This window comes from Pontibacter cellulosilyticus, from assembly GCF_014306105.1.
Lineage (GTDB): Bacteria > Bacteroidota > Bacteroidia > Cytophagales > Hymenobacteraceae > Pontibacter > Pontibacter cellulosilyticus.
The window spans coordinates 1-57671 of record NZ_JACRVF010000004.1; the positions used below are offsets into that span (position 1 = coordinate 1).

Here is a 57671-nt window from a genome sequence, read left to right on the forward strand (position 1 = left end):
GCTATTACACCATCAATGTGTCTGTCAGATCCCGGCCTCTTGCTGCCCTCCCCGAAAGGAAGGGCGAATCAATTTCCTTACTTAATTATGCTATCTGTCTCTTGCAATCTCTCAAAGAACTTGCCAAGGAACTACTTTCCTTGCCTGAGCGCCGCACCCGGCGCTTGTTGTTTCTCAACCCCTTTTGAGCCGTTCACTCGTTTGCGGGGTGCAAAGCTCGGAAATCTTTTCCGGTTTGCCAAAACTTTTTTCAATCTTTTTTTTCTCTCTTTCGCCTCCGAGCTGCTCTCTTCGGCGGGCTGCAAAGGTAAGAACTTTTTCTCTATCCGCAGCAATCTTTTCTCAATCTTTTTTCCGGCCTTTTCTCCGAGGAACGCCTCTTCGTTTTTCGCCGCCGGCCCTCTTTCAGAACCGGGATGCAAAGGTAAGAAGAGTTTCGGAAACCGCAAACTTTATTTCAAGTTTTTTTTCGGCCGCTTCTCAGAGGAAAACCGCCTTCCAAAGCAGCCAGGCCGCCTTTTCAAGCACTTACCCTTCAGTCTCACGAACCCGTCCCTGCCGAACCGGGATGCAAAGGTAACAAAGGTTTCCCGACTTGCAAGCACCGGCTAAACTAATATCTTTACTATTTCAGCAACCTGTTGATTTTGAGGCTAATTATTTTTGATTTTATTTTTCAGGCTGCTCTTACTTCCGCGGCTGATAACTAACAGCTGTTATACTTGCCGAAGTTCCCGCTATGCCTGCTTTGTTTTAGCTACTATATACTATAGTATACTCTGCCTCTCTTCCTTTTCTACAGCGCCGTCTATTACCCCGTTTGCATAATCCTGAAGATAGCTATATCTCTCTGTCAGTTTTCCTCCTTTAGCAATTGTAGCTCTCTCTAACACTCCATCCTTATCACCATTAAAGTAGTGCGGAAACACATGGTCTATTAAATGCCGGCCAAACTCTCTGGATGCATTTCTGGGAAGTTCGCAAGGCAGGTTATCTACGGCCATTATAGTTATGTTGTCTTTTCGGCTGTAGGGTGCCTCCAGTTCACCTGTCTCCGGATTATAATCATATGCCGGATCAGGAATAGTTGTGGCACGTTTGGTAGTAGGTATAGAACCATCCACGTCGCAGGTAATATCTGCTATGGTATCAATCTTGAAATCTGGCTGGCGAGTATCTTCTTCAGTAAAGAGTTTCGGAGCGCGCGGGTCCCAGTAGGCACAGGCCATTAGCAAATCGGTTACTTTGGTAAATTTTCGGAAAGTGCTTTGATACAGTTCTGGGTGTGCATAGAAGTCCGGCGAGTCCCAAACTTCCACGTCTGGTCTGGCATTGTAATCTCCGGATCGAAGTTGTGCATACACAGGCTCTGTGAACTGCTTATATAAGAAGTCGAACACACTTACCTTCCGGATACCCATGTTATCTAATACTTCCATGGCTCCGCCTGCTACACGTCCTCCGCCTGTAACGGCTATTTTAATAGGTGGCAGCTTCACTTTAAAGTACTCCTCTTCCATATCCTCCATCTCGTGGCACAGGTAAGCCGGCCTCAGATCGAAGAGTCTATGCTTTTTACCATAGGTCAGCAGCGCATTATAAGCTCCAACAATACCGGCATAATAACCAAAGGCTACCAACCGCTGGCCTTCCGGAGTAGTTAGCGTTTCATAATCTATCAGCGTGATATTTTTATCAAGTATAGCACGCAGGAGTTTGGCGTTGTGCGGCTGCTTCTTAATAGTATGGGAGAAGAAGAAGTATGTTTTGTTTGGAATGAGCTGCTCGATCGGCACTTCTTTTACCCCCATCAGCACTTCGCAGTCGCTTAGGTCTTCCTGCATCGGAATGTGCAGCTCTTCATACTCTGCATCTGTAAAGCACCGGATATCGCTTGGCTGCACTACAATGTCCAGGTCAGGGAACTCCTGCAAGGCCTCCACACACTTTTTAGGCGTTAGTGGCACACGTTTATCTACAGGTATTTTACCTTCTTTTATAACACCGACTTTAAGCTTGCTCATGGATGGTATACTCTTGAATTGTTAAGCTGATTTTTTTGTTAGGCTGAAGTAAACAAAAGAGCTATCGAAGGCATTATATTTATAGTTAGCGAACCACCTGCGCCTACACCTATTATATATAGGTATAGATGATTAAGACCTAACTATTTAGCCTTGATGCTTCAATATAAGAAACATTTACTATTACTTTGCAGAAAATAAGACGCTGGCGCCGATTTGCTGGCCCGTTAAATTGCTAAACCCATTATTCCCAGTCTATAGATCATTGTTATGATATTTAAAACCAAACCTGCAGACGTGTTTAAGGAGCGCCACAATGGCCCTGACAAAGAGCAGATGCAGGACATGCTTAAGACCATCGGGGTAGACTCGCTGGACCAACTGATTGATGAGACCGTACCGGCCGCCATCCGTTTAAAGAGACCTTTAGATCTGCCAGCAGCTCTGACAGAGACTGAGTTCCTAAACCAGTTCTCGCAGATCGCGAAGCAGAACAAAGTATACAAGTCGTACATCGGCTTGGGTTATAATGACACAATTATGCCTCCGGTTATACTTCGTAACATTATGGAGAACCCGGGTTGGTATACTGCCTATACTCCTTACCAGGCTGAAATTGCGCAGGGTCGCTTAGAGGCGCTGATCAATTACCAGACAATGGTAATGGACCTGACAGGTATGGAGATCGCCAACGCATCGTTGCTGGACGAAGGTACTGCTGCTGCTGAGGCAATGGGAATGTTCTATGCAAACCGCAAAGGCGCACGCAAGAACGCAAACCGCTTCTTTGTATCTGACCTGGTGTTGCCACAGACGATAGATATTCTTGCTTCGCGCGCTACGCCAATCGGAATTGAGTTAGTAATCGGCGATCACCGTGAGGTTGATTTCTCTGACGAGACCTTATTTGGTGCTCTGGTGCAGTACCCTGCTGCCGACGGTGCCATTTTTGATTATACTGACTTTATCGCGAAGGCGCATGAGCAGGAGATGTTTGTAGCTGTTGCTGCCGATATCCTTTCGCTTACTTTATTAACACCTCCGGGTGAGATGGGTGCTGATGCTGTAGTTGGTACTACACAGCGTTTTGGTGTGCCGATGGGCTTTGGTGGTCCACATGCTGGTTACTTTGCTACAAAGGATTCCTTTAAGCGTGTGATCCCGGGCCGTATTATTGGTATTTCTGTAGATGCAGCTGGCAACAAGGCTTACCGTATGGCTCTGCAGACACGTGAGCAGCACATCCGCCGCGAAAAAGCTACTTCTAACATCTGTACTGCACAGGTACTGTTGGCAGTTATCGCAGGTATGTACGCAGTTTACCATGGCCCACGTCGCCTGAAGTATATCGGCCTTAACACGCATGCCTTAGCGCAGCAGCTAGAAAATGGCCTAAAAGCATTAGGATTTGAGCAGCAGAACGAGCAGTACTTTGATACGCTGAAGATCGCTGTTGAAAGTGCCGACATGCAGCAGGCTATACGTACCGAAGCTGAGGCAGCGGGTATCAACTTCCGTTACTTCGGTGAGAATAATATCGGTATCTCACTTCACCAGAACACGAACCTGGCAGATGTAAAAGCTATACTTGCTGTATTTGCGAAAGTGGCTGGTAAATCTGCGGATGTATTAAGTATAGATGCCTTACCAGAAGATACTGAAATCACCTGGTCAGATAAACTGATTCGTACAAGTGAGTACCTGACGCACGAAGTGTTTAACAAGCACCACTCTGAGCACGAGATCCTGCGTTACATGAAGCACCTGGAGAACAAAGACATTTCTCTTGTTCACTCGATGATCTCCCTGGGCTCATGTACCATGAAGCTGAACGCTACTGCCGAGATGATCCCGGTTACATGGCCAGAGATAGGGCAGTTACACCCATTCGCTCCTGCTGACCAGACAAAAGGTTACGCCCAGATCTTTAAGGACCTAGAAGCTTGGTTGTGTGAGATTACTCGTTTCGATGCGGTGTCGTTGCAGCCTAACTCTGGTGCACAGGGCGAGTATGCTGGCCTGATGGTTATCCGGGCGTATCATGAGTCACGCGGCGATCATCACCGTAACATTTCCCTGATTCCATCTTCGGCACACGGTACTAACCCAGCTTCTGCGGTAATGGCCGGCATGAAAGTGGTGATCGTGAAGTGCGACGAGAAAGGCAACATTGATGTAGTTGACTTGCGCGCTAAGGCTGAGCAGTATAAGAATGAGCTGTCTTGCTTAATGGTGACCTACCCATCTACACATGGTGTTTATGAGGAGAGCATCATCGAGATCTGCCAGATCATACATGACAACGGTGGCCGTGTTTACATGGACGGTGCCAACATGAACGCTCAGGTAGGTCTTACTTCTCCGGCACACATTGGTGCTGACGTTTGCCACCTGAACCTGCACAAGACTTTCTGTATCCCTCACGGTGGTGGTGGTCCTGGCATGGGCCCAATCGGTGTGGTAAAAGACCTGGCCCCGTTCCTGCCTGGTCACGCTGTAGTTGACCTGGGTCGTAAAGATGCTATCAATGCAATATCTGCTGCGCCTTGGGGTTCTGCATCTATCCTGCCTATTTCTTATGCTTATATAGCTATGATGGGTGGCGAAGGCTTAACAGAAGCTACGAAGGTTGCTATCCTTAATGCGAACTACATGAAAGCGCGCCTAGAGAAGCACTACCCTGTACTTTATGTAGGTGCTAATGGCCGTTGTGCGCACGAGATGATCCTTGATTGCCGTGAGTTCAAAAAGTATGGCGTAGAGGTAGAAGATATTGCGAAGCGTCTGATGGACTACGGTTTCCATGCGCCTACGGTATCGTTCCCGGTAGCGGGTACGCTAATGGTAGAGCCAACTGAGTCTGAAGCACAGGAAGAGCTGGATAGATTCTGCGATGTGATGATCTCGATCCGTGAGGAAATACGTGAGATCGAAGCTGGCAAAGCTGACCAGAAGAACAACGTGCTGAAGAATGCGCCGCATACGCTGAAAGTAGTAATGGTAGAGAACTGGGAGAGACCTTACTCTCGTGAGAAAGCTGTGTTCCCAATGCCATTCCTGCGCGACAATAAAATGTGGCCAACTGTTAGCCGCATCGACAGCGCGTATGGCGACCGTAACCTGGTTTGCTCTTGTGCTCCAATTGAAGCTTACAATGAGAATGGAAACGAGATGGTAGCTATCGGCTAATCCACTCCTGACTTATACTTTAAAAGCCTGATCCTCGCGGTCAGGCTTTTTTATTTACACACCAGCAAAATGTCCATCCACTAAACTAAAAGAGGGTGTGCCCAATAAAGACATGCCTCTTAAAGAAAGCTCTACAGCCGCCCCGTATAAATTAATACATGTTAATACAAACCTTAAAACCTTTAAAACTATGAAGAAAGCTACAACACAAGCACAGCTGCTCTTGTTGGGGCTGTGCTTTCTAATTTTAGGCTGTGCACCTACCGTTGATGTAAACACAGACTACGCACAGGATGCCAACTTTAGCCAATACCAAACCTTTAGCTTTTACCAGGAGCAACCAACTGAAGCAAGAGCAACTTCTGGCAACTATGACACTATGCTTGACCAGCGACTAAAATCAGCCATTCGTCAATCTTTAGGAGCACAGGGGTTAAATTATGATGCCAGCAACCCGGATCTTAAAGTTGCATATGACGTGGCCGTTGATACTGAGACGGAAGTAAATACGAACTATGCATACCCCCGTGGCTTTGGCTATGGCTATAGCTACTGGTATGGCTATCGTTATAACTATGGCTTTAACCGATTTCCAGCTACCTATAAAACTATCAACCAGTACAAACAAGGCACAGTGGTAGTCGACTTAGTTGACACTGATACCAATGAACTGGTTTGGAGAGGTGTAGGAGAGGCACCTGTAGATATGGCAGGCAGCATTACCCAAGAGAGCATCAATACAATTGTCAGTGATATTCTTAAAAAATACCCTCCTTCAGGTAAATAATCACACTTTTCTTATTTAGCCGCACCAGGTATCCTTCATTATATTATAAATGGAGGATACCTTTTTTATTTTATAGACTTGCTTCGCCTCACCTAGACTGTTCAAAGAACCAAGGACAATCCCCCAATCTAGATGAAAGTAAACTGTAATCACTATACCTACAACTCTATAATGTAGTATTACCCACAATCATCACCACAAATCTTGATTTATAGTCAGTTGAAAGATTAAATTTTCAATTAAAGTAAAATTTTTATGAAAAAATTTAATTTCAAAAAGTTATACTATAACACCAACAAAAGTAGCTTTAACTCGTAACACAGCAAACACTAACCACAAAAGTACAATTCGCATAACACATCATAGCATTTTACGAAGTATGCTTTAAACAAAATATATAAAGCATGCTATGTAATTATGATTTGCTTTTATACCTTTGTGCCGTCAAAACAAAAACCTGAACAATAACAATATTAGGTATGAAGAAATTGCTAACTGCGACACTTACTTTAGTAGTTATACTAGTAATCAGCGCGCAGGCGTCTGCACAGGTTGCAACATTTAATAGCTTATCACTTCATTTTTCTAATACTATACTAACCACTGCCCAATACCAGCAGGTACTGGAAGGCACAAAACCTAATAAACAGATCGTTGAAGATACTCCTGGTAAACAAGCTTTGGTTGCCTTACCTGCTACAGGCTATGCGTTTGGAGACAATACACTAAGCGAGCCTGCAGAAATACTGGCTACTCCTGTGTCAGAGGCAGAACCAATGGCTATAGCACTTGACAACTGGATAAACAAAGAGCTTGCCTTGCAACAGCCAAAGCGCCGCGGCAAAAACTAGCTTTCAGCCTTTCTAAGCTATACTAAACAAACCCCGTTTCCCGTTGTTTAGCCGTAAACTCTCTTGCAGCGTATAGCTACCCAAGAGAGCACCTACAGCTAAAACTATGACGTTACTTTTACACACTCCTCTAATTAAGGTTAAAGCAACGATTTTACTTCTGACCATACTTCTCTTCGCAGGTTGCGCACCTATTATATCAGTACAAACCACTTTTGATCCTTCTGTAAATTTTAAAGTATACCAAACGTTCATGTGGCATCCGGCTGAAGTGCCGGCGCCAAAGCAAGGCAGCAGCGGCCCACTTTACAGCACGTTACTCGATCAGCGCGTTAAAGAAGCCATTGCCAGCGAACTGGTTAAGAATGGAATAACCCCAGACGCAGACAACCCCGGATTGATAGTTGCCTACGACATTGCCATAGAGCCTACCCAGGAAATGGTCAGTATTAATTTAGAGAACACCAACTTTGGCTATGGTTACAGCTATTGGTATGGCTACAGGTACAGATACGACGGAGACGGCCTGCAGAACTTTAAGAACATCGGAACTTACAAACCAGGCTCACTTGTGGTAGACCTGATAGACCGCAACACAAACCGCGTAGTATGGCGAGGTGCCTTAGATGCAGGCATAGACCCGGTAACGATAGACATTGATAAAATAAGCAGGTCTGTTGCCAGGGTTATGTCGCAGTTCCCTCCTGTGCCTAGCACTGTGCGGTAAAGTATAAAGGCACCTACAATTTATAACTTAGGTTAAGACCAACATAGTAATTTCGATCAGGGGCTGGTTGGTAAAAGCGGCCACCAAATGCATTTAAATCATTGCCCAAGCTATACTTCTTATCGGTAAGGTTATCTACGCCTCCAAAAACCTCTAGCCCAAACTTACTCCCCAAGCTGCGTTTTATGCCGGCCCGTGCGCCAAGTATAAAATAGCTATCCGCATAAACAGTGTTCTCATCGTTCAGCGGCAACTCATCTACGTAATTTGATGTCAAGTTAACATATAAGCCAATTTTAGTAGTTACGTCCAAACCTGCGGCAGCTACATGTGGCGCTACACCTGTAAGTTGGTTTCCGGAGAGATCTTCCTCATCTTTCTGGTAGTCTTTAAACCGGAAGTGGCTGTAAGTATAGCTGCTCCATAGTTTAACAGAGCTTAACTGCTGCTCAGGCTGCTCCAGCAAAGTATAGGCAGCGTTTAGTTCAAGCCCTTTCTGACTGGTGGAGCCCACATTACGGAATACCGCTACACTCGACACATCCTGCCGGCTCACAATCGTCTCCTTCAGTCTGAAGTAAAAGCCTACCACATCGAAACTTAACTTACCGGCGAAACCACGAATGCCAGCTTCGTAGTTTGTGCCCTTCTCTGCTTCCAGTTCTTCGTTCAGGGTGCCATCTGAGGTCAGGATCTCTTCTTCGGTGGGAGGAGAGAAGCCGGAGCTTATACTTGCATGTGCCGATATCTTATCATTTAGCCGCTTAAGCAATGCCACTCTTGGCGAAAGCACTGCCTCGAAATCGCGGTTATACTTATAGTTGCCGCTGCTTACCTGCTGCAGTCTGGTTATTTCATACTTTGTATCATTCAGGCTAAGCGCAGCAGTGGCGATAATGGAGGCCGGCAACTCAAACTCGGCCTGCGCAAAGGCAAAACCTGTTTTAGCCACAACCTCGTCGTCTGTTCGGAGACTGCCGGGAGTGCCACTGTTATTATCGTAAGTACGGGCCACTTCAAAACCCCTCTGGAATTCGGCGCCTAAGGTAAAGGTTGATCTTATGCTTCCTAAATTAGCGGTATAGGCAAAGCTGCTGCGTGCGCCAATTTCCTGGTTTGTATTGCGTTCGTAATCGGTGTTAAACGGGTTATCCTTGAACTTGTGCAGGCCATACACTGCTGTAGTATTGCGGAGGTAATCATTGAATCTGTATTCCTGCTTCAGGCCCACATTTATACCTTCCAGATCAATCGAGGCATTTTGCTTTACACTGCCAAACTGCCCTCCGCGCACCTGTCTTGGGTTTTCTTGGTACTGCTCCAAGGTTAAGCCACCCGGTAGCTCATAGTATAAATCAGAATAGATTAGATTGGCGCTGATTGTGCGTTTTTCAGAGGGCGTGAATTCAGAGGAGATGAGCAGCACATCACGGTCCACGGCCGACTGCTCGCGGTAGCCATCGTAGAGCTGCTTGGTGTACTGCACCAGTATGCTGCTATTTTCTGTGCCTATACTTGCCGCGGCTGTATGTTTCCGGAACCCATAAGAGCCAACAATGGTGTTGAACTGCAGTGATCTTTCGCCGGGAGCGGCTCTGCGCGGTTCCAGCAGCACCGTACCCCCTGTACCTGCCCCGTAAATACTGGCAGTAGGGCCTTTCAATATCTCTATTCCTCCGATGTTAGCTGCATCCAACAGGTTTAAGGCCGTAGTACCGTTAGCCTCTGTAAACGGAATGCCATCAAAGTATACTTTCACGTTCCGAATGCCATAGGGCGAGCGTAGCGTACTGCCCCTGATGGATAGCCTATAGCTTGCAGGGGCTCTTTCTTCCATACGTACCCCAGGCACTGTATTCACAGCCCTTACTACAGAGCTTTCGTCAAACCTTTCTATACTTGCCCTGTCAATTATACTTATAGCACCGGCGGTTTCAAGCAGAGGTCGATTGCTTTCGTAGCCTGTAATGGTTACCTCCTGTAGCTTGGCGGCACCTGGCTCTAATAATATCCTTAGCTCCTGATCCGAAACTGGCAGTTTTATACGTTGCAGTTTGTAGCCGATCATACTAAAGATAAGCTGCTCCGCACTAAAAGAGGTTGCCAAGCTAAAAGAGCCGTCTGCTGAAGTATAAGTCTGGTCTCCTGCATCTGTTGCTATGGTTACGCCTTCTAAAGGTAAAGCGGTAGCCGCATCGAGTACAGTTCCACGTAAAACGTTTTGCCCAAAAAGCAGCTGAGGCAGGAGCAACAGAAAAGTATAGATTAGTAGTTTTAGTCTCATAGTAAGGGTAATCATGCAATGAAAACGGAGATGCAGCTCTAAAGTTTAACTGATGCCATGCCTCTATGCTAGCTTTGGCCTCCTCCGTAACAAAACCCATCTGCTGCTTGTATTATTTCATAGTACAACACGGCGCCTTGCCTAACTACAAATTTAGCTTATACTATGAAAACAACTACCTCGCTACTTGCCACAGCTTTGCTATTAGCACCAGTCCTAGCCTTCGCACAAGATACCAAAAAGCCTATCTCTGCCTCCATAGAAGGAAACATTTTTAAACCGGCCAAAGTACCTGCCACCGATGAACACGTGCGCCAGCTTAAAGTGCCCACAGGATTTACCATTACAAAGTTTGCCGAAAACCTCAATAAGCCCCGCATGCTGGCTGTGCACACCGATGGCACCGTGTATGTAACCGACCGCGACAAAGGCACCGTAACCATGCTCCGCGACACGAACAAAGACGGGAAGTCTGATCAGCAAAAGGTTGTGGCCACCAAAGAAGGAATGCATGGTATTGCGCTACGTAATAATAAAGCCTACCTCGTAACGGTAAACGAGGTATATACTGCCGACATCAACAAAGATGGCACATTAGGCCAGCTAAAAATGATTGCTGACAAACTCCCAGATGGCGGACAGCATGCAAACCGCACCATCGAGTTTGGACCGGATGGAATGCTATACTTATCGGTGGGCAGCACCTGCAATGCCTGCAAAGAAACAAGTAAAGAGAGTGCTACTGTTTTACAGATGAAGCCCGATGGATCAAGCAGACGCGTTTTTGCAAAAGGGCTTCGAAACACTATCGGGTTTGACTGGCATCCGCAAACAAAAGAACTCTACGGCTTTGATCACGGCATAGACTGGCTTGGAGACAACACGCAGGAAGAAGAGCTAAACAAGCTAGAGGACGGAGGTGACTATGGCTGGCCATATGTGTTTGAGAACGGCAAGCCAAACTTAGCCGACGAACCACCTATGGGCATGACCTGGGAAGAATATGCCAAGAAAACTAAGTTCCCGGTTCTAACCTATACTGCTCATAGCGCTCCCCTTGATATGATCTTTTACAAAGGCAATCAGTTTCCTAAGGATTATCAGGGAGATGCTATTGTAACCCTACACGGCTCCTGGAACCGCAAAGAGCCATCTGGCTACAAAGTGGTGCGCGTGCGGTTCGAGAATGGCAAACCAACCAAAGTAGAAGATTTGGTTACCGGCTTTCTGATGAATGAGGGCAAAGAGCAGTTTGGCAGAGTGGTGGGGCTTGCACATCACCAGGACGGTTCCATTCTTATTTCTGATGACGCTAATGGCATAGTATACCGTTTAGCATACACTGGCAAGAAATAGGTTCATAAAAGTATAAGTATAGCCGGCTGCCGCAACAACTGGCTATACTTATACTTGCTGTAAGGCCATAAAAAAAGCTCCGACAGAGACTGCGGAGCCTTTCCAAACTATGAAAGCTAATGAGAATCTTTATATCAATTAATTGATAATTTTGAATTCAGTTCGTCGGTTAAGCTGGTGATCTTCTTCAGAGCACTCTACGCCATCAGCGCAGCCATTAACCAACTTCGATTTGCCGTAGCCTTTAGCAGTTAACCTGCCTCTATCTATACCCTGCGACACAAGGTAATCTACAGCTGCTTTTGCTCTACGCTCTGATAGCACGTTGTTGTACTTAACACTCTCGCGGCTATCGGTATGCGAGCTCATTTCTATTTTTACTTTAGGGTTACTTTTCAGCACCGCTACCAGCTTGTCAAGTTCAGTGGCGGCGTCTGGTCTAATATCCCACTTATCTAAATCGTAGTAGATGTTTTCCAGTACAATAGCTCTGTTTACCTCGTTCTTATCGAACAGCATGGCTATTTGCACTGTGTCTCCGGCGGTGGCAGGCACTTCAGCCGATATCTTCTGCGTCAGGTAACCGTCTTTGGTGCCAAGCAGCGTGTAGGCATCGCCTCTGCGGCCATCCATAAAGTACTGCCCCCTCTCATTTGTGATAACCACCGAGCTATCATTTAGGTTCTTTTGGGCTACAAGAATTTTTGTACCTGGCAGTGGCACTTCAATATTGCGCTTTTCTTCGTTCTGCTTGCGCTCCAGCGTAATCAACTGAATTACAACAGGGCGCTGCAGCATCTTAAAGGAATAAATGTCTTCTGTGCCGTTTTCAGAGTCGCGGTTAGAAGAGAAAAGACCTTCTTCTCCGGCTTTGGTAAACATGATGCCATAGTCATTTTTGGCTGAGTTGATAGGCGCACCCACGTTTCTTACTTTAGTCCAGGCGGCATGTGCTCCTTCTGCCTCAAACATATCCAGTCCGCCAAAACCCATGTGCCCGTCTGATGCAAAGTATAATTTACCGTCTGCATCTACATAAGGGAAGCTTTCGCGGGCAGCAGTGTTTATAGTTGGACCTGCATTTACAGGTTTGCCCCAGCTGCCATCGGCCTGTTTTGTACTATAAAAGATATCCGTATCTCCCAGGGTGCCTTCCATGTCAGAGGCAAAGTATAAAGTTTTGCCATCCGGAGAGATTGCCGGGTGCCCCACAGAGTACTCCTCCACCTTATTATAGGCGAAAGGCTTGATGTTGGCCCATACATTACCCTGTTTCTCAGCAGTGAATATTTCCAGTCGGTTTACAAACTCTTTTACGACAGGTTCTTTGATCCAGCTTGTAGGATCTGAGTTGCCTGGCTTACGCTTAGGTACCATGTGTGTTCTGGTAAAGTACAGCATTTTGCCGTTTTCTGCTGCAGAGGCAGTGGCATTGTGGTACTCTGAGTTTATTACCTCTTCCAGAGCTTTAGGAGCTCCCCAGCTACCTGCTTCGTCCTGCTGAGCAGTAAACAACTGCAGGTAAGGACGGCCTGTCCAGCCATACACATCTGCTTTTCGACTATCTGCAAGGCCTCTATCGGAAGTAAAGATAATTTGGTTGCCATACTGCATTGGGCTAAAATCGGAAAACCCGCCCATGTTTATACTTTCTACTGGTGATACCACGGCAGCAGCCGGTTTACTGGCCCACACCATGGCTCTTTCGCAGGCAGCAATTAGCTCGTTTGCTTTTTCGTTTTTCTCGGGCATTGCCTTGGCCCACAGGCCATAGTTGGCTTTTGCCTCTTCATACTTGCCGTTGCTGTGTAGCGCTTCTGCGTAGTGGTACAGGCTCATTGGGTCGTGGCCTTCTTTCTGTACCACCCTGGCATACCACTCTTCGGCCTTCTGGTTCTGGCGCGTCAGACGATAGGCATCTGCTATACGCTGCATGGTGCTCAGGTCCGGGTCTTTTTTCTGTACAGCCACCTGGTAATTCTCCAGGGCCAGCGCAAACTCGTAGTTCTCGTACTGCTTGTTTGCCTTTTTCAGCTCTGTTTGCGCCTGGGCTGCAGTGCCCAGACCCATCATGGCCGCTATTACAAAGTATAAGGGTGTAGATTTATAGTTCATCGTATATAGGGCTTATGATTAAAAATACTGCGGCGTGATAATGCGGGTGTCTTTCTTTTTAAAGAAGTAGTAGCCAACAGAGATCTCGTGCGTGTTAACGCCTTTCATATCGTTAAGCATTTTATCGTAGGCATAGCCCAGACGCAGCGACCGGTGAATCTGCAGTTCAGCTATCAGCGCAACGGCAGTGCGCTTGTTGGTATACTTTAGGTCTGATTTGTTGTTGAAGATGTTCATGCTGGTACGGTAAGAACTGCCCAGCCACAGCTTGTCGCCTAACAGCACAAAAGCATTCAGGTCTACGTTGGCAGGCGCTTTAAAATCCTCCTTCACTAGCACGCTAGGCTTTACTTTAACAAAGTTGCCCATATCAAATACATAACCTGCTGTAAAATAGTAGTGGCGCTCTGGCTCTATGTACTGCATGTCTTTGAACTGCAGCAGATCCGAGGCTGAGAGGCCTGCATAAAAACGATCGGTGTGGAAGTATGCACCAACTTTAACGTCTGGCTTTATACTTGTCTCTTTACCGGCCGGTATTGTTGGGTCATCATCTATGCCGAGCTCGGTGCCATCCAGGGTATGCTGCACCAGGCCAGGCGCCAGACCCAGGCTAAAAATGCCTGTTTCGCTTACCTGCAGCTTTACCGCCAGGTTGGCATAAGCCGAGAACTGCGACTGCGCCCCGATCTTATCTCTTGTTAAACCTACGCCAACGCCTAGCCTGTTATTAGCTGCTATACCATCTATGGCAAGCGACTGGGTGGCAGGGGCCCCTTCGATGCCTGTCCACTGCGAACGGTGGAAGGCGTTGAAGTTTAGCACACCTTTACTACCCGTATAAGCCGGGTTGATGTTCATGCTATTGAAAATGTACTGCGAGTACTGTGGGTTTTGCTGGGCACTAGCTCCAAAGGCAAGCAGTAGGGCCAGCAGGGTGTAAAATAATCTCATTGTCTTTTCTTTATCTGTTGATAAGAATACTATTAGCGGAAGATGGTCACGTACCCGGTAAACACTTTGTCAGCTCCGTCACACATGGTCACGCTTACTTTGTAGAAGTAGGTGCCTTTTTCAAGCTTGTTACCGTTCCAGTCGTTCTGGTAATCGTCTTTCTTGTATACCTCTGATCCCCAGCGGTTAAAGATCACCACCTGGTTTTTAGGGTACTTCATAAGGTTTTCAATTACCCATGTGTCGTTTTTGCCGTCGCCGTTCGGGCTAAAGGCTTTCGGGAAGTTCAGGTCGCCAGCGATTTTTTCTTTGTCGATTGGCAGGCTTGTGGCAGGGCCATCGCAGGTGCCAGCGTTTGCTTTTACACTAACCTGACCGAATGCACTCGGATTATCCATTTTGACTGTGATGGTAGTAGTGCCTTGTCCTGATACAATGGTGAAGCCCGCTGGTACTGTCCAGGTATAGTCTGTGGCTCCTGGCACTGCATCCACTGTGTACTTCAGTCCGTCGCACAGCGAACTCATATCCTGAATGGCTACCGGTGCAGCTGGCGGAGTTGTTACACTCACATCCAATGTGCTGGCTTTACTGGTGCCGCAGTCGTTTGTAGCTGTTACACCTACCTTGCCTCCGGCTGCTCCTGCTTTTACAGTGATGCTTAGCGTACCCTGACCACTCACAATTGTCCAGCCTTGCGGCACTGTCCATTCATACTTGTCGCCTCCAGTTAGCACTGCTATACTGTAAGTCAGGTTTTCGGTGTTGGCGCAGGTAGCGTTAGGTCCTTCTATGGTGCCTGGTGCAGGTGGTACCGGTGCAGGCGCTACATCCAGTTTTGCAGTTGCTCCAGCGCCACACTCGTTTGTGCCGGCTACTGTTACCTGACCTGCGTTCTGGCCAACTTCAACTTCTATTGTGCTGCTGCCTTGGCCGTTTTTTATCGTCCAACCGGCAGGCACTGTCCAGGTATATCCTGTGGCTCCTGTTACACCTGCCACATTGTAGGTAAGTACTGTGCCCGGGCACGAGCCGTGGCTACCGTTAATTGTAAGTGGAGCAGGCGGTGTGTTATTTATACTTGGCTTATATACAGCTGCTGCGCTAGAACCACAATCATTGTTTGCAGTTACGGTTATGTCGCCGGTGCTTGTACCTGATTTTACTTTGATGGTAGCTGTACCCTGTCCGCTTTCGATTACCCATCCTGCCGGTAACTTCCAAGTATAACCTGTTGCACCATCTACCGGGGTAACAGAGTAAGTAAGATCTCCTGTGTTACCGCATATTGCTGATGGGCCACTGATAGCATCAGGCGTTGCAGGAGGTGTTTTAGTAGTGATGGTAACCGTTGCAGCTTCGCTTGTAAAGCACTTGTTGCTTCCTTTTACTGATAGTGTACCACCGTTGGCACCTACTTTTACAGTTACCTTTTTGCCATCCTGACCGCTTACTATCTTAACATCACCTGTAGCACTCCACTGATAGTTACCATCGTCCAGGCCTGATGCAGTATAAGTAAGCCCTTCGCTGTTCATACAAACGCTTGTGCTTCCTTCTATACTTGGGGCCGGAGGCGTTGAGGTAACAATAACCTCTTTCTCTACTGTGTAAACATTACCACACATATCGGTTACGGTGGCTATTACTTTACCAGTTGCACTGCCGATGTTTACAGTTATTGAGTTACCTGAACGAGATACCTCTGTTAAGCCGCCTGTTAACTGGAAGTTGTATGTAGCACCCTGCACGGCAGTAACAGTGTAAGTTACGTTAGCTGTTTCAGCGCATTGTGCGGCACCTCCATCTATTGCCAGTGTTGGCACAGGGCATGTTACTTCAATTGGTTCAGGGTCTGTGTTGTTACCTGGGTTCGGGTCCGGAGTAGTTGTGCCTACACTAGCCGTGTTGATGATCTGGCCTACCCCAATGATTTTTGCCACAATAGTTAGCGTTGCTTTCTCATCTTTGGCCAGCGTTCCAACTGTGTAAATACCAGTTGCCGGGTCATATGCACCTTTGCTAACTGTAAAGCTTTGCAGTTCCAGTGTGGCTGGCAGCGATTCAGTTACTACTACATTCTCTGCAGCGTATGGTCCGTTGTTGGTGGTTACTATGGTATAGGTTACCGTGCCACCCAATAAGTATGGTGCGCCGCTGGCAGTTTTTACTATGCTAAGATCCGCTGAAACAACAGGCACTATAATCGGATCTTCGCCTTCGTTGTTGCCTGGCTTCGGATCCGGGTTGTTAGCTCCAACCTTTACCTTGTTTACAATGGTACCTCCAGCTAATATTTTAAAGGTAATCTTTAGTTCTGCCGTTTCGTTTATCTTCAGCTCATTAATCACCCACTCCTGTCTTACCGGATCATACGTGCCTGCGCTGGCGCTCTCTACACGTACAAACTCAAGTTCCGGAGGCATTACCTCGCTTACAATCACGTTTGTAGCTGTGCCTGGGCCAGCGTTGCTTACTGTTACAGTGTATGTAACTTCATCGCCTATTTTATACTCTCCCTCTGCTGCTACCTTGCCCACGCTTAGGTCGGCTATAATAATGTTAGGCAGGAATATGTTGTTGGTGTTAAGATTAACACAGCTCTTCAGCGATATTGCTCTGCCGATCAGGTTAACGCCAGGCTCTAGGGTGATGTTACCCTCTGAAATGATAGTACCCTGGAAACTGGTGGAGTTACCAAGGCTAACATTACCTTTTACAATCCAGAAGATGTTTTTTGGCTGCGCTCCGTTCTGCAGCAGCAAGCCTGTGCCAGGCGCAGGAGGATTAGGGGCAGGTGTAGTTAAGTTGCCATCGATGATGAAGATGAATTTTGAATTCACGTCACCGTTGCCATCCAAAACGATGATGCCATCCAGGTTAACGTCACCGCTGCTACGGTAAACTCCTGGAAAGCTTCCATTGGCTTTTAGACCTGCATCTGTGAAAGGCACAGCAGCTGTGCTCCGCCAGAAATCATAAACAGTTTTGGCGTCTTGCAGTGCCTCTGAGGCCAAGGGCACACCCAGAGACTTGGTGCCTTTTACAAGCAATAAGCCATTGTCTGTGAAAACTCCTTCAGGTGCCAGACCTACGTCTCCTGTAACACCCGTCGTTCCCGTGTTGCTTAAACAGCCTGTACCTAAAACTGCAAAAGTGCTAGATTTACCCAGGCCTGGTTCTGATTGCGCTATGCTAAGGGTGGTGCTGCCAATCAGAAAAAGGGTTAGTAGCAGTAAAATTTTATTCATATAGTTTAAGTAAAAGAAAATATAGTATATGTCTAATATATATAGATTCAACTATAGTTATTGAACATTTCCATTTACTTAAACTATTGTATTAAGTTATACTAAATTCAAAAAATCATATGAAAAGATATAAAAAATACAAAATATATTAAATAAGTAATATTATAATGCTTCAGCCATTCATATTGCAATTTTTAACTACAATTTTATGGTGGTGCAATTTTTTATTTGTTAGTGAATAATACTTTGCCAAAAACGGCCTTATTAAACGCAAATAAGGGTGGAATTCTGGTGTTTTAACGCTATTTGCAAAAGCAGAAATTATAGCTATAACAGAAAGCCATAGAAAATAGTACAATTATAAAAAAAGAGCCCCGTTGCGCTGTGGCAACGGGGCTCTTCTATCCTTTAAAATCACAATTATACATGCACATGTCGTTCTGCATGGTATGATGAGCGAACCAATGGCCCTGACTCTACATACTTTATTCCGCGTTTTAGACCTTCTTCTCTGTAATGCTCAAACAGGTCCGGGTGAATAAACTCGGCTACCTCTAAGTGCATCTTTGTAGGCTGCAGGTACTGTCCCAGCGTCAGGATATCACAGCCATTGGCAGCAAGATCGTCCATAGCTTGGTATACTTGCTCAGGTGTTTCACCTAACCCCAGCATGATACCTGTTTTAGTGCGCTTGCCATACTCTTTCGTACGCTTTATCTGCTCTAAACTACGGTCATACTTAGCCTGCGGGCGCACTTGGCGGTAAAGCTCTTTCACGGTTTCCATGTTATGCGACACCACTTCCTGCCCCGGCGAAATCATTGTGATCAGCGCATCCCAGTTTGCCTTCACATCCGGGATTAGGGATTCTATTGTAGTGCTCGGAGACAGCTCTTTAACCAGCCTTACCGTTTCGTGCCAGATGGCTGCGCCACGGTCTTTCAGTTCGTCGCGGTTAACGGAGGTAATAACGGCATGCTTAACGCCCATTAATTGGATGGCTTCTGCCACACGGCGCGGCTCATCCTCGTCGTACTCGTTTGGCCGGCCGGTAGCCACAGCACAGAACGAGCAACTGCGCGTACACACATTACCCAATATCATAAATGTAGCCGTGCCTGCACCCCAGCACTCTCCCATATTAGGGCAGTTACCGCTTTCGCAGATGGTGTGCAGTTTATACTCGTCTACTATACTTCTAACTTTTGCATATTCTTTTCCTACCGGCAGCTTTACACGAAGCCAGTTTGGCTTACGCGGCTTACCTAAAGCGTTTAGCCCTTCGGGTGTGGCGTTGGGCTGTATAACCGGAAGTGTAATCAAATCGTCCATGGTGCAAAGATAGGAAGTTATGCATTAAGAGTTTAGCCATTAGCTAAGATTTGTGCAGTCACATGGCGTAGCGGCACCCTCCCATAACAGGACTTATACTTGAAATGTTCTTTGAAGAGAAGTTATTTGCGGCGGCCGTAGTATAAATTAAGATATACTGAAGTAAAGAGTTGCTCATTTTCGGCCTGTGGTATAATTACCATCTCTTTCGGGAAGATCTCAACCATAAAACCAACCTCTATGCCGGCTATACTCTCGCGGTAACGGCCATACTCGAAGCTTAACCCGCCTTTGATATGTGCACCAAAGTTAACGTTGGCCTCGCCTAAGCCCTGAAATACAGATGCATTTCCTAAGATGTTCTCGAAGCTGCGGTGCCTCTGAGGATCGTAATGCTCAGTGCGAATGTCCTGCGAAGTTGGCCCGCCATAATTATAGCGGATATAATATGGTATCAGCAAACCAAGCGAAGGACCTGCACCGGCAATAGCATTTACCTGCACTCCAGACTCTGCGGCTTTCCTGAAAAGCACAAACTCGCGACCATAATGCGGACGCACTGCAAATAAATAATTTCGTTTGCCTGCAATAAACTGATCGCCTGTTTCGCTGAAAATCGGATTTTCTTTCGGATGCTTTACTTCCACTATCTCAAGGCCGCCAAACTGGTACATGCTTTCGCTCATGAAGTACACCGACCTGAAGAACACGCCTCCAATCAATCCTCCATTAGAGTTGATGTTTATGCCGTAGCTCAGTTCATTCTGAAAACTTTCGTCTTCTTCTGTTTGTGCAGTTGCCGGCAGGGCTACCCCAAAAGCAAGTACTAGTACAAGTGCAAGATATCTTACCACCCGATTATTGATTTATAGTTAGATAAAAGTAACTAAATTTACGCGGTATTCAAAACTATAGTTCACACCCTATGACAACGATAAAAAGCTCATATAAAGGCGACTTACGCACCTGTGCCACGCACGTTGCCTCTGCCAACACTATTATTACCGATGCCCCTGTAGATAACAATGGCAAAGGGGAGGCATTTTCACCGACCGATCTTGTTTGCGCCGCCTTGGGCAGCTGCATGATGACCATTATGGGTATTGCAGCAAACCGTTGCGGCATTGACATAGAGGGCATGGAGATCGAGACCAAAAAGATAATGGCCGCAGAGCCACGCCGTATTTCAGAGATTGTGCTAAACTTTAAAATGCCAGCCAACAGCTACTCCGCCAAGGATAGAGCTATACTGGAGAACGCAGCACGAACCTGCCCGGTTGCTTTAAGCCTGCACCCTGATATCAAACAGACAATCAGTTTCCAATACTAATTAGAAAGTAGCGGCATGGCGGGAAGTATAGCCCTGCTATGCCGTTATTTTTTTCTTAAGCGCATCCACACTTATACTTAGGTGTGAGGCATCGTAAGTGCACATGCCATCCTGCAAAAGCAGCAGCTGCGGTGATTGGTGCGTAACGTGCAGCACCTCCGCCACTTCGTTAGACACAGGCCTGTAGCTCAGCAAATCCAGGTAGTAAGGTTTCACGTGGTCAAGACCAGATCCCTGCCACTGGCGCTCCAGCCGGCTTTTAGCTGTGGAACTGATAGAGCAGGCTGTGCTATGCTTAAATATAACAACAGGAGTTTCTTTAGACTCCTGCAATACCTCATCGAGTTGTTCTATACTTGTAAGCGGATGCCAATTCATAGTATAATAATCTCTATTCTTTCTTAATGTTTAGTTAGAACGCTTCTTTTTCTTTTTTCTGTTAAAGAGTCGCTTTTTCTTTACCGGCTCACCGGCTTCGTTAAACTGGTACCGGGCTCTTTCGTCTTTCTTTTTTACCCTTTTACGGCCTGCTTCGCCTACCTTAAAAGTATAGGCATCCACGTTAAGGTGTGTGTCTTTGTACTGCGCTTCTACGGTATCGGCCTGCTTTAGAAACTTTTTGCGCTGCTGCTTGTGCTCCTCATTAGACTTGTGCTTTATCTGTGCAAAAGTAGGTGCTGTTGCTAACAGAAGCATTACTAAAAGGCAGCCGAGCCACTTGCCGGCATCCACAAAAACAGATTTCTTAAGATCACACATCATCAGGCTGTCCTAGCGTTTATACTGTTTTCAGCGTTGCTTGTTCTTATCGATTAAATATCCCGCCAAACAAGCCGCGCTTCTTTTGTACACGACCATTCTTATCCATGGGCACACTTACACCTTGCATACTTTGGCTGTTGGGCCCTTTTATACTAATCTTGCTGCTTTTGCCTGGGGGCTTTGGGCAACGCAGTATACCTTTATGCTGGCAGCTACCAAGTAGTATAAACATACTTAGCAGCGACAGTAGCAGGTAACGCTTGATATTAAGTACATGGTGCATAAGCAATAATTTTTTGTTTTAGTAGGAAAGCATAGCTTCTACCTTTTCGCGCAGGCGCTGCTTTGGCAAAAACTCCTGCTCGAGTGGCGGCGCAAACGGCACGGCTGTATCTAAGCTGGCAACACGCGCTACCGGTGCATCCAGCAACTCAAAGCAATGTTCGCTTATCCAGGCAGCTATTTCGCCGCCTATACCACCCGTCAAGGTATCTTCATGAAGAATAAGCGCTCTGCCCGTTTTTTCCACAGCGGCTCTAACAGCTTCTTTATCCCAAGGCAGCAGCGAACGCAGGTCCAGTATCTCCAGGCTTGCATCTGACAGTTCCTGCTGCAGTTGCTTGGCCCAGTGCACTCCCATTCCATACGTAATTATGGTAAGGTCTGTTCCTTCGGCTACCGTTCTGGCCTTGCCAATCTCTATAGTATAATAGTCATCCGGAATCTCTTGTGAGATAGAACGGTAAAGCAGCTTATGCTCGAAATACATCACCGGATTCGGGTCTTCCAAGGCGGCATTTAGCAAACCTTTGGCATCGTAAGGCGACGAAGGGTATACTACCTTTAAACCCGGAGTATGGAAGAACCAGGCTTCGTTGCTTTGCGAATGGAAAGGACCTGCTGCAGTACCCGCACCTGTTGGCATACGCACCAACACATCGGCATGCTGGCCCCAGCGGTAATGGCTCTTGGCAAGATTATTCACGATCTGGCTAAAGCCCGCACTCACGAAGTCTGCGAACTGCATCTCTACCATACTTTTCTGCCCGCGCACCGACATGCCCAAGCCAATGCCAAGTATAGCCGATTCGCACAGTGGGGTATTTCGTACGCGGTCCTTGCCGAATTTCTCAACAAAGCCTTCAGTAATTTTGAATACACCACCATACTCAGCAATATCCTGCCCCATCAGCACCAGTTCTGGGTAACGCTCCATACTTTGGCGCAACGCATCCGAAATGGCATCCACAAAACGTCGCTCTGTTTTTGCATCCGATGCAGGCTTTATCACCTCCTGGTCGAATGGCTTGTACATATCATCCAGCTCTTCCTGGTGATCAGCTACTGGCATTGGCGTAGAGAAAGCTGTTTGTAAACCGTCTTCTATCTCGGCTTTCAGCTCCTCTTTTATACTTTCCATTGTCTTCTGCGTCAGCACCAACTCATCCAGCAGGTAACGCTCAAAGTTCTCCACAGGGTCTTTCTTGGCCCATTTCTCAAACAGCTCCTGTGGCACATATTTGGTACCGCTAGCCTCTTCGTGGCCGCGCATCCTGAAGGTGATAGCCTCTATCAGCATTGGGCGCGGGTTCTTGCGAATACTGGCTGCTGCCTGGCGTACCGTATCGTATACTTCGATGATGTTGTTACCGTCTACTTGCAGTGCATCAATGCCATAGGCAGGGCCTTTATCTATAAACTGGTTAAATTTGAACTGCTCGCTGCTTGGCGTTGAAAGGCCATACCCGTTATTTTCGATCATGAAGATAACCGGCAATCCCCACACAGCCGCTACGTTCAGCGCCTCATGGAAATCGCCTTCGCTTGCACCACCGTCACCACTGAATACCAGCGTTACTTTCTCCTTCTTCTCCAGCAGATCAGCTAAAGCGATACCATCTGCCACAGCCAACTGCGGACCAAGGTGCGAGATCATGCCTACAATGTGGTGCTCGTTTGAGCCGAAGTGGAAGGAACGGTCGCGGCCTTTGGTAAAACCTGTAGTTTTGCCCTGGAACTGCGCAAACAGCCTATCCAGCGGAACTTCACGGCTTGTGAACACGCCCAGGTTGCGGTGCAGCGGCAGAATGTACTCGTCCTGCTCCAGCGCTAATGCCGAGCCTACTGATATTGCCTCTTGCCCAATACCCGAAAACCATTTGCTTATTTTACCCTGGCGCAGCAGCACGAGCATACGCTCTTCTATCATGCGGGGCTTCAGTATGGCTTTGTACAAGTTTAAAAGTTCGTCGTCGGAGTATTCTTTGCGATTATAGTTCATCTGAAAAAAAGGAAAACCTCGTTATAGTTAGGCAAGTTACTATATTAGGCATAGCAACAAAAGTTGCTGCTAATTTATACTTTTGTCTTATACTTTGACAAAGGACCTGTTGACAAAAGACTAGGGACACCAATTTATGGAAGCTGGAACCGAAAGAAGGAACTGTAGTATATCCTGAGAGAGTCCTTTGTCTGATAATCTTATGTCTTAAATAAATTATGATACAATTTAAGGAATTTACACTGGATAACGGCTTACGTGTAATCGTGCACGAAGATCATACTTCGCCAATGGCTGTACTGAATGTGCTGTATGATGTAGGATCCAGGGACGAAGAAGAGTCGCACACCGGCTTTGCCCATTTATTTGAGCACCTGATGTTTAGTGGCTCTATAAACATACACAGCTACGACGAACCTTTGCAGCGCGTGGGTGGTGAAAACAACGCCTTCACCAGCCCAGATATCACTAACTACTATTTATCAGTACCGGCGCAAAACATTGAGACAGGTTTTTGGCTAGAGTCGGACCGCATGATGGAGCTGCTCTTTAACGAGAACGGCCTGGAGGTGCAGCGCAAAGTGGTGGTAGAGGAGTTTAAGCAGAATTACCTGAACCAGCCTTACGGCGATGTTTGGCTGAAGCTGCGCCCATTGGCTTACAAGGAGCACCCGTACAAGTGGGCTACAATCGGTAAAGAGATTTCGCACATAGAAGATGCCACCATGGATATCGTGAAGGCATTTTTCAAGAAACACTACTCGCCAAGCAATGCCATACTTGTAGTAGCCGGTAACGTTACCTTCGACAAAGCAAAAGAGCTTACCGAGAAATGGTTCGGGCCTATACCTGCCGGACAAAAGTATGAGCGCAACATTAAGCCGGAGCCAAAGCAAACTGAGCCACGTGTGCTGGAAGTAACTGCCGATGTGCCGCTAAGCGCTATCTATAAAGCGTACCATATGCCTAACCGCACGCACAAAGACTATTATGCCGTAGACCTGATCAGTGACATACTGGGTCGTGGTAAATCGAGCAGGCTGTACGATAAGCTGGTTAAGGAGCAGAAGCTGTTCAACTCTATTGCCGCGTCGGTGACAGGATCTATAGAAGAAGGTCTGCTGATCATACAGGGCAAGCTGAACGAAGGCATAAGTATTGAAGAAGCCAATGCAGCCATAGAAGCTATTAACAAGGAACTGATGGATAACCTCGTGGATGAGCATGAGCTAAATAAAGTAAAAAACCAGGCAGAGACCAGCTTAGTTTTCTCTGAAATTGAGCTGCTGAACCGCGCTATGAACCTGGCCTATGGAAAACTGCTGGGCGATGCAAACTTTGTGAACACCGAAGGCGAAAAGATACAAGCCGTAACGCCAGCCGATATTCAGCGCTGCGCTAAAGAAGTACTGAACCCGAATAACTGCTCAACGCTGCTGTACAAGGCAGAGAAAAAGCAGGAGGCGGTAGAAGCGTAAGTTTTGACAAAGGACTGCTTGACAAAAGACAAAGGAGAAGGGTTAAAACTCTTTTGTCCTTTGTCAAGCAGTCCTTTGTCCTTCTGAAGAGAACCTTTCCCGCCTCACATTTGTATATACAACAAACAATTATAAATTTGCACCGCAATCGCAGCAAGCACCAATGCGCATAGAAGACGAAATACACCAGAAGCACTTTAAAGACGATTACCGTCGTTTGCTGGTAAACCTGTTGTTTACAAACAACTGGGTTAACCAACAGGTGATGCCGTTCTTTAAGCAACTGGGGTTGACGTTGCAGCAGCATAATGTGCTGGGTATACTTCGAGGGCAGCACCCGGAGCCGGTTTGCTTTGGCGATATTCAGAACCGCATGGTGGACCGCAACTCCAATGTAACCCGCCTTATAGATAAATTGATTGAGAAAGGCTACGTTACCCGCGATGTTTGCGCAGCAAACCGTCGTATGATTGAGGTGCGAATCACAGATAAAGGCCTGAAAAAGCTGGAGCAGGTGGATGAAAAATTTCCAGACCTTTTCTCCAAACTCCATAACCTTTCGAAGGAGGAAGCTGTTTTGGCCAGTAACCTTTTAGACAAGCTCAGAGGATAGGCTATTTTTTTAGCATGTTATTTGTATATACAAGTAATGTACAGACTTAAATTATGAAAGAAGTAAAAATAAAAGGAGCAACGATACCAGCCTTAGGATTAGGCACATTTCAACTAGAAGACAATAAAGCATTTGAAATTACCAAAGCGGCTTTAGCAGAAGGTTACCGCCATATCGACACCGCACAGATTTACAGAAACGAAGAAGGTGTAGGCAAAGCCATACAAGCATCTGATGTAGCCCGTGAGGATGTTTTCCTGACCACCAAAGTATGGCGTGAGAGCCTGGCTAAGAAAGATTTCCTGCCGTCGGTGGAGCAAAGCCTGAAAAAGCTGAAGACAGACTACGTAGACTTACTGCTGATCCATTGGCCAAATACCGGTGTGCCCGTGGCAGAATACATGGAAGAACTGATGAAGGCCCAGCAGAAAGGCTACACGAAATATATCGGCGTGAGCAACCATCCTACCAAACTGCTGGATGAGGTGCTGGCCACAAGTGCCGACATCATCACAAACCAGGTAGAGTATCACCCGCTAATAAACCAGGACAAGCTTTATACTTACCTGCAGCAGCACAACCTTACTCTTACAGCTTATAGCCCCATTGCACAAGGCAAGGTGCTGGGCAATCCTGTTCTTAAAAGTATAGCCGAGAAGTATGGCAAAAACGAAGTGCAGGTATCGCTGCGCTGGCTGATGCAGCAGGATAGTGTAATGGCTATTCCAAGAACATCAAAAACCAGCCACCTCAAATCAAACATAGATGTGTTCGACTTTGAGCTGACACAAGAGGAGGTAAAACAGATAGACCAACTGAAGAAAGATAACATCCGTGTTGTCAATCCATCTTTTGCCCCAGACTGGGACTAATATTTAACCAAGAACTTTTAATCAAGAATGAGAAAGATTGTAAAGGCAAGACAACTCCTAAACTTTCTAACTCTTTAACTTTCTAACTATAGATATGTCACAACCACTTTTAGAACCTATAAAATTACACGACCTGGAACTGAAGAACCGGGTAATTATGGCACCCATGACGCGCAGTCGCGCTGATAACGAGGGCAATGTACCGAATGACCTAATGGTAACCTACTATACCCAGCGCGCCGGTGCCGGACTGATTATTTCAGAGGGCTCGCAGATATCGGAGCAGGCAACTGGTTATATAAATACGCCTGGTATTTACTCAGAAGAGCAGGTAGAAGGCTGGAAGAAAGTAACCGATGCCGTGCACGAAGAAGGCGGCAAGATATTTATTCAGCTTTGGCACGTTGGTCGTATGTCGCACCCCGACTTTCACAACGGCAAATTGCCAGTGGCGCCGTCTGCCATTAACCCAGAGTCAAAATCCTTCACACCAGAAGGCTTTAAAGACACCGTTACGCCGCATGCTTTAACCATAGAAGAGATAAAGCAAATCGTGCAGGACTACAAAGCTGCCGCAGCAAATGCAATGGAGGCAGGTTTTGACGGTGTGGAGATTCATGCCTCGAACGGTTACCTGTTGCACCAGTTCTTTGCATCTACTTCTAACATCCGCACCGATGTATATGGCGGTTCTAAGGAAAACCGTGCCCGTATACTTTTCGAGGTGATCGATGCCATTAAGGAAGTGGTGCCTGAAGAGCGAATCGGTGTGAGGTTAAATCCAAGTCTGCACGGCACGTTTGGCATGACGCTGAACGAGGATACTATTCCTACCTTCGATTACATCATCGAGAACCTGAACAAGTATAACCTGTCATACCTGCACTTAACGGAGGCGTCGCAGTCTAACTACGATGTGCCGCATATCGAGAAGCATATCGCTAAACGTTACCGCCCAATTTACAAAGGCAACCTGATCATTAACGGTGGCTTTACACAGGAAAGCGGCAACAAAGTAATTGAGGAAGGAGACGCGGATATGATAGCCTACGGTGTACCGTTTATCTCTAACCCTGACCTGCCAGAGCGTTTTGCACAAAATGCAGAACTACAGGAGGCCGACAGTAAAACATTCTACGTTCCTGGTGCCAAAGGCTATATCGATTACCCTTCGCTTGCGGAGGTAGAGGCCTAAGCCTGAGGCGCTTTTATATATACCGGCAAAGCCAGCTGCACTAGTAGCTGGCTTTTGCTTTTATACTTACCATAACCTGTAGCAACGTATAAACTTAAAAAACGGCATCTATACTAGTGCGCAATCGTAATTTTCGGTTAGATTTACCTTTTATACTTGTCAGGCTTATACTTTAAAGTATAGTTAACATGAAACTAAAAATAAGAACCGGCTTTGGCTACGATGTGCACCAACTGCAGGAGGGGCTGGATTTCTGGCTGGGTGGCATTAAAATACCGCACACACATGGCGCACTTGGTCACTCTGATGCCGATGTACTGATACACGTAATTTGTGATGCCTTGCTGGGAGCCGCCAACATGCGCGACATTGGCCATCATTTCTCCGATAAAGATCCCAAGTATAAAGGCATCGACAGCAAGATTCTTTTAAAAGAAGTTATGCACCTGCTCTCACGCGAAGGCTACGAGATCGGCAACATCGATTCTACCATTTGCCTGCAGGAGCCCAAAGTTAACCCACACATCCCTGCCATGAAAACTTGTTTGGCAGAGGTAATGGGTATTCCGGAGCATGATATTTCTATTAAAGCCACTACTACCGAGCACTTGGGATTTGTGGGCAAGAAGGAGGGAGTAGCCGCTTTTGCAACTGTTTTAATTGTGAAGCAGTAGAAAAGTAAAATCTGCTCTAGACAGAACAAATTAAACCTGCTGAACTAACCTTAGTCTAAACAGCACCTAACAATCTAAACTAAACTTTTACTAACACCTTATCACTAACTATGAGACATAATGTCTATGCTGCCCTGCTGCTAGCTGCCCTCGGCTTTGGCTGCACGAAGGGCCCAAGCGCTAGTAACCCAACCGTAGATGCTGCCAAACTGCGTGAAGCAGCACCTAAGTATGGTCAGACGATCACTGCCGCCGATCTTTCAAAACACCTGTACATTATTGCATCAGATGAGTACGAAGGCCGCAACACAGGTGAGAAAGGCCAGAAAATGGCTGCCGAGTACATTGCCCGCGAATTCCGTGAAGACGGTCTTGTTGGCCCGGTAAAAGCTGGCTCAAACCCCTTCTACCAGACATTTGACTTGGAAAAAAGCCAGTGGGGCGAAGGCCACATGATGGTTGGCTCCGAAAAATACCTGATGGGACAGGACTTCTTCGTATTGGGCAGCAGCTCTCCGTTCCAGACAGAGCAGGCTGCTAACGTGGTTTTCGCAGGCTTCGGCATCGATAGTGAAAGCTACTCTGACTATGCTAACCTAGATGTCAAAGACAAAGTAGTGGTGGTGCTGGCAGGTGAGCCAAAGAAAGCAGACGGCAATTACCTGATAAGCGGCACTACAAAGGCATCTGACTGGGGCAACGATTACCGCCAGAAACGCAATGCTGCCACAAAGCGTGGTGCTAAAGCCGTTTTAATCGTTACCGGCACAACAGCCAGTGAGTTTAACAGCCTGACACAGCGCTACAAAAACTTTGCGTCTCGTCCGTCTTTAGGGTTAAAGAGCAATACCAGCCAGCCAACAGCTGCCGCAGTATTCATTTCGCCGGTTGCAGGTGCTGCTTTGCTTAGCACAACTACAGAAAATCTAACAGGTTATGCTGATCAGGTAGCGAAGGCAGGAAAACCAGTTGCTGCTAATTTCACAGCTGCAAAGGATGTAAAAATTCAAGCATCACGCATCTCTACGCCGCTTCCAACTGAAAACGTACTGGGCTTTATTGAAGGATCAGACAAGAAAGATGAAGTAGTTGTGGTAACAGCTCACTATGACCACGTAGGTATAGATGAATCCCGCACAGGTGATAAGATTTACAACGGCGCCAACGACGATGGGTCTGGTACAGTAGCTGTAATCGAGCTTGCCGAGGCGTTTGCCCAAGCAAAGAAAGATGGCTTTGGTCCACGCCGCAGCATCCTGTTCATGACCGTTACCGCAGAAGAGAAAGGTCTTCTAGGATCTGAGTACTACTCTGAGAACCCAATCTTCCCACTAGCCAACACAGTAGCCAACGTAAACATCGACATGATCGGCCGTATGGACACGGAGCATGAGAAGACCAACGACAGCAACTATATCTATGTAATCGGTGCTGACAAACTTTCTTCTGAGCTGCACCAGATAAACGAAGAGGCGAACCAGAAACACGTAAACCTGAAGCTGGATTATAGATTTAATGATGAAAATGATCCGAACCGCTTCTACTACCGTTCAGACCACTACAACTTCGCTAAGAATGGTATTCCGATCATCTTCTACTTTAACGGAGTGCACGCCGATTACCACCAGCCAGGCGATGAGCCGCAGAAGATCCTATACGATGCAGCAGAAAAAGTTGCCCGACTGGCTTTCCACACAACATGGGAACTTGCCAACCGCGATAACCGCATTGTAGTGGACAGCAACAAGAAATAGTATACTAGAGCTGCTACTGCAGCCGTTTAATGTATAAGTGCTACACCTTTAGTAGCTTTGCGAAAAACACCCTAACTTTAAGGGTGTTTTTCTTTTGTAGGGGGCAGCTTTTGTCTCCGAAAACCGTAGGGTAGATACAGTATGAGTAAACTGAAACAGTTTTTGCTGGACGCAGAGACAAAAGCATTCGACCAGGGCCACCGCGCAACTATCAAGTTTAACATCGGCAAGTATAACGCCGCTGTGCAGCGTGGCCTCACCCAATACAGCGACCACGAACTAGCCCGCGAGCGTGGCTCCTTTATAAAAACGAACACCATCAACAACTTAGATAAGTACCTGATGGAGTTCGAGTCTAACTTTACAGCCCGTGGCGGCAAGGTTATCTGGGCTCGCGATGCCCAGGAGGCCCTGAAAGAGATTGGCGAGATCATGAAGCGCAAACGCGCCCGCTCTGTGGTAAAGTCTAAGTCAATGATAACCGAGGAGATCCATTTAAATGATTACCTCGAAAAGAATGGCATTGAAACAGTAGAAACAGACCTAGGCGAGTACATTGTGCAGCTGGCAGAGCAACGTCCTTACCACATTGTAACACCAGCCATGCACATGTCTAAAAAAGACATTGCAGAACTGTTTGTACGCAAACTGGGCATACCACCAACCGATAATGCTGAAGAACTGGTAGGTGTAGCTCGTAAGCTGCTGCGCGAAAAGTATACTTCTGCAGAGGTAGGTATAACAGGAGGCAACTTTCTTATTGCGGATATTGGCGGCGTAGCCGTAACAGAGAACGAAGGCAATGCCCGACTTTCCACTACCTTCCCAAAAACGCACATTGCTATTGTTGGCATCGAGAAAATGATTCCGTCGGTGATGGACCTGGACCTGTTCTGGCCACTCCTGAGCACCAGCGGCACCGGCCAGAATGTAACCATCTACAACACCATCATGACGGGACCACGCCAGCCAAAAGAGCAGGACGGCCCGGAAGAAATGTATGTAGTACTGCTGGACAACGGCCGTACAGAACTGTTAGCCCTTCCAGAGAAACGTGAGGCCCTGAACTGTATCCGCTGCGGTGCCTGCCTGAACATTTGCCCGGTTTATAAAAACATTGGCGGCCATACTTACGAGAGCACGTATAGTGGCCCTATTGGATCAGTCATTACGCCACACTTAAGCGGGATGGGCGAGAATAAACACCTCAGTTTTGCCAGCTCCCTATGTGGTGCCTGTACCTCTGTTTGCCCGGTTAAAATAAATATCCATAACCTGCTGCTCTTAAACCGCAAGCAAAGCGTAGAGCAGGGCCTGGCTGACGGGCAGGAAAAAACAGCATTTAAGTTCTGGCTAAAGGCCATGAAAAACCGAAAGCTAATGAATATAGCACCTGCTGGTGTCAAGAATTTTATGCTCAGGTTTGTGCAAAAAGATACCTGGAGCAAACGACGCGAGCCACTGCAAGTGCCTAAGAAATCGTTTAACCAGCTCTGGAAAGAACGAAAAGGATAAAATCAGAAGCCTGCCCTGTGCAGGCTTTTTTGTTAAGGTGCAGTTTATACTTGCTGGATCACTAACCCCACTATGGTGCAGGATTCAAGCGCAGCTATACTTATCACAAAGTATAAAAACAAAACGGCCTGCATCTTAAGTGGTGCAGGCCGTTTATGTTACTTTATTATTCGCAGGATTATCTGCATTATCGCTATTGTCGTCCATAGGTCTTTCTTCATTTAAAATGCTGTCTGTGTAAATGGTTTACGTGAAAAAACTGTCGCCTCGTCCACATCTTTCAGGCGGCAGATAAAACGAGTCATGCGCTCCACGCCAAAGCCACCACCGGCTGTCTTAGGCAAGCCAGTTTCCTTGGCCACCTCCAGGTAAAATTTAAAGGCTTCTTTGTCAGTGCCTGTTTCGCCCATGCGCTTTAAAATCTGCTCGTATTCATGCTCACGCTCTGCACCGGACAAACCTTCTCCAAAACCCTCTGGCCAGATAATATCATAGTTTAAGTAGGTGCCCGGCTTAGACGGATCTTCTTTGTCGTAGAACTCACGCTTGTGATTTGTAAGCCAGAATGGCGCTGTAGTATCTTCCGATTTAATGTGCTCATAGTCTGGCCCAAGTGCTGCTTCCAGTTTTTCGGTACGGTACACCGGCCATTTCTCATACAGCGGCAGTAGCTCACCGCGCAGCTCGAGTAATGTTTCAGGTATCTCAGCGTTCAGCCTACCGAAGATGAAATTTACCATCTCCTCTACAAACTCCATCACATAAAACCTGTCTTTTCCCTTAAACTCAAAATCTACCTGGGTAAACTCGAACAGGTGGCGTCCGGTAGCCGTACGGTCAGCAAACTCCAGGCGCACGTTAGGCGACACAATGTAAAGGCTGTTAAGCGATGGGTTCAGGAGCGCCAGCTGTTTGTGAAAGATCATCGATTTGGTAAGGCTCCAACGGCGATCGGCGTAGTTTATACTTGCATCTACCACGCCGTGGTTCAACGGATCCGTAATCGGGGAGAGCATGAGCGGCATCAGCTGTGTAAGCCCTTTTCTAAACATAAAATCATGTGTAGCCCGAATGATGCCCTGCTGCACCTGCAGCACTTTCGGCAGATCTTCACGGCACAGGTGCCGCAGCGTTGCGTCCAGCAACGTTGGCTTTTCTAATGTTTCTAACTCCATAAGTTTTAAAAAATTTGCAATGAATTTGAAGATTTATACTTACTAAAGTAAAAATAAGATTGCCATTATTGACAATTTAATAACAATTATTTTTTATGTTTGATAATTATTCAAAACATAGCACCACCTGTTGAAACTTTGCAAAAAAGACTAAGTATAGGGCTTTATGAATTATGAGATTGATAATCTGGACAAGCAGATCTTAAACCTGCTGATGCACAATGTAACCCGTGCCTACACCGACATTGCCAAAGAGCTGAATGTATCAGGAGGCACCATCCATGTGCGCATGAAAAAACTAACAGAGATGGGCGTGGTGAAAGGCTCTCAGCTGATCATTAATCCTGCTGCCATTGGTTTTGACATTTGTGCCTTTATTGGAGTGTTTCTGGAAAAGGGTTCTGTGTATAAGGATGCTGTAGAGCAAATGCGACAGGTGCCGGAGATTGTAGAACTACACTATACTACCGGCTCTTATAGTATGTTTATCAAGATCATCTGCCGCGATACTAACCATCTGCGAGAGGTGCTGAATGAGAAGATCCAGCCAGTAAAAGGTGTACAGCGCACCGAAACGTTTATCTCGCTGGAAGAAAGCATAAACAGGCAGATTTCCATTGTCTAAAATCTTATTTACCTGGCGCCAGCATCCAGCTGGTGCCGCTTAGTGAGTGCGAGTCTCCAGGACTCGCTTTCCTGCAATACCGGGTCCAACCACCCCTAACCCCTCCTTATCCAAGGCGGGGAATCATCCTATATACTCAGGATGAAGTATAAGCTCTGTGGTTACAGCTTAACCTCCATTTATTAAAATCTTTACAAAATGACAAAAAGGAATAGCCTTAATTGCAGTGATGGCATATAGTGAAGTAGTAGGTAAAATTCCCCGCCTTGGATAAGGAGGGGCCAGGGGTGGTTGGACCCGTTGCTGCGGAGAATAAAGTATAGCCTAACTTGATCGGAGAACGATTGTCATCCTCTTACGACCCCTTCACAGAGGGACTTTCTGCCATTGCTTAATCTGAGGTCTATTATTTTATAATTACAGATTTCCCTGACAGGTCGTGCTTAGTTCCTGAAACTTGTTTTCAGACACAGAAGCATCAGCACAAAAAAACAGCAGTATACCTACTACAAGTATACTGCTGCCCATAAAGTATAATTCCTAAAGTATAAACTACTTCAGCCTTTCTAACGCTCCTCTTAATCTTCCCAGCGAGTCCTTTATCTCCTCCAGAGAGGCACCACCAACTGATAACCTGAACCAGTTAAGGTCGCGGCTGGAGCCAAAGGCGGAGAACGGCACCACTGCCAGCTTCGCTTCCTGTAGCACATAGAACGTTACATCCTGGCTCGTTTGCAGCGCCTTACCGTCTGGCACAGTTTTACCGGCTACATCTATTTTGGCGGATAAGTAAATGGCACCCATGGGTACAATAGCATCCACAGCAAAGCCATCTGCCTTTAGCTCCTGAAAACCATTGTAAAGCACATCAAGGCTTTCCTGGATCTTTGGTCTGAACTCATTCATAAAGCCATCCACTGCCTGCGGCTGCTGCAAAAACTCTGCGGTTGCCATTTGCTCTGCTTTAGGTGCCCATGCACCAACGTGCCCAAGTATAGATTTCATCTTGTCCATCACTACTGCTGGACCGAAAGCATACCCTACTCGCACACCCGTAGCAGCAAAGCATTTAGAAGTACCATCGATGTAAACAACATAATCTCTTAATTCAGGGCGCAGACTTACCGGGTCGTAGTGTTCGGCATTACCAAAGGTCAGCATCCAGTAAATCTGGTCGTACAGCACATACAGCGGTTTTTCGCCTTCTGCTCTGCTGCGATTTTCCTCCAGCACCAGATCGCATATCTCCTCCAGGTCTTTTTTAGAGAACATGGTGCCCGTTGGGTTAAGCGGCGAGCAGAGTGCTAGCATGGTAGCGCCTTTCAGGTGTGGCCTTACGTCTTCTGCGGTTGGCATAAAGTTATTCTCAGGCCGTGTCTTTACCTCTACTGGTGTTGCCCCTGATAAATGACAGTAATGATTGTTGTTCCACGATGGCGTTGGGTAAACCACCCTGTCACCCGGATCAATCAGTGCCAGATAAGTAGCGTAGATCAATGGCCTGGAGCCACCGGCCACTAGTATATCATTTTCAGGATACTCTAGCCCTAATCTTTCTTTTGTAAACGCTACCACAGCTTTGCGCAGCACAGCAACACCGTTCGCCGGTGGGTAGTTGGTGTGCCCCTGCTCGTAGGCTTTGGTTATGCCCTGGCGCAATTCAGTTGGTATAGGATAAATGCTTGGATTAAAATCGCCGATGGTAAGGTTACAGATAGGTTCGCCTTTCGCGATCATTGCGTTTACCTCGCCGGCCACACGAATAATTTCGGAGCCGATCAGGTTTTGCGCCATTTTTGAGACTATCATGGGGGAAATATTTAGTGCTTTACAAGATAAAAATTTAAGACCAACTATATAAACGCACATCTGTAAAAACTATCTGGCAGTGTTCTAAAATTAATTTAACACCTGCACCAGCCACCATACACGAATCAAATTTATACTTTAGCAAAGGCGCCGGAAAAGCAAAAACATTTGTCCGCCCAAAGCTGTACCCAATAAGACAGAAGCTTAACTCCTACTTAATTTATACTATGCTGACAGGCCGAGTAAACGCACCGGAAATAGATACCGAATATGGCTGGCTTAACACCGATAGGGCCTGGTCGATCAAAGATTTTAAGGGTAAGATTGTGCTCCTGGATTTCTGGACCTTTGGCTGCATTAACTGTCAGCACATTGTGCCAGACCTGAAGCAGCTGGAGGAGGAGTATGTGGATGTGCTGGTGGTGATAGGAGTGCACTCAGCCAAGTTTGACGCCGAAAAAGATAACCAAACCATAGAGCAGGCCATCCGGAAGTTCGGGATTGAGCACCCGGTGGTAAACGATGCCGACTACAAGATATGGAATTACTACGGCGTACGCGCCTGGCCTACTATTGTGCTGATAGACCCGAACGGAAAAGTGATAGGCCAGCATGCTGGCGAGGGAGTATACGACACGGTGCGCCCATACATCCAGAAACTGAAAGAAGAGTTTAAAGAGCAGCTAAACCACGAACCGTTCGAGTTTAAATCGTCTCCGAAACAGTCCGAAGGTTTATACTTTCCGTCTAAGCTGATCTGTGATGAAGAAAACAACATATACCTGGCAGATAGCGGCAACAACCGGATACTGAAACTCGACCAGCAGGGGCAGGTACTGGAGGTGATTGGCAGCGGCGAACAAGGCTTTAACAACGGCGGCTATGCCGATGCCACATTTTACGAGCCTCATGGCATGGTGATACACGGCAATACTTTATACATTGCTGACGCCAAGAACAACGCCATCCGGAAAGTAGACCTGAAGCACCGCATGGTTAACACGGCAGCCGGCACCGGAGAACTGGAATATTACTTTTTAGATGATAAGCTTAACGAGCTAGTAAACCCCAACAGCCCTTGGGATTTGCTCCTTTACCACGACAGCTTATTTATAGCCAGCGCAGGAAACCACCAGATTCTGCGCATGGACCTTGAAACAGAACAAGTATACCGCTTTGCCGGCACAGGCCGCGAAGCTTTAACAGACGGCACGCTACGGGAGGCAGCCTTTAACCAGCCCAGCGGCTTGGCCCACAACGGGCACGTACTTTATGTAGCCGATGCCGAAGCCAGCGCTATACGTACTGTTAATCTTAAAACAGGTATGGTACTTACCCCACTTGGCAGAGGCCTTTTTGATTTCGGGGATGCAGATGGCCACATAGACGATGCACTGCTGCAGCACTGTGTGGGCCTGGAGATCATAGACAGCGACGTATACATTGCCGACACCTACAATGGTAAGATAAAGGTGCTGGACTTATCCAGGAACCGCGTGTACACCCTTGCCAGCGGCCTATCGGAGCCCAACGACCTCATCTTTTTGAACGGAAAGCTGTGGGTAACCAGCACGAATAGCCACCAGCTGTTTAAGGTAGATCTAAACACCGGCGAAAAACAGGAAGTTAAGGTAAAGCTGCAGCTGCCTTAAAATAGCACCAGCTCCAGCTTTACATTTACGCTGCCATCTGCTGTGCCTGCTGCTGCTTTACCCGCAATGCCTGCTGTATGTGCCGCTCCTGGTGCGTAACCACAAACTCCAGCGTTTCACCAATGCGCAGCTTCAGCAGTTTAAAAAACTCAACGGGTACAGCCTTTTTGTTCAGGTTTGTGCCTTTCGCGTTTTGCAGCAGCTGTTGCAGTTTCTCCTGGTGCATCAGGAACTCATCTATGGCACCGCGGCCCAGCTTGCTGTTGTTGGGGTTCATGTGCTTTACTGTTTTGTGCTTCTTCGCGTTTTGCGGCCGCACCATGTCCAGCGACTTCTTGCCCAACCAGCTGTAGTTTATACTTTCCAGAAAATTTCCATTACTGTTTTGAGCAATGGCTTTAGCCAGTGCTGGGTTGTAGTAGCGGCTGTAGCGGTTAAGGTGTTCCAGGCACTCCAGTATGCTCCAGCTCTCGGCACTAGGCTTGTAATTTAGGGCATCTAAGTCCAGTTTGGCAAACTCGTTGGTTACTGTTTCGGTAAGTGTGCGGTTGGCTTGTGTTAGTAGTTCTAGCTTGTTCATAATGTTCATAGTTTTATTTTGTACGCTACAAAGGTAGCATCGCCCTCACTCGCTAACCTTGATCTAAATCAAGATTTACAATTAACTCTACAAAACGTATACTTATACTGCAGATCGTCCAGTATTTTACTTATAATGTAGTATAAATTATTTAAATTGTTCAGCTTATTAAACTTCTGATCATGGGAAAGATACTTTATCAACTTTTGTTTTCCGCTGTGCTGGTTCTGGTTGCAACTACTAGCGCAACTGCTCAGTTTGCCATTGTAGATAACACAGGTCAGCCTTTTTTAACAAAGAACTATACAGATGTACAAGGCTCTGCATACCTCTACGACAGCTGGAAGAAGGGCAGCGTTACAACAGCCAGAGACATCACTTATGATGGTATAGAACTAATGTATGACCAGGTAGAGGACCAGCTGATCTTTAAAGGCTCGGGTGGCGTGGCTAAAACATTTAACCAACCTATAAAGGCCTTTACTTTAAAAGCAAGTAAAGACAACGCCATATTAAAAGAGCAGGTATTTTTAAGTGGTTTTATGCCAATTGACGGTGCAAAGCCTGCTACTTTTTATGAAGTATTGGCCGATGGAGAAGTACAGCTGCTGAGAAGATCAGCTAAGAGAATATTTGAAGAGCTGCCTTACGGCTCTGCCACAAAAGTGAAAGCCTTTAAAATTGATTCTTTCTATTATATCTCAAAAGAAGGTAAGCTTACAAAAATCAAGAACGACAAAAAATCTGTGTTGCAAGCTTTATCTGACAAGAAAACAGCCCTTGAGTCTTATATAAAAACAAACAAGCTGGATTTAAAAAAGGATGAGGAGCTGGCAAAGCTGATAACATACTACAACACATTGTAAATACATACCGTGCAGGCACTTTCCGCAGCGCTGCAAAATAAAATTTATTAATCTTATAAGTATATTTTCAGAGTACTGAATTTTGAATTCAAAAAAAGTATAAATTGATTCAATTTCAGACCCTAAAAACACATGAAGACTTTATTAACGAAACTAGTATTCTCTGCTGCTCTGGTATGTGCGGCAGCAGCAAGTGCATCTGCACAATTCGTGGCTTTAAATGACCACCTGGGAGTACCTGTACGAACAAAATCATACACGGATGTAAAAGGATCTCCTTTCTTGTTTGATGACTGGGTGAGAGGCTCGGTTATTGTAGCAAACGGCACCAAATTCGAAAAGGTAAACCTGATGTATGATCAGGTGGCTGACGAGTTGGTTTTTAAAAGCGAGAAAGGCGAAACTAAAACATTTGTTGATCCGGTAAAGGAATTCTCTTTCAAGCGAGAAATAGACAATGTGGTTATTGGCGAGAAGGTTTTTCGCAATGGATTTACTCCGATTGACGGAGCCAAGCCCCATACTTTTTATGAAGTACTGGTTGATGATCAGACTAAGCTGCTGAAAAGAACATCGAAGAGTATAATGGAGGAAATTACATACAGCTCTGCGACTAAAGTAAAGAGTTTTGAGACCAACACCGCCTACTATATCGCCAGAGACAACAAGCTAACTAAGATCAAAAACGATAAGAAGTCTGTGCTGGCTGCACTAGGCAACAAGCAGCCTGAGTTGGAGACTTTTATCAAGAAAAATATGCTGGACCTGAAAAAGGACGAGGATTTTGCGAAATTGATCGCTTATTACAATACGCTATAGTATAAAGTATACTTAAAGCAGCCGGCATGTAGTTCTACAACTATGTGCCGGCTGTTTTTTTTGTGTCTACTAAGTATGGCTACTGCTTATACTTTTAACCTGCTAAGCGTTTCTGGCGTCATGCGCAGGTAAGAGGCAATATACTTTTTGGGGATATGCTGGAAAAGGTGTGGACTGCGCTGCATGACACGTTGCAACCGTTGCTCCGGCTCTGGCAACAGCAGGTCTACTTCGCGTTCTATTTTGCCTACCAGTGCCTTCTCCAGTTGCTCGTACCAGAACCGTTTTACGTTTGGCCGCTGCTCCATTAGCTGTACAAAATCACGTTTGCTAATGCCTATCAGCTCGCTTCTTTTTAAGGCTTGGATATAATAAGCAGAGGGTTTGCCATCAACAAACGACGGAAAGGAAACCAATAAGGTGCCGGGGTAGCCAAAGCCTACACAAATGTCTTCGTCGGGGAGAGGATAGTAAATGCGCAGCGCACCCGAGGTTACAAAATATAAACCCTGCTCTACCTGCCCCTGCTGTATCAGGAAATCATACCTGTTTAGCTGCACCTGTTTCTTCCAGAGCGGCAAAAAAGCTTCAATATCATCCAAGGTGAAGTATGGGACTTGTTGTAAGAGGGTGCGGAGCATGGGAAGCTTATAGTAACATTAACAATTGCTCTTCTCTTTCTATGTCTTCCTTATTAAAAGGCAAGGCTGTGGTAATTCTATCTTCTGTAGCCAATTTGAGTAAAATCTTCTTTTCAGAAATTACCTGCGCATAAATTGTTTTATGATGTTGTAGCTGCCTATGACTATACCAATTATGCAGCTCTTTTACTGGCAAAAAGTATTTATCAACTAACTCTTCAACATTAATGTAATTCTGCTGATAACTTAAAAACTCTTTTGCCTTTGATTTCCAATCATCGCTTTCTACTTCTAGTGATGATTTGACTAAATTGAAGGATGTACTGGCGATCCTACCATCATGTTTTCTTATAGAAATTACAACAGGTAATTTATCATGACTTATAAAGTTCCTAAGGCCAATTACAAAATGATGCAAAGCATTATTTCTAAAACTCTTATCTAGTTTTTTTTCATACTCATCGTAAATTAGGTCAGCCTGCATGTATAACCTATCCCTGTGGTTCCTTGTGTGAGGAACTAGTGCTGCTGCAGCGGAACAAAAATTGAACAGTAGTCTGATTATATTATCTTGAAGATCCCAACGAACCTCTTTGCTCTCCCATAAAGTATTGTCAACACTTCTAATATTGTGTTCCCATAGAGCAGCCTTTAAGTCACTATAGTTACCATTGAAAATTTTAAAGGAGCGTCTAATACTTTCAATATCTTTAAGAAGTAGATAATTTTCTGACTTCTTAAATTCTTCAATTAAATGCAGTGACTGAGGAAACTTCATTATCATTAGCTAAAGATTATACTAATATAAGAACTTCTAATTCTATTTTGGCACCCTCACCTCCTTTGCTCAAACCCATCAAACCCCTTCAGTTCCTTCAGCGTCTTTACATCCACCCGCTCTACACGTGCATTTTTAGGCCCCTCGTGCACCCACTGCTCCAGCTTACGAAGCGCTGTTTCATCTCCTTCGGCCTCTAAGTATACGGTGCCGTCATCTTCATTCTGCACGAAGCCGGTAAGGCCTAACGCTTCGGCTTTCTCTTGTGTACTGGCTCTAAAAAATACCCCCTGTACTTTGCCATGTACACGCATGGCGATGTGTTTGTGGTTGCTGCTCATGAGTATAAGTCTGTGAAATGGTCCTCCTATGAACGATTAAAGCAGGGAGTGGTTAAGACAGCGGTTAATAGTATAGCCAGTGCCCTTTTACCTGCCCCTTAGAGTTTACCTCCAGCGCCGGGAAAGGTAGCTTAATAAAGAACATGCCTTTAAAGATAGCGTTAAGCAGTTTGTTATCCGTTTTGATGCGTGTCCAGTCGATATCAAGGGAGAGCAGGTATTGGCGGTAACGTTCTGTTTCGGGTAAGTATGCGCCGCGGTAATAGCGCCTGTTCTCAAACTCGCCAAACATGCCATTGGCACTGTAGCCTACTGCCACGCTGGCCCAATCGGGTACAGTTTTCTTAAGCGCCAGTTTATTGATCGGAACACTTAGCCAGTAGGTATGGGCATTGTAGTCCAGGAACAGGCTCTCCAGGTGGCTGTCGCCGAGGTAGCCGTTGGCCTGGCTGTAGTAGGAAGAAGGTGAAAAACTGAATTTATACTTGGCTACCTGCTCATCGAAAAGTAATTCCTGACCCACCACAATGGCAGAGCCGGCGGCATTAGCCACCATATCAGGCACAGAAAATCCCCAGCCTTCATAAAGCCCATCGTATACTTCAATGGGTGTTTGCAGTACCAGCCCCAGCGTGCCGCCATACAGCAGCGCCTTACCTTTCGGCACGCCTGCATTGCGCAGCAATTTGTATCCAATATAGCTCTCTACATAAGCCCCGAAGGCGTGGCCAAACTTATCTACCTGCTGGTAGCCTTTTGTATCGTCGTAGAAGTGGAACGGTACCCGCTCATGGTCTTTGTACCAGATAAATTGTAGGTAAGACATACCTGCCAGGTAAAACGCTGCTTCCGAGACTATAACAGGATAAAGCTTTCTGCGGTTTACGCTGCTACTGTCAGCGGCTGTGCTGTCTATGGCCTGTGCAAAGCCCTGAAAGGTAACAGGTAAAAACAGAAGCAGAAAAACCAGCGATTTTATTGGAGCCATTTATTCTAGCAGTGATAGCTATACAAGGCTCAAAGATAAAGCTTTAGAGGATTATTTTTCTTTTTGTTGCTGCTGATTCTTCTGCACCTGCTGTAGTTGTGGCAAGGTTATCCAACCATGTCTGAAAGCATGTTCGGCGGCTTTGGCACTGTTTTGCACCAACAGCATATCTACACCCATTGCTTCAACTTTATTGCAAATCTCCTCTACTTCACGGGCGCGGCCATCGTCTGTCACATCCCTGATGTACACACACAACACTTGCTCCGGATAATCCTGTACTACTTGCTGGTATACTTCCGGGTCGTTTTTGCCGCTATCCCCGATAAGTATAAACTTAAGGTTCGAGTATGTGCGCAAAATGCCGCAGATCTGGTTGTACTTTATCCGGTGCTTATGATTCTGTTCAAGGTTATCGCCGAAATCGCGCAGAAAAAGTGGCCCCTTTGGTATATCCTGCGCCTCCATAAAGCTAACCAGAAAACTGTACATGCTCCATTGGCTGGAAGAGACATAGTATAACGGGTTGTTGCTACCCTTAAGCACCTGCAGCAGCGAGGCAATACCAGGGAATGGACTTCGCTCCTGTGCATCTTCAAACAAACTGTGTTTTAGTTGCCCCGTTATACTTGCCATGCCAGAGATCATCACGGTATCATCTACATCGGAGATAATGCCAAAGCGGGCATCCTGCTCCGGCACAAATAGCCGGCCCTCTGCCTCCAGTTCGTCTTTGCCTGTTTTGCGCTCCAGCAGTTCCAGCTTCATACAATAGCCAGCCTCTTGGTAGTCAATTGGCTTATCCGGTGTAAATTCTATCTCAAAGTAGCCTTCTTTATTGGTTTCTACCTCCTGCTGCATGCCAGCAAACGAAGCTCTAACCTTAACATGTGGGATGGCACTTAAGCCGAAACGCCGGACCATACTAAGAAGCTGCTCGCCACTGTTGGCTTCCTGCTTGTCGTCCTGCTTCTTGTCTTTCTCTATCACACGCCCTTTCAGGTACACATATATCTCTGAGCCATAGCCATAAAAGGGTAGTATTTGGATAGGGCGCAGCAGGTGCAGGTCTTCCTTTATCTTTTCACGACCAGCATCAACTTCCTGCTCCAGGCGCACAAAGGCCTCGTACAGTCTATTCATCATATCTGCCATACTACAGGTTGTTTCTGAATAAACTGGCAAAAAGGCTGTGTTGTTTACAAAAATTAAATCTAAACAGCTACAGGCGCAACTTTAGTTTTTCTTTTCGTCTTCTTCGCAGGCCTGCTTCACGTCCTCCAGCTGGCCCTCGTTGATCCAACCCATTTTCAAGGCATGCTTGGCTGCTGTGTAGGTTTCCTCCACCAGCTCCATCTCCACGCCATTTCCTCTCAGCTTCTCGGCTATACCTCGTACCTCTTTATCCCGCTTGTCCGGCGACACATCGCGTATGTAAACACCCAGAATACGATCCGGGTATTCTTCTACCACCTTCTGGTATACTTCAGGGTCGTGCTGTCCACTGTCGCCGAGGCATATGAATTTAAGGTCCGGAAATGTATCTATGATGTGGCGTATCTTCTCAAGTTTATATTCTTCTTCACTGGTTTCAAAATCGCCTCTGTCTAGCCGGGTACCTTTATCACGCAGTAATAGTGGGCCTTCGGGAATGTCGTGCGAGCGGAAAAAACTAATGAGCAGGTCGTAGAGGTTCCATTCGCTACCCGATACATAGAAAAGCGGGTTCTGCCCTTTTCCGTCGCTGCCTTTGCGCAAAGCCCTGAAAAATCCTGCTATACCCGGAAACGGACTGCGTTCTGTGGCATTCTTTGTCAGCATCAACCGCAGCTTCCCCATAAAATCTTTTATGTTTGACACCAGCACAGTATCATCAATGTCGGAGATGATGCCAAACTCAACATCTTTGCCCGGAGCAAAAACATATCCCTCTGCCTCTAACCTGTCGTTATCGGTCTTTTGGTCCAGCAGTTGCAGCTTTATCTTGTTATCGGTGGTGCTGTAGTCTATGGCTGTATCAGACTTGAACTCTACATTAAAATATCCTTCTTCATCTGTTTTTACCTCCTTCTCCTGCCCGGCAAAAGTAGCCTTTACCCGCATGCCCGGTATCTCGTCTGTTTCGTAGCGCTTGTAGGTATCCTTAAGGTGTTGAAATACAGAGTCGCTTTCTTTAGACTGCTTTACCTTTTCGTCTTCCAGTACGCGGCCTTTCAGATACACATACTTTTCGTTACCAAAGCCATAATAAGGCATAATATTGATAGGCTCGAGCAGGTTTAGCTTGTCCTTTACCTTAAACTTGGCCATAGAAATAGAGTGCTCTGCCTTTTCTAGGGCATTAAGCAACTTGTCTTTTATATCGGGGGATAAGTCTGCCATGGTGTTTGCTTTATTCTTTTGAACGGGCAATGCCGGTACAAGTTAATCTCAGATTGAAAGTATACTTTAGAACGTTTACTCCGGCTGAATTTGTTATCGTGGAGGCAGGTATAGCTGCATTGCAAAATTGTGACTATATTGGCCGCCCCCTTCGCTGTGGGATCGCTTTAGATTTTAGAGATTTACAGAATGTCGTTATTATTCAATGATTTTAAGAGCTGGGAGAAGCATTGTGCCGAAACCGGCGAACCGCTTTACCAGCCTGTGCTGGAGTACGAGATAGAGCAGAAAGGTCGCACTGAAGACTTTATCTGGGAAAATATTGCCAAGGCCTACGAAGTGATGAAGGATGCCGTACAAACCGGCCTTACCGAAAACATGACCTCCCGCTCTGGCATGGTAAACAACAGCGCTAAAAAAGTGGCAAAGTCACCGGTAACGGTGTTGTCGCCGGAGTTTCAAATGCTGGTGTCGCGTGCGCTAGGTGCCAAAGAGGTAAACTCGTGCATGGGCCGCGTAGTGGCTGCTCCTACAGCCGGGGCCTCTGGTATACTCCCGGGCACACTTACTACCCTGCAGGAACTGCACGGGCTGGAAGACAGAAAAATACACGAGGGCTTGTTGGTTGCTGCCGGTATTGCTCTAATTATAGAGCAGAATGCTTCGTTGGCAGGTGCCGTGGGTGGCTGCCAGGCCGAAACAGGTAGCGCCGCCGCTATGGCAGCCGGAGCCATTGTTTATTGCCTGGGCGGAGATGTGCAGCAGGTATTTAACGCCGTAGCCATTACCATACAGTGTATGCTTGGTTTAGTGTGCGACCCTGTTGCGGGACTGGTAGAGGTGCCTTGCATTGTGCGTAACGCGAGTGCAGCTGCTATTGCCTACTCCTCGTCGCAATTAGCCATTGCCGGTGTTGATCCGGTTATACCTGTAGACCAGTGTGTGGCTGCCTTAGGTGAGGTAGGTGAAAGTATGGAACGCAAGTATAAAGAAACTGCCGAGGGTGGCTTGGCCAATACACCAAAAGCCCGTGAAATAGAGAACTTTGTGCTGGTGCAGGATGTGGAAATCTTACCTGACGAAGACGCGGAATAAGTTAAAGAGTTTAAGAGCTAGAAAGGTGGAGGGCTATTATGGTCTTCCACCTTTTTTTATTTGAGCTTAGGATTAGCAGGATTATAACCATTAAATCTACCATAGCAGCAATCCTTATATATGGCAAAGTATACTTAAAACAAAACCGCCTGAGCCAGCAACTGGCCCAGGCGGTTTATACTTTATGCTAATAGCAACTTACCATTTATAGTACCCATTCTCTTCCCCGTCGTTTAGAATTTCGGCGGCAGTGTTTGGGCTACGGTTTATATCGTTTAGCTTACGTTCTTTCCAGACAGCGGCAGATTCTCTTACCACCTCCAGGTGAGCATCCGACTTAATTCGTTCCTCTTCACGCTTAGCTTCCACCTCATACTCGGTGCGGGCAAAGAATTTAGCTTCCGCTACAGCATGACGCGTATCGTACTGCTTCTGCCGCTCTGTTACACGCTGCATCTCCTGCGTAGTACGTTCGTGCTCTACCCCTTTCAGGATATCGTCATAAGGACCTTTGTTTGAAATAAGTTTCGTAAAGATTGGGGCCGTTTCGAGACAGATGAACAGTAGCGTAATGAAGAACACAGGCAGCCATGGCAACTCGTCCAAGGCATTGATGCGTGCCATCAGGCCATCGTAGTTAGAGAAACTCTCCTGGCCCTCGGCCACAGTATCATCATACTTTGCCATCAGATCCGCTATGCGCTTTTCTTTAACCAATATCCTATCGGCAGCGCTGGCCTGCAACAACTTCAGTTCTTCGTCTACTTTATCGTACTGGCGCTTTTTCTCTTCGTAAATAGGGCCTTTACCCACTTTACCTGTACCACCTGTTCCGTCGGCCTCAGCGGCTACCAGTTCATACAGTTTGTTGCGCTCCTGCACTTTAGCCTCTACTTCCTGCCTGATAGCAGCAATTTCCGACTTTACCGAGTCTACCTCGGCAAACTGCTTTCCAACCAACGCTTTGTGCTGTATGGCCAGTTCTGCCTGCTTCTCTTTAAGTATAGCCTGAATTTCTTTGTCGAAGATTTTTAACTCCAGCGGCTTGGATATAACCACTGCCAGCACCAGGGCCAGCAAAATACGCGGCGTTACCTGCAGCAGCTCTTTCCAGAACTTGCCTTCCTTGCGGAGAGTAGAAACAATAAAGCGGTCAAGGTTAAATATTACGGCACCCCATAGCAAGCCAAACAAGATAGCCAGGCCAACAGTATCGAAAACGGTATAGAGGGCATAAGCACCCGATATGCCAGCCAGCAGGCCGGTAAAAAATACGGTGGCACCGATGCCCGCATATTTCACGTGCTCCGACTTAGAGCATTTTTCAAGTATAGTATCGTCGGCGCCGGCACACCACCAAAAGAATTTTCTCATGTAAAAAATTATCTGTACAGACAAAAACTGACTTTGCAACTGCCAGTTATCTAATAACGTGCAACTTACTGGCTTTTATACTTTTATACACTACTTTGTGATGAAAAGGCCATTAAAAGTGACGAACTCGCAGTTAAATTGGCAACAGAATCGCCTGATGTTAAAGTTCAAAGTTTTTGATGTACTCTCTGCAGTTAAGTAAACATTAATAAATAGCTAAACTAATGCCTTGGTAAGCCAAGAAACAGTTATTGCAAAAAAGTATACATCATCTTTAACCAACAATTGCTGTTAACTGTTACGCCTGCATGGCTTGTTGCCAAAGCGGCAGTGCTTCTGTTTTTATGTGCGGGTTGAAAAGGGGTAATTAATTTATCGTAAATTTGTATAAACACCTGCAAGAGATGGCAGAAACTTATACTTCAGACTTCGGCACTATTCTCCTCTTCCTGATAGGAGGTGCGCTATTTGTTGTGATTGGCTTGCTTACAAGTAAACTTATCCGGCCAAAGCGCCCAAACCAGGAAAAGCTTACTACTTACGAGAGCGGAGAGGAGCCGATAGGAAATGCCTGGATACAATTTAACCCGCGGTTTTATGTGGTGGCGCTTATCTTTATCATTTTCGATGTGGAGCTGGCGTTTCTTTTCCCGTGGGCAACTGTGTTTGGCAGAAGAGAGCTTATAGACGCTACAGATGGAGCCTGGGGATGGTTTTCGCTGATAGAGATGTTTATATTTATCGGGGTGCTGGTGCTGGGCTTAGCCTATGCTTGGGCTAAAGGGCATTTAGACTGGATCAGGCCAAAGCCTGTTATCCCGCAAAGTCGTTCTAAAATTCCGATGGATGTGTACGAGCAATTCAATGCAAAACAGGAATCTAGAAATAAAGTGTAATTGGTGAGAGCCCTATATCGCTTTTGCCGCTCATAATTTATTATTCATAACTCATTATTACCTTGGATAAAACCGGAGAAGGAGGCGTTGTAATTACCAAACTGGACGATCTGCTTAATTGGGCGCGGCTTACGTCGCTGTTCCCGATGGGCTTTGGCCTGGCTTGCTGCGCCATCGAAATGATGGGAGCCTACTCGTCGGGGTACGACATGGACCGCTTTGGCATTATACCCAGGGCTTCTCCGAGGCAGTCGGATGTGATGATCGTGGCTGGCACGGTTACCTTTAAAATGGCTGACCGTATTCGCCGCCTGTATGAACAAATGCCGGAGCCTCGTTATGTGGTGTCGATGGGGAGTTGCTCTAACTGCGGCGGCCCTTATTGGGAACACGGCTACCATGTAGTTAAGGGCGTGGATAGAATTATACCTGTGGATGTGTATGTGCCGGGTTGCCCGCCAAGGCCTGAGGCGCTGATTGGCGGCTTCCTAAAGCTGCAGGAGATCATCCGAAAGGAAACGATACGTGCGCCAAGAGCCGTGCAACAAATTATGGCGAAGCGTGCGCAGCAAGGGCAGCCGGTGGCAGACGCAGATAAGGCTCCGGAGATACATTCATAATTTATAATTCAGCATTCTTAATTAATTGCCGTGTCTTTCGAAGAGTTAAGAGATTTTATAGTAGATACTTTTGGCACTGAGGTTATACTTGAGGCCAAAGCAGATAACCTGCAGCCTTACCTGCTACTGCAGACAGAGCGCCTGCCGGAAGTGTGCCTGGAGCTGCACGACAATCCACTTACCTACTTCGACTTTCTCTCTTGCGTAACTGGCATCGATAACGGACCTGAAGCCGGCACCATGGAGGTTGCTTACAACCTGTACTCCATCCCTCACCACCACCACCTGACGCTAAAGGTACAGGTGCCGCGCAACAACACCCCGGAGCAAAGTATACCAGATGTACCCACTGTCAGCCACATCTGGCGCACCGTCGACTGGCACGAACGTGAGATCTTTGACTTGCTTGGCATCTACTTTAAAGACCACCCCGACATGCGCCGCATCCTTTGCGCCGCTGATTGGGAAGGCCACCCGCTCCGAAAAGACTACAAGCTGCAGGACTACTACCACGGCATTAAAGTACCTTTCGACCAGCATAACATACTAAACGGCTTTAAAGGCGAACCCATCAGCTTTACAAACAAGGCTGACAACGAGTTTGGGGATAAGCGGGAGAAGCCGGAGTAGGAATTTATACTTGACTACCGTTCTCCAACCACCCCTGGCCCCGCCTTGGATAAGGAGGGGTTAGGGGTGGTTGGACCACAGCAACTATAAAACAAAAAAGCCACCGGTTATACTACCAGCGGCTTTTTTATACTTTAATAGCTATACTTATTGTACATTCTTAAAGAAGGTAGGAGAGTTGCCATACAACGGCGTACGGCCATCCCACTTCTCTATAAACTGCTGCTGAATGAGTAGTGGCGTGAGCGTGCGCTGGCGCAATTCATTCGCTTTAGCTTCGGCTTCGGCCTCTACAATTTTTTTACGTGCTTGCGCCTCGGCAACTTTCAGTTCGTTTTCTACCTGCATGGCTTGCTGTACTGCTTTGTTTTTCAAGTTTACAGCCTGCACAATTACCTCCGGGTACTGTAAGCCGCTTGTCATTTGCTCCAACTCGAAACCTTCTTTACGCAATGCTTTATCCAGCGCTATCTGCACTTTATCCTCAAAGCTCTGGCGGTTCGAGATAATGCTGTCAGTACTGTACTGGTTAAACTGAATTCGGAATGCGTCGCGGGTATAATTGTAAAGTGTGGTGGTCGTTATCTGGTCTATGTCCTTACGGTACTTGGCAAAAATGCGTGGGCTCTCGCCGCCTATCACCCTGAACGAGATAGTTGGATCTACAGTAAACACAGAGCCATCTTTCGCATTTACGGTAAATGCACTATAATCCACTGTTTGCACGAATGTCGGAAACTGGAAAACTTCTTCTGTGAATGGGTTATACCACACACGCCCTGTTACCAGGCTCACATCCTGCACACCTTTGTCGGAGCCGTAGAGCTTAACAAGTATACCTTCGTGGCCTGCATCAATACGTGTGCAAGACTTCATGGCAGTAATGGAGAAAACAAGTATAAGAATGAAAGTAAGGCTCCATGTTAGGACCTGACGGGCATTGTTCATGAGTTATGCTTTGAGTTTATTAATGGAAAACCGAATAATGAAGAAATTAGCTATAACGAGTACTATTAGTAAACCCAATCCAATAGCCACATCAAGATCAGAAGGTTCACGTAGCCTAGAAGCCACTTCCGTAAAAGTTAGAATATCGACCAGGAGCAGCAGGCCGAGCAGGAGAATATATGCGAATTTCATACAGGCAGTCAGGGAAAAAGGCTGCTGCTTGTGTACAGCAGCTTAAAGTATAATTTATATCAAATATAGCCTTTTTTATATAGACTGACAAAAAGGAAGGCTAAGGCTTTGTTGTTTTGTAGGTGATCACCCAATAGTGGGTAAAGTTAGTGAGCTCTATATCTGTTGCGATGCCTTGGAGCAGTTGGCGAAGTTGGCCTTCTATTGGGAAGTTTTTAAGCACTTCATGTGTACTGCCATTGCTTAAGGTACGGTTCTGATAGGTATTGCCTTGCTCATCTGTTCGTGCAAGGGGCAAGCTGCTGTCCGCTACATAGTTGTTATCAACCATTACTACAGTGCCTCCCGGGTTTACGCTACTGTTAATGATCCTCAGGAAAGTTGGCAGTTCCTGCAGTTTAATATGCGACCAGATAAACCCGCCAAACAGGCTCTCATACTTTGCCTGTTGGTTTAGGGTGAACAGATCTGCCTGTTTATAGCTAACATTTTCGTTGGGGTACTCTTTAGCACGTGCAATATCCAACACCGCCTCATTTATATCAGTGGCAAGTATAAAGTGAGCTGTTTCGGCAATGCGTTCTGTCCAGTAGCCAGTGCCGCAGGCCACCTCAAATACCGTTTTATCTCTAAAGATATCCTGTAGCAGCTTTGTTAGCTGCTGTAACTCTCCCTGCCGCTCAGGCTTCTGGTACACCTGCTCATATTCCCGGGCTCTTTCCTTGTAGTATAAAACTATGTCGGTGTTCATAAGAGAAATAGTTTCACTTCTCTAACAGCAGGCTATCTTTTCCTATACTTTTCAACAATGGTTACCTGCTCATTATCGTCCACTCCATCAAACTTCATAAAGTAGTCTCTCTGGGTTAAAACTACTTCTAGCGTCAACCTGTCTTTTGTGTGCTCTACTACTTTATAATCCAGTAGCGTTGTACTAGACATTCCATCCGGAGACAGAACAAGCCTTTTCCCGTCTACAGACCAATTACCAGCAGTGTAGTTTTTATAATACGATTTATCTTTTCTAATGCCCAGCCAAGTCGATTTGCTTATGTCTTCTTGCAGCTTACCGTTAGCGTAGATCTCTTCTGACTGCCAGTTACCTACTAATTCATCGGGCTGTACAACAGTATCTTTGCACGAAGCAAATATGAACCCTAGCAGCAAAAGCCAAAGTAATTTTTTCATGTTAGATTTAGATCAAGATATAGAATAAGTATAAACGTCCTAAATGTAATTTATATCTATTAAATATACTATATTTTTAAAGACATAGCACTTGCTACATATCTTGATCTGTTTCGCCACCGATGCATCTATTATTTTAAGTTCGCCCCTCTCCAAAATCTTAAGTATAGATTCATCATTCAGTCTTCATACTTGAGTTAATTGGCCATTTATAAAACCAATCTTCTGCAATGTAATAGAGTGAATGCAAGTTGCAGTTGATTAAATCTATAATAGCAAATAGTGCGCTATTTATTCTGTATTAGTAGCAGTTCTAAAACACTTTATAACCAAAAGCTACCGAGAATGCACTTTCAAACCTGTTAGTCCAGCTCTGATTTTCTACCATAATTTTATTTAGTTGATAACCAACCTCTATACTGTATTTGTTATTGAGTTTGTAACCAAGATTAGAAACAAAAGCAGGCATCATGCTAGCTTCATTTTTATCTAAAGAATGTTCCCTTTCAGCACTTTCCATACTAAATACCTGCGATGGACCTAGAAGCACGTTAAAAGCTACAGCACCGCCTAAGAATAATTTTGAGCCTTCTCCAATAAAGAAATAGCGCTTAACACCTAAAGGCAGCATTATGTGGGAATAGTTTACATGTAACTCACCCTCTTCGGATGATACAGCCCACGGACTGTAGGCATTTGGGGTGTGCCTGTGATTTACAAATTCATAAGTTCGCTTGTAGTACTGAAATGTTGGCTCAAAAAAAACAGACCATCTCTTTTTGTTTACCGGCAATACATACTCCATCTCTAATCCTATTTGTGGGGATAAGGCTTTATCGAATTCGGAGTAATAACGTAGGTACTTCGTATGCTTCACCCGATTCTCGTAGTATATTATGAGTAGTTTTTGCTCAACATTTAAAGCAGAAATGCTGGATCCTATCTTAACCGAAAAATTGTAGTCGCCTTTCTCTTTCTTTTGGGAATAGTTGATATGATTAACATCAAAATGTTCATTGTATTTAACAAATAGCTTAACCAAGTCTTTTTCTTCATAACCAACTTTTTCGAGTTGCTCCATCGTTATAGTTGGGGACTTTAAGTTGTTCCAAAGCTGTTGCTGATAACTTTTATTTTCTCCGAAGTTAACCTCATTGATCATGTACTTTTTATACACCAGCTGCTCTGTAGCTTTGTCATCTAATTTGTAGAAGAATCTGCTTAGCCCTCCGCGATCCTTGTAAGAATAAAGCGAAGCTTTACCCTCAATCAAAACCTTCAGAAATAGCTGCTCTTGTTCAAACTCAGGCTCTCTTGAATAGTCCATTTCTCTGACGTTACTAGAAGACCGATCTATTTTTATATCGAGCCGCTTATACTTATGCACAGTATTTAAAATCTCAAACTCCTGCACATCATTGATGCCGGCAAACTTTGCCTCAGCACTTTCGGAGAGCTTGTACTCAAACGATATCGGGTTAGTACTTTTATCAACGTTTTTTATTAGGCATTCTACCTTATTGCCCTCGTTGTCGATGAAATAGGCAGGCTCAAAACTACTCTGGCCAAAAACATTTAAGTTTAATAGGAAGAATAGGATGGAGAGTAAAAGTTTGTTCATAAGCTAAAGGTTAAATAAATATAAGTTTAGTATTTGATGAATGAAGTTAAAACATTAGATAATCAATATATTGTGTATTTCACCATAAACCAAACATCATATGTTATTTATTAACAAGCAATAATATAGGCAACTACTCCAGCTAATATATTCCCTGTTTTAAGTCCCTCTTTTTTCCGAACTTTGATGATCAGTTAACACAAAGCATAATTTCTTGAGCCAGTCCACCATCTATAAAAACTACCTGCTGCAATCGGAGCCGAACAAATTCAGCCTTGATACCCTGAAGGCCGGCGAGATGATTGTGAACATGGGACCTCAGCACCCGAGCACACACGGTGTTTTGCGCTTGGAGGTGGTTACAGACGGAGAGATTGTGCAAAACGTAGAGGCACATATCGGTTACCTGCATCGCTGCTTCGAAAAACACGCTGAAAGTATGGCTTATAACCAAACCATACCTTATGTAGATCGCATGGACTATGTAGCTGCGATGAACTCGGAGCATGTTTGGTGTATGGGCGTGGAGAAATTGATGGGCATTACAGATCAGATTCCGAAACGGGTAGAGTATATCAGGGTACTGGTGGCTGAGCTAAACCGTATTGCTTCGCACTTTGTGGCTATTGGTACTTATGCCATCGATATTGGCGCGTTTACCCCTTTCCTGTGGCTACTGCGCGACAGGGAGCACATTCAGAGATTGTTGGAGTGGGTTAGTGGAGCGCGCATGCTGTACAATTACATTTGGGTAGGTGGCCTGTACTACGACCTGCCCATTGGCTTTGAAGAGCGCTGCCGTGAGTTTATTGATTACCTGATGCCAAAGCTCGATGAGCTGGACACCATACTTCTGGAAAACAAAATCTTTTTGGATCGCACAGTTAACGTAGGAGTACTGCCCCTGAATGTGGCAATTAACTACGGCTGCTCCGGACCTATGCTGCGTGGCTCAGGCTTGAAATTTGATTTGCGCCGCGTAGACGGTTACAGCGTATATCCGGAGCTGGAGTTTGACATTCCGGTTGGTAAAGGCTTAGCAGGCACACCCGGTGATTGCTGGGACCGCAACTACGTGCGCGCCCAGGAGTGCCGCGAGTCGGTAAAGATCATTCGCCAGTGCCTCGAGAGGCTTACCGGCGATCACAAACGCACCCCAGATTTTGACCCTCAGGCTGCTTGCCCTAAAAAAATACGCATGACAGGCAGCCAGGAATTATACTTCAGGGCCGAAACCCCGCGTGGTGAACTAGGCTACTTTTTCCGGACCACAGACAAAAGCGATGTGCCGTTCCGGTGCCATGGCCGTTCTCCCTGCTTCTCCAACCTGTCGGTGCTGCACGAAATTGCTAAAGGCTGCATGGTAGCCGACCTTATTGCCATTGTTGGCTCCATAGACTTTGTGTTGGGCGAAGTAGACAGGTAAACCCCTAGTAAGCTGAGTCCGTTTATAATATATTTACTTTTTAGTGCAACTCCTGTGACTCAAGCAGGAGTTACTACTTTGCTATACTTATGAGATTGAATAGATTTTTCACACTACATCTGATTTGGCTTAGTGTGTTATTTGCACCTGTTGTGGCTGATGCCCAGGTAAAGCCAAAGAAGGCACCCCAAGCCGACACGCTTAAAACCATCTCGCTGGATCCTAATATTTTTGTACCTGCTGATACCGTACTTCCAGGGCAAAAGAACCCTTTTACAGAGTCCCAGCGTCTGGAGGGCGACAACAAGCGGTTCCTGAAAAGAGCAGTCATACCTTCTGCCATACTGATAGGCGCCGGCATCTATACGATACAGGAGCGAGGCATTATCAGTAGTTTTGATGTAAACGATGCCCGTGATAAGGTACTTTCGGATTTTGCTACCAATGCCGATGACTTTCTGATGCTGGGGCCTCTGGTTGGCTTGTATGGCTTTAACATTATCTCTTCGCAGAATAGGCACGAACTTGGTCGCCAGACACTCCTCCTTTTAGCTTCAGGAACGCTGGCATCTGCATTTGTGTGGCCAACAAAAAAACTAACAGACATCGACCGCCCTAACGGGAAACCCTTTGCCTTTCCGTCAGGGCACACAGCCTATGCCTTTACCATTGCTACTTTCATGGATAAAGAATTCCGCCACAAGAGCCCGTGGGTAAGTGTGGCAAGTTACTCGATTGCCGGCGCAACCGGTGTGTTACGCGTGCTTAACGATGCACATTGGATGGCAGACGTTTTGGCTGGTGCTGGAGTTGGCATACTTTCCGTGAACACAGTATACTGGGTACATGCCAAATTAACGCAGGGTGGAGGGCTTAATACAGCCGTTATTCCGGTTGTGTTACCAAATGGCTCGCCGGGCATGGGTTTAACTGTAACTTTCTAGTATATCAAAACCTTTTATAAGAAAAGGCGCTTGTTCCATTGCGGGAGTAAGCGCCTTTTCTTTTTATCTTTACCAGATGCATAGGTTTCTCATACCCTTTCTTTACTTTATACTTGTAGCCTCTGCTGCTCTGGCACAGGTACGCAGTGTGCGGGGTGTGGTGCGCGATGCTAAAACAAACGAAAAACTAGCTTTTGTAAGTATAGCTGCCAACGATGGCGAAACAGGAACTACTACTAACCTGGAGGGGCAGTACCAACTGCGACATAGCAAACCGATCCAGACGCTGCGCTTTAGTTATGTAGGGTACGAGCCGCAAATCGTTTATCTTGATTCGCAACAGGTAATCAATGTTTACCTGCAGCCGTCGGCTGCACAGCTGCAGGAGGTAGTGGTTATGGGCACAGGAGAGAACCCCGCGCACCGCATTATCCGGTTGGCAACGCAAAACCGCGACCGCAACACCATCGATAACTTACCGGCTTATACTTACCGCACGTACAATAAATTTATAGTTACCGCTGTAGATGCCAAAGAAATAGACTTGGGTGATACGCTGCGCCTGTCGCAACAGGACTCCGCTTACCTGAACATGCGCAACCTGTTGGCAAAGCAGCACCTCTTTCTGATGGAAAGTATAACCGACTACGCTTACCTGAAGCCGGACAAAGTAAAAGAAACCATATTAGCCACGAGGGTATCGGGACTGCAGCAGCCTAGTTTTGGTGTAGTGGCCGCAGAAAGCCGCGACTTTTCGGTGTACGAGGATATGCCGGTGTTCTTTGGCAAACGCTACCTCAGCCCCTTAAGCCCCGGCAGCACCCGCAAGTATGATTTTGTGCTACAGGAGACAAATATTGTTGGCCAGGATACTGTTTTTGTTATTTCTTATAAACCGGAGCAGGGTAAGAACTTCGAAGGGCTTGAGGGATTGCTATACATCAACAGCAACGGCTGGGCTGTGCAGAACGTGCTGGCCCAGTCAGCAGCCAACGACGACAAACGCGGCATTAAGCTACAGCAGCGCTTCGAAAGAACCAGCCCTCAAAACCGCTGGTTTCTCACAGAACTGGATGCAGAGATTACTATTCCGCAGCTATCCTTTAAAGGGCATCAGCCTTATGGCCGCCTCCGCACTTACATTACCAACATCAATATCAACCCTAACCTGCGCAAATCAGACTTTGGGGTAATTGCCCTGGCTCAGAAACCAGACGCGCACCTGCAGCCAGACCAATTGTACCAGCAGTACCGCCCTGATTCCCTTACTGCCAAAGAACAATTTACCTACACCCGCATGGATAGCGTAGGCCGTGCCGACAAACTGGACCGGACTATCCGGTTGATGGAATACCTGATAGCAAAACAGATATCGTTGGGCCCGATCAGTTTAGATATAAATCGTTTGTTTAAAGTAAGTGCTTTCGAAGGCGTGCGTTTGGGAGCAGGTGCCCATACCAATGGCTTATTTTCGGAGCGAGTTATACTTGGCGGCTACTGGGGATATGGTTTTAAAGACGAAGAGGCGAAGTATGGTGCAGATGCAGCCGTTATACTTCATAAGCCGTCGGAGCTACAGGTAAAAGCTATATATTTTGAGGATGTGCTGGAGCCAGGAGGCAGGCGTTTACCGTTTCAGCAGAAAAGCTTGTTCACTGACCTTCGTCCTAACCTACTTACCCAGCGAACCTATGCTACCCACAAAAGTATAGCCCTGTCCGGCAGGCTAAGCCGCTACCTGCAGGCACAAACACAGCTGCGGCAGGAGCAGCACCGCCCAACGTTATTTACTCCGGAAGATGCCCCGCTCCCAAAGTATAACCTCACAGAAGCTGTTGTAAGCCTGCGCTATGCCTACGGCGAAAAGTATATGCAGCAGTTTAACCAGGTTTTACCCATGGCGTCTGAGTACCCGGTGCTGTGGCTGCAGTACACCCGTGGCCTGGATGGTGTACTGAACGGTGACTATAGCTACAACAAGTATGAGGCAAGGCTGGAGGCAAGTGCAAGGCACCGTACTTTTGGTCAGAGCAGCATTAAACTTACCGCAGGATTGGTAGATGGAGACGCTCCTTTCTTTATGTTGTTTAACGGCTTCGGCAGTAATAACCCTAACTATAAATTCTATGCTGCCGAAGGCTTCGAAACCATGCGCCCTTACGAGTTCTTCTCCGATAGATATGCCGCCCTGCTTTTCTCCCAAAACTTTGGCAAGCGCTTTCTGCGCAACAGCTTCTTTAAGCCAGACGTTATAGTTGTAACCAATATTGGCTTCGGCGATCTGAAACAGGCTGTGCAAGACGTGCCCCTGGCAGAGATTAATAGCATGCGCAAGGGTTTTTATGAGTCTGGTTTGATCCTGAATAACGTGATCAGCTCTGCCTTCACTGGTATTGGTGTCGGTGGCTTTTACCGATATGGACCTTATGCGTTTGATGAGGAGAAGGACAACCTGCGGGTAAAACTTACCCTGACGGTGGCGTTTTAAACTCTCAGGTCATTACTGAACTCATTGTTTCATAATTAGTATACCCTGATAAACCCATACTATATTATGAAAATCCTGACCGCAGCACAAACCAGAGAGGCAGATGCATACACCATAAAAGCAGAAGGAATATCTTCTGCTGACTTGATGGAGCGAGCCGCAAAGGCTTTTACCACATGGTTTGAGAACAAATTCCAGCCTACGAAAGAAGTACTGGTGTTCTGCGGGCCGGGCAATAACGGCGGTGAT

Annotated in this window: 51 protein-coding genes (1 of these 51 running past the window's edge); 26 read left to right on the top strand and 25 right to left on the bottom strand. The window is 46.2% G+C overall.

The features are described from left to right. Positions 1-612: hypothetical protein (locus tag H8S84_RS19995; protein ID WP_222621660.1), on the top strand; the 612-nt coding region annotated here is incomplete at its 5' end. A 155-nt stretch (positions 613-767) separates the two neighbouring features. Here H8S84_RS19995 and H8S84_RS13360 read toward each other — a convergent pair. Then, on the bottom strand, positions 768-2024 hold the full coding sequence (locus H8S84_RS13360; RefSeq protein ID WP_187067866.1) for an NAD(P)-dependent oxidoreductase: 1257 nt from the start codon (positions 2022-2024) through the stop codon (positions 768-770). Positions 2025-2294: 270 nt separating this feature from the next. Between H8S84_RS13360 and gcvP the strand changes: the two genes are divergently transcribed. The 4 genes from gcvP (at position 2295) to H8S84_RS13380 (ending at position 7578) form a co-directional block, all read left to right on the top strand. Beyond that, positions 2295-5213, top strand: a complete 2919-nt coding sequence (gene gcvP / locus H8S84_RS13365) for an aminomethyl-transferring glycine dehydrogenase (protein ID WP_187067867.1) — start codon at positions 2295-2297, stop codon at positions 5211-5213. A gap of 190 nt (positions 5214-5403) precedes the next feature. Next, entirely contained in the window at positions 5404-6000 is a 597-nt protein-coding gene (locus tag H8S84_RS13370) for a DUF4136 domain-containing protein (protein WP_187067868.1), read from the top strand. Between the two features lie 479 nt (positions 6001-6479). Next, complete coding sequence (locus H8S84_RS13375) at positions 6480-6851, top strand: hypothetical protein (protein WP_187067869.1); 372 nt, start codon at positions 6480-6482, stop codon at positions 6849-6851. A gap of 106 nt (positions 6852-6957) precedes the next feature. Then, a complete protein-coding gene (locus H8S84_RS13380) occupies positions 6958-7578 on the top strand; it encodes a DUF4136 domain-containing protein (protein WP_187067870.1) in 621 nt (206 codons plus the stop codon). A gap of 13 nt (positions 7579-7591) precedes the next feature. On the opposite strand, the gene H8S84_RS13385 is transcribed toward H8S84_RS13380, so the two are convergent. Further along, positions 7592-9862: a TonB-dependent receptor gene (locus H8S84_RS13385; RefSeq protein ID WP_187067871.1), complete on the bottom strand. Its 2271-nt coding sequence runs from the start codon at positions 9860-9862 to the stop codon at positions 7592-7594. Between the two features lie 165 nt (positions 9863-10027). On the opposite strand from H8S84_RS13385, the gene H8S84_RS13390 reads away from it, so the two are divergent. Beyond that, entirely contained in the window at positions 10028-11218 is a 1191-nt protein-coding gene (locus tag H8S84_RS13390; RefSeq protein ID WP_187067872.1) for a PQQ-dependent sugar dehydrogenase, read from the top strand. A 138-nt stretch (positions 11219-11356) separates the two neighbouring features. Here H8S84_RS13390 and H8S84_RS13395 read toward each other — a convergent pair whose 3' ends face one another. The 5 genes from H8S84_RS13395 to H8S84_RS13415 form a co-directional block, all read right to left on the bottom strand. Continuing rightward, positions 11357-13333 (bottom strand): OmpA family protein, encoded by a 1977-nt coding sequence (locus tag H8S84_RS13395; RefSeq protein WP_187067873.1) that lies wholly within the window; start codon positions 13331-13333, stop codon positions 11357-11359. Positions 13334-13351: 18 nt separating this feature from the next. Next, positions 13352-14287: a PorP/SprF family type IX secretion system membrane protein gene (locus tag H8S84_RS13400; protein WP_187067874.1), complete on the bottom strand. Its 936-nt coding sequence runs from the start codon at positions 14285-14287 to the stop codon at positions 13352-13354. Between the two features lie 32 nt (positions 14288-14319). Next, positions 14320-17538, bottom strand: coding sequence for an ice-binding family protein (locus H8S84_RS13405; RefSeq protein WP_187067875.1), 3219 nt, complete (start codon positions 17536-17538; stop codon positions 14320-14322). Between the two features lie 420 nt (positions 17539-17958). Continuing rightward, positions 17959-18861 carry a lipoyl synthase gene (gene lipA / locus H8S84_RS13410; protein ID WP_394368000.1) on the bottom strand — a complete coding sequence of 301 codons (903 nt, stop codon included), beginning with the start codon at positions 18859-18861 and terminating at the stop codon, positions 17959-17961. A gap of 131 nt (positions 18862-18992) precedes the next feature. Further along, positions 18993-19724: a hypothetical protein gene (locus H8S84_RS13415; RefSeq protein WP_317175444.1), complete on the bottom strand. Its 732-nt coding sequence runs from the start codon at positions 19722-19724 to the stop codon at positions 18993-18995. Positions 19725-19795: 71 nt separating this feature from the next. Here H8S84_RS13415 and H8S84_RS13420 point away from each other — a divergent pair, with 71 nt between their 5' ends. Further along, the gene (locus tag H8S84_RS13420; RefSeq protein ID WP_187067876.1) at positions 19796-20200 is read left to right on the top strand and encodes an OsmC family protein; all 405 of its coding nucleotides are present in this window, start codon (positions 19796-19798) and stop codon (positions 20198-20200) included. Positions 20201-20236: 36 nt separating this feature from the next. Here the strand turns inward: H8S84_RS13420 and ytxJ are convergent, their stop codons facing one another. The 4 genes from ytxJ to H8S84_RS13440 all read right to left on the bottom strand — a co-directional run bounded on the left by ytxJ (position 20237) and on the right by H8S84_RS13440 (position 23243). After that, positions 20237-20578 (bottom strand): bacillithiol system redox-active protein YtxJ, encoded by a 342-nt coding sequence (gene ytxJ / locus H8S84_RS13425; RefSeq protein WP_187067877.1) that lies wholly within the window; start codon positions 20576-20578, stop codon positions 20237-20239. Between the two features lie 30 nt (positions 20579-20608). Further along, positions 20609-20896, bottom strand: a complete 288-nt coding sequence (locus H8S84_RS13430) for a hypothetical protein (protein WP_187067878.1) — start codon at positions 20894-20896, stop codon at positions 20609-20611. A 109-nt stretch (positions 20897-21005) separates the two neighbouring features. After that, entirely contained in the window at positions 21006-21245 is a 240-nt protein-coding gene (locus H8S84_RS13435) for a hypothetical protein (protein ID WP_230407179.1), read from the bottom strand. Between the two features lie 18 nt (positions 21246-21263). Continuing rightward, positions 21264-23243: an alpha-ketoacid dehydrogenase subunit alpha/beta gene (locus H8S84_RS13440; protein WP_187067879.1), complete on the bottom strand. Its 1980-nt coding sequence runs from the start codon at positions 23241-23243 to the stop codon at positions 21264-21266. A gap of 218 nt (positions 23244-23461) precedes the next feature. Between H8S84_RS13440 and H8S84_RS13445 the strand changes: the two genes are divergently transcribed. From H8S84_RS13445 to H8S84_RS13475, 7 genes are all read left to right on the top strand, one after another. After that, complete coding sequence (locus tag H8S84_RS13445; protein WP_187067880.1) at positions 23462-24721, top strand: M16 family metallopeptidase; 1260 nt, start codon at positions 23462-23464, stop codon at positions 24719-24721. A gap of 163 nt (positions 24722-24884) precedes the next feature. Next, positions 24885-25334, top strand: coding sequence for a MarR family winged helix-turn-helix transcriptional regulator (locus tag H8S84_RS13450; RefSeq protein ID WP_187067881.1), 450 nt, complete (start codon positions 24885-24887; stop codon positions 25332-25334). A 53-nt stretch (positions 25335-25387) separates the two neighbouring features. Next, positions 25388-26206 (top strand): aldo/keto reductase, encoded by an 819-nt coding sequence (locus tag H8S84_RS13455; RefSeq protein WP_187067882.1) that lies wholly within the window; start codon positions 25388-25390, stop codon positions 26204-26206. Between the two features lie 94 nt (positions 26207-26300). After that, complete coding sequence (locus H8S84_RS13460) at positions 26301-27401, top strand: alkene reductase (protein WP_187067883.1); 1101 nt, start codon at positions 26301-26303, stop codon at positions 27399-27401. A 188-nt stretch (positions 27402-27589) separates the two neighbouring features. Further along, complete coding sequence (ispF, locus tag H8S84_RS13465; protein ID WP_187067884.1) at positions 27590-28075, top strand: 2-C-methyl-D-erythritol 2,4-cyclodiphosphate synthase; 486 nt, start codon at positions 27590-27592, stop codon at positions 28073-28075. A gap of 110 nt (positions 28076-28185) precedes the next feature. Continuing rightward, the gene (locus H8S84_RS13470; RefSeq protein ID WP_187067885.1) at positions 28186-29829 is read left to right on the top strand and encodes a M28 family peptidase; all 1644 of its coding nucleotides are present in this window, start codon (positions 28186-28188) and stop codon (positions 29827-29829) included. Between the two features lie 141 nt (positions 29830-29970). Continuing rightward, positions 29971-31344 (top strand): LutB/LldF family L-lactate oxidation iron-sulfur protein, encoded by a 1374-nt coding sequence (locus H8S84_RS13475; RefSeq protein WP_187067886.1) that lies wholly within the window; start codon positions 29971-29973, stop codon positions 31342-31344. Between the two features lie 221 nt (positions 31345-31565). Here H8S84_RS13475 and H8S84_RS13480 read toward each other — a convergent pair whose 3' ends face one another. Continuing rightward, a complete protein-coding gene (locus H8S84_RS13480; protein WP_187067887.1) occupies positions 31566-32519 on the bottom strand; it encodes an asparagine synthetase A in 954 nt (317 codons plus the stop codon). A 166-nt stretch (positions 32520-32685) separates the two neighbouring features. On the opposite strand from H8S84_RS13480, the gene H8S84_RS13485 reads away from it, so the two are divergent. After that, positions 32686-33144, top strand: a complete 459-nt coding sequence (locus H8S84_RS13485) for an Lrp/AsnC ligand binding domain-containing protein (RefSeq protein WP_187067888.1) — start codon at positions 32686-32688, stop codon at positions 33142-33144. A 552-nt stretch (positions 33145-33696) separates the two neighbouring features. On the opposite strand, the gene H8S84_RS13490 is transcribed toward H8S84_RS13485, so the two are convergent. Beyond that, the gene (locus tag H8S84_RS13490) at positions 33697-34953 is read right to left on the bottom strand and encodes a pyridoxal phosphate-dependent aminotransferase (RefSeq protein WP_187067889.1); all 1257 of its coding nucleotides are present in this window, start codon (positions 34951-34953) and stop codon (positions 33697-33699) included. 227 nt (positions 34954-35180) lie between these two features. Between H8S84_RS13490 and H8S84_RS13495 the strand changes: the two genes are divergently transcribed. After that, positions 35181-36605, top strand: a complete 1425-nt coding sequence (locus H8S84_RS13495) for a thioredoxin-like domain-containing protein (protein WP_187067890.1) — start codon at positions 35181-35183, stop codon at positions 36603-36605. A 25-nt stretch (positions 36606-36630) separates the two neighbouring features. Here H8S84_RS13495 and H8S84_RS13500 read toward each other — a convergent pair whose 3' ends face one another. Next, positions 36631-37185: a DinB family protein gene (locus H8S84_RS13500; RefSeq protein ID WP_230407180.1), complete on the bottom strand. Its 555-nt coding sequence runs from the start codon at positions 37183-37185 to the stop codon at positions 36631-36633. A 182-nt stretch (positions 37186-37367) separates the two neighbouring features. On the opposite strand from H8S84_RS13500, the gene H8S84_RS13505 reads away from it, so the two are divergent. Beyond that, positions 37368-38051, top strand: coding sequence for a hypothetical protein (locus H8S84_RS13505; RefSeq protein ID WP_187067892.1), 684 nt, complete (start codon positions 37368-37370; stop codon positions 38049-38051). A gap of 132 nt (positions 38052-38183) precedes the next feature. Next, a complete protein-coding gene (locus H8S84_RS13510) occupies positions 38184-38870 on the top strand; it encodes a hypothetical protein (RefSeq protein WP_187067893.1) in 687 nt (228 codons plus the stop codon). Between the two features lie 86 nt (positions 38871-38956). Here the strand turns inward: H8S84_RS13510 and H8S84_RS13515 are convergent, their stop codons facing one another. The 6 genes from H8S84_RS13515 to H8S84_RS13540 all read right to left on the bottom strand — a co-directional run bounded on the left by H8S84_RS13515 (position 38957) and on the right by H8S84_RS13540 (position 44000). Next, positions 38957-39511 carry a Crp/Fnr family transcriptional regulator gene (locus H8S84_RS13515; RefSeq protein ID WP_187067894.1) on the bottom strand — a complete coding sequence of 185 codons (555 nt, stop codon included), beginning with the start codon at positions 39509-39511 and terminating at the stop codon, positions 38957-38959. A gap of 7 nt (positions 39512-39518) precedes the next feature. Continuing rightward, complete coding sequence (locus tag H8S84_RS13520) at positions 39519-40289, bottom strand: hypothetical protein (RefSeq protein WP_187067895.1); 771 nt, start codon at positions 40287-40289, stop codon at positions 39519-39521. Positions 40290-40345: 56 nt separating this feature from the next. After that, positions 40346-40630 carry an acylphosphatase gene (locus H8S84_RS13525; protein ID WP_187067896.1) on the bottom strand — a complete coding sequence of 95 codons (285 nt, stop codon included), beginning with the start codon at positions 40628-40630 and terminating at the stop codon, positions 40346-40348. A 64-nt stretch (positions 40631-40694) separates the two neighbouring features. Then, positions 40695-41618: a DUF2279 domain-containing protein gene (locus H8S84_RS13530; protein ID WP_187067897.1), complete on the bottom strand. Its 924-nt coding sequence runs from the start codon at positions 41616-41618 to the stop codon at positions 40695-40697. 51 nt (positions 41619-41669) lie between these two features. Further along, on the bottom strand, positions 41670-42764 hold the full coding sequence (locus H8S84_RS13535; RefSeq protein WP_187067898.1) for an App1 family protein: 1095 nt from the start codon (positions 42762-42764) through the stop codon (positions 41670-41672). Between the two features lie 90 nt (positions 42765-42854). Next, the gene (locus tag H8S84_RS13540; RefSeq protein ID WP_187067899.1) at positions 42855-44000 is read right to left on the bottom strand and encodes an App1 family protein; all 1146 of its coding nucleotides are present in this window, start codon (positions 43998-44000) and stop codon (positions 42855-42857) included. 189 nt (positions 44001-44189) lie between these two features. Between H8S84_RS13540 and sdaAA the strand changes: the two genes are divergently transcribed. Next, positions 44190-45095: an L-serine ammonia-lyase, iron-sulfur-dependent, subunit alpha gene (sdaAA, locus tag H8S84_RS13545; protein WP_187067900.1), complete on the top strand. Its 906-nt coding sequence runs from the start codon at positions 44190-44192 to the stop codon at positions 45093-45095. Between the two features lie 198 nt (positions 45096-45293). Here the strand turns inward: sdaAA and H8S84_RS13550 are convergent, their stop codons facing one another. Further along, positions 45294-46469, bottom strand: a complete 1176-nt coding sequence (locus H8S84_RS13550) for a DUF4407 domain-containing protein (RefSeq protein ID WP_187067901.1) — start codon at positions 46467-46469, stop codon at positions 45294-45296. A gap of 404 nt (positions 46470-46873) precedes the next feature. Between H8S84_RS13550 and H8S84_RS13555 the strand changes: the two genes are divergently transcribed. Genes H8S84_RS13555 through H8S84_RS13565 form a run of 3 tightly spaced genes read left to right on the top strand, consistent with a single transcriptional unit; the run spans position 46874 to position 48615 of the window. After that, positions 46874-47365, top strand: coding sequence for an NADH-quinone oxidoreductase subunit A (locus tag H8S84_RS13555; RefSeq protein ID WP_187067902.1), 492 nt, complete (start codon positions 46874-46876; stop codon positions 47363-47365). 53 nt (positions 47366-47418) lie between these two features. Further along, the gene (gene nuoB / locus H8S84_RS13560) at positions 47419-47985 is read left to right on the top strand and encodes an NADH-quinone oxidoreductase subunit NuoB (protein ID WP_187068276.1); all 567 of its coding nucleotides are present in this window, start codon (positions 47419-47421) and stop codon (positions 47983-47985) included. A gap of 30 nt (positions 47986-48015) precedes the next feature. Beyond that, positions 48016-48615: an NADH-quinone oxidoreductase subunit C gene (locus tag H8S84_RS13565; protein WP_187067903.1), complete on the top strand. Its 600-nt coding sequence runs from the start codon at positions 48016-48018 to the stop codon at positions 48613-48615. Positions 48616-48762: 147 nt separating this feature from the next. On the opposite strand, the gene H8S84_RS13570 is transcribed toward H8S84_RS13565, so the two are convergent. The 4 genes from H8S84_RS13570 to H8S84_RS13585 form a co-directional block, all read right to left on the bottom strand. After that, entirely contained in the window at positions 48763-49563 is an 801-nt protein-coding gene (locus tag H8S84_RS13570; RefSeq protein ID WP_187067904.1) for an SPFH domain-containing protein, read from the bottom strand. A 292-nt stretch (positions 49564-49855) separates the two neighbouring features. Beyond that, the gene (locus H8S84_RS13575; RefSeq protein ID WP_187067905.1) at positions 49856-50506 is read right to left on the bottom strand and encodes a class I SAM-dependent methyltransferase; all 651 of its coding nucleotides are present in this window, start codon (positions 50504-50506) and stop codon (positions 49856-49858) included. A 32-nt stretch (positions 50507-50538) separates the two neighbouring features. Next, entirely contained in the window at positions 50539-50943 is a 405-nt protein-coding gene (locus tag H8S84_RS13580; RefSeq protein WP_187067906.1) for a hypothetical protein, read from the bottom strand. Positions 50944-51256: 313 nt separating this feature from the next. Beyond that, the gene (locus tag H8S84_RS13585; RefSeq protein WP_187067907.1) at positions 51257-52564 is read right to left on the bottom strand and encodes a hypothetical protein; all 1308 of its coding nucleotides are present in this window, start codon (positions 52562-52564) and stop codon (positions 51257-51259) included. Between the two features lie 214 nt (positions 52565-52778). Here H8S84_RS13585 and H8S84_RS13590 point away from each other — a divergent pair, with 214 nt between their 5' ends. From H8S84_RS13590 to H8S84_RS13605, 4 genes are all read left to right on the top strand, one after another. Next, entirely contained in the window at positions 52779-53990 is a 1212-nt protein-coding gene (locus tag H8S84_RS13590; protein WP_187067908.1) for an NADH-quinone oxidoreductase subunit D, read from the top strand. An 89-nt stretch (positions 53991-54079) separates the two neighbouring features. Then, on the top strand, positions 54080-54934 hold the full coding sequence (locus H8S84_RS13595; RefSeq protein WP_187067909.1) for a phosphatase PAP2 family protein: 855 nt from the start codon (positions 54080-54082) through the stop codon (positions 54932-54934). A gap of 76 nt (positions 54935-55010) precedes the next feature. Further along, positions 55011-57422: a DUF5686 and carboxypeptidase-like regulatory domain-containing protein gene (locus H8S84_RS13600; RefSeq protein WP_187067910.1), complete on the top strand. Its 2412-nt coding sequence runs from the start codon at positions 55011-55013 to the stop codon at positions 57420-57422. Positions 57423-57488: 66 nt separating this feature from the next. Further along, a protein-coding gene (locus H8S84_RS13605; protein WP_187067911.1) for an NAD(P)H-hydrate dehydratase crosses the window boundary here: on the top strand, positions 57489-57671 show its 5' end (the start). It continues 1332 nt past the right edge of the window; only the first 183 of its 1515 coding nucleotides appear in the window; its start codon is at positions 57489-57491; its stop codon lies beyond the right edge, outside the window.

Bases quoted from the DNA above. Each gene is read 5' to 3' on its own strand.
- H8S84_RS13575 (WP_187067905.1), bottom strand. From the start codon at position 50,506: ATGAACACCGACATAGTTTTATACTACAAGGAAAGAGCCCGGGAATAT.
- H8S84_RS13400 (WP_187067874.1), bottom strand. From the start codon at position 14,287: ATGAGATTATTTTACACCCTGCTGGCCCTACTGCTTGCCTTTGGAGCT.
- H8S84_RS13440 (WP_187067879.1), bottom strand. From the start codon at position 23,243: ATGAACTATAATCGCAAAGAATACTCCGACGACGAACTTTTAAACTTG.
- H8S84_RS13480 (WP_187067887.1), bottom strand. From the start codon at position 32,519: ATGGAGTTAGAAACATTAGAAAAGCCAACGTTGCTGGACGCAACGCTG.
- H8S84_RS13375 (WP_187067869.1), top strand. From the start codon at position 6,480: ATGAAGAAATTGCTAACTGCGACACTTACTTTAGTAGTTATACTAGTA.
- H8S84_RS13505 (WP_187067892.1), top strand. From the start codon at position 37,368: ATGGGAAAGATACTTTATCAACTTTTGTTTTCCGCTGTGCTGGTTCTG.
- H8S84_RS13390 (WP_187067872.1), top strand. From the start codon at position 10,028: ATGAAAACAACTACCTCGCTACTTGCCACAGCTTTGCTATTAGCACCA.
- H8S84_RS13475 (WP_187067886.1), top strand. From the start codon at position 29,971: ATGAGTAAACTGAAACAGTTTTTGCTGGACGCAGAGACAAAAGCATTC.
- H8S84_RS13495 (WP_187067890.1), top strand. From the start codon at position 35,181: ATGCTGACAGGCCGAGTAAACGCACCGGAAATAGATACCGAATATGGC.
- H8S84_RS13510 (WP_187067893.1), top strand. From the start codon at position 38,184: ATGAAGACTTTATTAACGAAACTAGTATTCTCTGCTGCTCTGGTATGT.
- H8S84_RS13420 (WP_187067876.1), top strand. From the start codon at position 19,796: ATGACAACGATAAAAAGCTCATATAAAGGCGACTTACGCACCTGTGCC.
- H8S84_RS13430 (WP_187067878.1), bottom strand. From the start codon at position 20,896: ATGCTTCTGTTAGCAACAGCACCTACTTTTGCACAGATAAAGCACAAG.
- H8S84_RS13500 (WP_230407180.1), bottom strand. From the start codon at position 37,185: ATGAACAAGCTAGAACTACTAACACAAGCCAACCGCACACTTACCGAA.
- H8S84_RS13525 (WP_187067896.1), bottom strand. From the start codon at position 40,630: ATGAGCAGCAACCACAAACACATCGCCATGCGTGTACATGGCAAAGTA.
- H8S84_RS13380 (WP_187067870.1), top strand. From the start codon at position 6,958: ATGACGTTACTTTTACACACTCCTCTAATTAAGGTTAAAGCAACGATT.
- H8S84_RS13515 (WP_187067894.1), bottom strand. From the start codon at position 39,511: ATGCTCCGCACCCTCTTACAACAAGTCCCATACTTCACCTTGGATGAT.
- H8S84_RS13580 (WP_187067906.1), bottom strand. From the start codon at position 50,943: ATGAAAAAATTACTTTGGCTTTTGCTGCTAGGGTTCATATTTGCTTCG.
- H8S84_RS13600 (WP_187067910.1), top strand. From the start codon at position 55,011: ATGCATAGGTTTCTCATACCCTTTCTTTACTTTATACTTGTAGCCTCT.
- H8S84_RS13550 (WP_187067901.1), bottom strand. From the start codon at position 46,469: ATGAGAAAATTCTTTTGGTGGTGTGCCGGCGCCGACGATACTATACTT.
- H8S84_RS13395 (WP_187067873.1), bottom strand. From the start codon at position 13,333: ATGAACTATAAATCTACACCCTTATACTTTGTAATAGCGGCCATGATG.
- H8S84_RS13570 (WP_187067904.1), bottom strand. From the start codon at position 49,563: ATGAACAATGCCCGTCAGGTCCTAACATGGAGCCTTACTTTCATTCTT.
- H8S84_RS13595 (WP_187067909.1), top strand. From the start codon at position 54,080: ATGAGATTGAATAGATTTTTCACACTACATCTGATTTGGCTTAGTGTG.
- H8S84_RS13360 (WP_187067866.1), bottom strand. From the start codon at position 2,024: ATGAGCAAGCTTAAAGTCGGTGTTATAAAAGAAGGTAAAATACCTGTA.
- H8S84_RS13535 (WP_187067898.1), bottom strand. From the start codon at position 42,764: ATGATGAATAGACTGTACGAGGCCTTTGTGCGCCTGGAGCAGGAAGTT.
- H8S84_RS13445 (WP_187067880.1), top strand. From the start codon at position 23,462: ATGATACAATTTAAGGAATTTACACTGGATAACGGCTTACGTGTAATC.
- ytxJ (WP_187067877.1), bottom strand. From the start codon at position 20,578: ATGAATTGGCATCCGCTTACAAGTATAGAACAACTCGATGAGGTATTG.
- H8S84_RS13385 (WP_187067871.1), bottom strand. From the start codon at position 9,862: ATGAGACTAAAACTACTAATCTATACTTTTCTGTTGCTCCTGCCTCAG.
- H8S84_RS13405 (WP_187067875.1), bottom strand. From the start codon at position 17,538: ATGAATAAAATTTTACTGCTACTAACCCTTTTTCTGATTGGCAGCACC.
- H8S84_RS13460 (WP_187067883.1), top strand. From the start codon at position 26,301: ATGTCACAACCACTTTTAGAACCTATAAAATTACACGACCTGGAACTG.
- H8S84_RS13540 (WP_187067899.1), bottom strand. From the start codon at position 44,000: ATGGCAGACTTATCCCCCGATATAAAAGACAAGTTGCTTAATGCCCTA.
- H8S84_RS13530 (WP_187067897.1), bottom strand. From the start codon at position 41,618: ATGGCTCCAATAAAATCGCTGGTTTTTCTGCTTCTGTTTTTACCTGTT.
- H8S84_RS13555 (WP_187067902.1), top strand. From the start codon at position 46,874: ATGGCAGAAACTTATACTTCAGACTTCGGCACTATTCTCCTCTTCCTG.
- H8S84_RS13585 (WP_187067907.1), bottom strand. From the start codon at position 52,564: ATGAACAAACTTTTACTCTCCATCCTATTCTTCCTATTAAACTTAAAT.
- H8S84_RS13470 (WP_187067885.1), top strand. From the start codon at position 28,186: ATGAGACATAATGTCTATGCTGCCCTGCTGCTAGCTGCCCTCGGCTTT.
- H8S84_RS13450 (WP_187067881.1), top strand. From the start codon at position 24,885: ATGCGCATAGAAGACGAAATACACCAGAAGCACTTTAAAGACGATTAC.
- H8S84_RS13520 (WP_187067895.1), bottom strand. From the start codon at position 40,289: ATGAAGTTTCCTCAGTCACTGCATTTAATTGAAGAATTTAAGAAGTCA.
- H8S84_RS13455 (WP_187067882.1), top strand. From the start codon at position 25,388: ATGAAAGAAGTAAAAATAAAAGGAGCAACGATACCAGCCTTAGGATTA.
- gcvP (WP_187067867.1), top strand. From the start codon at position 2,295: ATGATATTTAAAACCAAACCTGCAGACGTGTTTAAGGAGCGCCACAAT.
- H8S84_RS13490 (WP_187067889.1), bottom strand. From the start codon at position 34,953: ATGATAGTCTCAAAAATGGCGCAAAACCTGATCGGCTCCGAAATTATT.
- H8S84_RS13435 (WP_230407179.1), bottom strand. From the start codon at position 21,245: ATGCACCATGTACTTAATATCAAGCGTTACCTGCTACTGTCGCTGCTA.
- ispF (WP_187067884.1), top strand. From the start codon at position 27,590: ATGAAACTAAAAATAAGAACCGGCTTTGGCTACGATGTGCACCAACTG.
- H8S84_RS13485 (WP_187067888.1), top strand. From the start codon at position 32,686: ATGAATTATGAGATTGATAATCTGGACAAGCAGATCTTAAACCTGCTG.
- sdaAA (WP_187067900.1), top strand. From the start codon at position 44,190: ATGTCGTTATTATTCAATGATTTTAAGAGCTGGGAGAAGCATTGTGCC.
- H8S84_RS13370 (WP_187067868.1), top strand. From the start codon at position 5,404: ATGAAGAAAGCTACAACACAAGCACAGCTGCTCTTGTTGGGGCTGTGC.